The organism is Nocardioides jejuensis (genome assembly GCF_004337475.1).
GTDB classification, from domain to species: Bacteria; Actinomycetota; Actinomycetes; order Propionibacteriales; family Nocardioidaceae; genus Nocardioides; species Nocardioides jejuensis.
In genome coordinates this window covers 1-54,754 of sequence record NZ_SJZJ01000026.1, presented here as the reverse complement: position 1 = coordinate 54,754, position 54,754 = coordinate 1, and the positions used below count along the sequence as shown (strand labels likewise).

Genomic DNA, 54,754 nt, shown 5'->3' with positions numbered 1-54,754 from the left:
TCTGCGCGGCCTTGACGACCGTGTCGATGACGGGCTCGACGTCGTCCTCGTCGACCAGGATCTCGATGCGGATCTTGGGGACGAGCGTGATGTCGTACTCGGCGCCGCGGTAGACCTCGGTGTGGCCCTTCTGGCGGCCGTAGCCGCTGACCTCGGACACGGTCATGCCCGTGATGCCGATCGTCTCGAGAGCCGCACGCACGTCCTCCCACTTGTGGGGCTTGATGACGGCGGTGACCAGCTTCATGGATGTCCTTCTCTCGTGCGAGGTGAGTCGTCAGGGCTCAGAAGTGAAGCGTGCCACTACCAGGGCCCAGATGGGGCCGGGCCCCGCCGGTCGGGTGCAGGTCGTACGCCGCCTCGGCGTGGATGACGAGGTCGACGCCGAGCGACTCGTCGTCCGCGTGGACCCGGAAGCCCATCGTCGTGTCGAGGATCCGGACCAGCGCAGCGGTCATCAGGCCGGAGAACGCGAAGGTGACGAGCGCGGCGACCACCTGGCGCCACAGCTGGTCGAGACCGCCGCCGTAGAAGAGGCCGTCGACGCCGACCACGTCGGCGTTCGCGAGGAGACCGATGAGGGTCATGCCGACCAGACCACCGACGAGGTGGACACCGACCACGTCGAGGGAGTCGTCGTAGCCGAAGTGGTGCTTCCAGCCGACCGCGACGGCGCAGACCGCGCCCGCCACCGTGCCGACGAGCGTCGCACCGATCGGCGAGACCGAGCCGCAGGACGGCGTGATCGCGACCAGACCGGCGACCACACCCGACGCCGCACCGAACGACGTGGCGTGCCCGTCACGCACCCGCTCGACGAGCGACCAGGCGAGGAGGCCCGCGCAACCGGCCATGAGGGTGTTGACGAAGACGATCGCTGCGGTGTGGTTGGCCGCGAGCGCCGAGCCGGCGTTGAAGCCGAACCAGCCGAACCAGAGCAGGCCCGCGCCGATCATGGTCAGCGTCAGGTTGTGCGGCTTCATCGGGTCCTTGCCGAAGCCGATGCGCTTGCCGAGCACGATCGCTGCCGCGAAGCCCGCGGCACCGGAGTTGATCTCGACCGCGGTGCCACCGGCGAAGTCGAGGGCGCCGACCTTGTCGACGAGCCATCCGCCGGCGTGCGAGGAGTCGCCGAGGTAGAAGATCCAGTGCGCGACCGGCGCGTAGACCAGCAGCGTCCAGAGCCCGGAGAAGACCATCCAGGTGCCGAAGCGGGCCCGGTCCGCGATCGCGCCGGCGATCAGGCCGACGGTGATGGCGGCGAAGAGGCCCTGGAACGCAGCGAACACCATCTCCTCGTACGCCGCGCCGTCCTGCGCGTCGACGAGGGAGCTGAAGCCGGCGTACTGCGTCGGGTCGCCGATCAGTCCGTGGCCGAGGTCGTGACCGAAGGCGAGCGAGTAGCCGAGCAGCAGCCAGACGACCATGACGACGGCCAGCGCGCCGAAGACCATCATCATCATGTTGAGGACGGACTTCACGCGGACCATGCCGCCGTAGAAGAGGGCCAGGCCGGGGACCATCAGCAGCACAAGGGCGGCCGAGGTGAGGAGCCAGGCGGTGTCGCCGGTGTCCGGGGTCGCGACAGTCGAGGCGTGGATCATGGCGGACACGATCACAAGGACGCGTTACGCGCAGATCACGAACCTCACGGCGCAGGTTACGCCCGTGTTACATCCTCACAGGACGTCTCACGGGTGTCGGCGGGCTCGAGTGGAGCCCCCGGGTCAGCGGCGGATCAGAGCGCCGCCTCGTCGCGGTCACCGGTGCGCACGCGCACGACGGTGCCGATCGGGCTGACCCAGACCTTGCCGTCACCGATCCGACCGGTCTGCGCGGTCTTGACGACCAGGCCGACGATGTCGTCCGCGTCGTCGTCGTCCACGACGATCTCGATGCGGATCTTGGGCACGAGCGCGATGTCGTACTCCGCGCCGCGGTAGACCTCCGTGTGGCCCTTCTGGCGGCCGTAGCCACTGACCTCGCTGACCGTCATGCCGGTCACGCCGAAGGTCTCCAGAGCCTCGCGGACGTCTTCCCACTTGTGCGGCTTGATGACTGCGGTCACGAGCTTCATGACAGACATGCTGCGGGCCGGTCGTTTCGCGGCACTGCCTCCGCGGTTACGCGGGTGTTACACCTCGGGCACGACCCGTGCGGAGCCGTGCCGAAGCTCAGCCCAGGAGGGCGTCGACGAACGCTTCCGGCTCGAACGGCGCGAGGTCGTCCGGGCCCTCGCCGAGGCCCACGAGCTTGACCGGAACGCCGAGCTCCTTCTGCACCGCCACGACGATGCCGCCCTTCGCGGAGCCGTCGAGCTTGGTCAGGACGATGCCGGTGACGTCGACGACCTCGGAGAAGACCCGCGCCTGGATCATGCCGTTCTGGCCGGTGGTGGCGTCGAGGACGAGCAGCACCTCGGTGACGGGGGCCTGCTTCTCGATGACCCGCTTGACCTTGCCGAGCTCGTCCATGAGGCCGGCCTTGTTCTGCAGGCGGCCGGCGGTGTCGACCAGGACGACGTCGTAACCGCCGTCGACCGCGGCCTTGGCTGCCTCGAAGGCGACCGACGCGGGGTCGCCGTTCTCAGCACCGCGGATGACGGGGACGCCGACGCGCTCACCCCAGGTGGCGAGCTGGTCGACGGCAGCGGCGCGGAAGGTGTCGGCCGCACCGAGGACGACGGACTTCTCCTGGGCCACGAGGATGCGCGAGATCTTGCCGACCGTGGTGGTCTTGCCGGCGCCGTTGACGCCGACCACGAGGACGACGCCCGGCTTGCCGTCGGCTCCGGTGATGCTCAGGCGTCGGTCCATCGACGGGTCGACGAGGTTGATGAGCTCCTCGCGGAGCACGGCGCGGACGGGGGCAGCCTCGCCACCCTCGACGCGGAGCCGGGTGCGGAGGCGCTCCACGAGCTGCTGGGTCGGCGCGACGCCGATGTCAGCGGTGAGGAGCAGGTCCTCGATGTCCTCCCAGGTGTCCTCGTCCAGGCGGTCGCGCGACAGGAGCGCGAGCAGGCCGCGGCCGAGGCCGGACTGCGACCCGGCGAGGCGCTGACGCAGGCGGACGAGGCGGCTGGCCGTGCCCTCCGGCTTGTCGAGCTGCGGCTCGGCCGGGACGACCGGCGCTTCGGGAGTCGCTGTCTCCCCTGCCGGGGCGGCCGGCGAGGCGATGACGTCCGTGCCGCCGCGCGCCTTGCGGCGCCCGAGCGTCGTGCCGACGAGGCCGACGACGAGCAGCAGTCCGAGGACCGCGATGCCGATGATGAGCGTGAGCAGGGCAGTGACGTCCATGGCGGATATCCAACCAGACGGCCCGAGACCGACCGGCAGCGTGTCAGTGCGTCAGCGACGCGCGGCGACAACCCGGTCGCCGTGCTCCTCGGTGAGGACAGGAAGACGCTCCCGGCCCTGCACGAGGATGCGGCCGAGCCACTGGAAGCGTCCGGGCAGCTCCTCGCCACGCTGCGGGTAGGCGACGTAGACGAGCACGAGGGCTGCGGGCACCGCGCAGAGCACCAGCGTGAAGAAGACGAGCAGGACCGACATGTGAATCTCCGAGTTCTCATTCGTCCGGGCGAGCCGCCATGGTGCCACGCAGACGTGACCGCTCAGGGTCGCGCGAGGGCCACTCCCCCGTGCTCCCCGCTCAGAACGCCGTCAACCGTGGCGCGAATCACGGCCCAGACGGGCCAGCGCCGCGTCGATCCGCTCGCCGAGCGTCGTTGCGAGCGTGCGGGCGAAGGTCGCGGTCACGTGCTGGTCGTCGTGGTAGACCACGACGTTGCCGAGCACGGGCGTGCATCCACGCGGGTCGCAGAGCAGGTCGCGCAGGTCCACGAGCGCGCTGCCCGGCGTCGCGGCCACGGCGGCGGACAACGCGTCGTAGCCCTCGAACGCCCGGGAGGGCGGCGTACGGCAGGCGTCGCCGGCGCCGCCGCCGGCGCGCTCGACGCAGGTGAGGACGTCGTCGCGTGCCTGGGGCATGTCGCGGATCGCGACGACCTCGGTGCCGCGCGCGATCTGCGACTCCCATGCCTCACGCAGGGTCCGGACGGTGGCCTCGCGGTAGGTCTCGTCGCCGACGCGCCGCGCGGGACGACCGGCCTGCCGCGACGTCGTCACGATCAGGTCGTACGCCGCGTGGCCGGCCAGGTAGTCGGCGACGTTCTGCTTCCAGGTCGCGCAGGTCTCGCGCAGCACGCGTGCGGGATGCGCCTGCTGGCCGGTGCTCCACGAGCACGCCGCGCGACCGATCACGTCGACGTGCCAGTGACGCTTCTCCGCGAGCTCCTGGTACGCGGGCGTCAGCGAGCTGCTGTGGGAGTCGCCGATCGCCAGGACCTGCTTGCGGGCGCCGGTGGTCGGCCCGTAGGAGCAGACCTTGACCTGCGTGCCGTCCGTGCCGAGCCAGCACGCGTAGTCGATGCCGTCGTCCTCGGACGCTGCGGCCGGCGCGGGCACGAGCAGGTCGCCGCGGTCGGGGCACTCGGGGTGGCCGACGACCTCGGCGCCGAGGCAGCGGTAGTCGCCGGAGGCGACGATGCGGGCGGCCTGGTCGCGCAGCCGGTCCACCGCGTTGCGGGACTGGGCCGCACCGGCAGCCGCGAGTGAGCCGACGAGCGCCGTGGCGACGACGGTGACGCCGACAACGGCCAGCACCGGACGACGTCCCTCCAGCGTGCGGGGCAGCTGCCGGAGCGGCTCCTCCACGAAGCGGGTCGAGATCCAGGCGAGAACGAGGGTCGTGACGAGGATCCCGAGCCGGTCGAGGCGACCGAGCGCCTCCCCCGTTGCCGCCGGGACGAGCACGACGAGCGGCCAGTGCCACAGGTAGATCGCGTAGGAGACGTCACCGACCCAGGTCACGGGGCGCAGCCGCGCGACGAACGCCAGCGGTCCGGCGTCGGCGGCAGCGATCAGCGCCACCGCCCCGAGGACGGGGAGCAGCGCGGCCACACCGGGGAAGACGGTGCTGCCCGTGTAGGTCACGACCGCCGCGAGGACAGCCGCGAGACCGGCCCAGCCGAGGACCTGCCGGATCCAGCGCGGCGCGACGACGGCTGCCGCCGCCAGCAGTCCGCCGGCGAGCAGCTCCCACGCGCGGGTCAGGGTGGAGAAGTAGGCAACACCGGGCAGGTCACCGGTCTGGCGCACGCACCAGGCGAGGCTCACCGCCGCGAGGACGCCGAGGACCGTCAGGACGACGGCACGGCGGGCCCGGCAGATCCGGGCCAGGAGCAGCACCAGCAGCGGTACGACGACGTAGAACTGCTCCTCGACACCCAGGCTCCAGTAGTGCTGCACCGGCGTCGCCGCGTTGTCCGCGGCGAGGTAGTCGACGGAGGCTGCCGCGAGCGACCAGTTCTCGACGTAGAAGGTCGACGCGAGCACCTCGTGCAGGAACGCCGCCCGCTGCGACAACGGCACCACGAGCAACGTCGCCACGGCGACCGCTGCGAGGACGAGGAGCGAGGCGGGCAGCAGCCGTCGGGCGCGGCGTACCCAGAAGTGGCTGAGGCGGACCGTGCCCGACGCGGCGGCATCGCGCAGGAGGTGCCCGGTGATCAGGTACCCGGAGATGACGAAGAAGACGTCGACGCCGACGAAGCCGCCCCGGACCGTGCCCGGCCACAGGTGGTAGAGCAGGACCGAGCCGACGGCCAGGGCGCGCAGCGCCTGGATCTCGGGACGGAACCCGCGGGTGGTGCGTCCGCTCACGCCGGCTCGGAATCGCGCAGTCGCTGGCTGATCACCGCAGAGACGCCGTCGCCGCGCATCGTCACGCCGTAGAGGGCGTCGCCGACCTCCATGGTCCGCTTCTGGTGCGTGATGACGAGGAGCTGGGAGTGGGCGCGCAGCTCCTCGTAGATCTCCAGCAGTCGGCCGAGGTTCGTGTCGTCGAGGGCCGCCTCCACCTCGTCGAGGATGTAGAACGGCGACGGACGGGCCTTGAAGAGCGAGACGAGGAACGCGACCGCGACGAGCGAGCGCTCACCACCGGAGAGCAGCGAGAGCCGCTTCACCTTCTTGCCGGCCGGCCGGGCCTCGACCTCGATGCCTGTGGTCAGCATGTTGTCGGGGTCGGTGAGGACAAGCCGCCCCTCACCACCCGGGAACAGCCGCGCGAAGACGTGGTCGAACGCGACCCGGACGTCCTCCCAGGCCTCGGCGAAGACCTGCTCGACGCGGTTGTCGACCTCCTTGACGATGTCCAGGAGGTCCTTGCGGGTCTTGCGGAGGTCTTCGAGCTGCTCGGTGAGGAACTTGTGGCGCTCCTCCATGGCCGTGAACTCCTCGAGCGCGAGCGGGTTGACCCGGCCGAGCATCGCGAGGGCGCGCTCGGCGGTCTTGAGCCGCTTCTGCTGCTCCTCCCGGACGAACGCCGCCGGCTCGGGCGCCTCCTGGCCCTCCTCGAGCTCGCCGGTGAACGGGATCAGCGTGTGCGGGCCGTACTCCTCGAGCAGCGCCTCCACAGCGACGCCGAGCTCGTCGATCGCGCGCTCCTCGAGCTGCTCGATGCGCATCCGCTGCTGGGCGCGGGCCATCTCGTCGCGGTGGACGGAGTTGACCAGCTCGTCGTGCTGCCGACCGAGGTCACGCAGGCTCCCGCGTACGGCCAGCAGCTCGTGCTCGCGCGTCGTGCGGGCCTGCTCCACCTCCGTGCGTACGACGGAGGCTCGCTCGATCGACTGCTCCAGGCTGTCCAGCACCACGCGTACGCCGACCTGCACCGCCTCGGCGGCACGGCCCTCGCGGAGCAGCCGCTCGCGGCGTTCGGCGGCGCGGGCGCGCTGCTCGCGCTCCTGACGGGCCTGGCGGAGCAGCGCGTCGGAGCGGCCGTGGAGCGCGCGCGAGCGCTCCTCGGACGTGCGCAGCGCGAGCCGCGCGTCGGTCTCGGCCTGACGGGCGGTGCGGGCGGCCTCGATCAGGCGCTCGCGCTCGGCGGTGTCGGGCTCCTCGTCGGGCGCCTCCTCGGCGCCGGCGAGGCGGGCCTCGAGGTCAGCGAGGCCCGCGACGTCGCGGTCGCGCGCCTCCTCGGCCTTGGCGATCGCCTCGGTGACGCGGTCTGCCTCGCCCTTGGCGGCGCGGACCTGCGAGCCGTACTGGCCGAGCTCCTCGGCCACAGCGGCAAGGGTCGCGTCGGACTCGTGGAGCTGCGCGAGGGCGACGTCCACGCGCTTCTGCGCGTCGAGGCGCTGCGCCTCGACCTTCGAGGTCTCGAAGACGAGGCGCTCGGCGCGGGCCGTGGCCTCGGAGAGCTGGGTCGCGGCCTCGTCGACGGCCGCCTGGATCTCGATCAGGCTCTGGCCCGCGCTGGAGCCGCCGGCCGCGAAGTGCGCACCGAGGACGTCGCCATCGCGGGTCACCGCGGTCACGGTCGGGTCGGCCTTGACGACCTGTCGGGCGGACTCGAGGTCGGCGACCACGGCAACGCCTGCGAGCAGGCGGGCGAGGCTCGGCTTGAGCTCCTTCGGGCAGTCGACGACGTCGTACGCCCAGGCCTCGGCGGCACCGGGCAGCGCGCCCTGCGCCGTCGGCGCGGCGGCGCCGCCCACGAGGAAACCGGCCCGGCCGAGGTCCTCGTCGCGCAGGTGGTTGAGCGCGCGCGCTGCCGCATCGGGGTCGGTGACCGCCAGTGCGTCAGCAGCAGATCCGAGGGCGGCAGCTACCGCGGTCTCGAAGCCACTCTTCACGGTCAGCAGCGCGGCCACCGAGCCCAGCAGGCCGGAGACCTGGTCGGTCGCCGCGAGCAGGGCGCCGGCGCCGTCCTTGCGGTTGAGGCCGAGCTCGAGCGCCTCGCGACGAGCGGTCAGCGACGAGCGGTCACGATCAGCGGCGGCCGCCTGGTCGCGCAGGTCGAGGAGCTGTTGCTCGAGGACGTCGAGCGCCTCGACCGCTTCCTCGTGCTCTGCGTCGAGGCCCTCCTCGCCGGCGTCGAGGCCGGCGACCTTGGTCTCGAGTGCGGTGAAGTCACGCTGGGACCGCTCGGCGCGCGCCAGCGCATCCTCGCGGGCCAGGGTCAGGCGGCCGACCTCGTCGGCGGCAGCGGCAGCGCGCGACTTGAGCGCGTTGACCTGACCGACGAGCCGGGCCAGTCCCTCGCGGCGGTCGGCGGCTGCCCGCTGCAGCGCGGCGATCCGGCGTTCCTCCTCGGAGGCGGCGTCCTCGGCCTTCTTGCGCGCGGCGATCGTGTCGTCGAGCCCGACCCGCAGGGTGTCGACCTCGGCCGCGATCGCCTGCTCCTGCGCCTTCGCACGCTCGGCGTCTGCCTCAAGCTGCTCGGGGTCGCGGCCACTGCTGGTCGCGACGTCGGCCTGGCCAGCGGCGTTGCGGACGCGCTCGGCGGCGAGCGACGCGGTGCCGCGGATCCGCTCGCGGAGGCCGGAGAGGGCGAAGAGCGTCTCCTGGGCCCTGCTCAGGGCGGGGAGGTCGTCGCGGAGCGCGGCCTCGAGGGCTGCCTCGGCCTCGCGGGCCTCGGCGATCGCCGTCTCGATCTCGGCACGGCGCTGGACCAGCAGAGACTCGTCGGCCATCTCCTGCTCGAGGGCGGTGCGTGCGGTCACGAGGTCGTCGGCGAGCAGGCGGGCCCGTGCGTCACGGACGTCGGCCTGCACCGTGGCTGCCCGGCGCGCGACCTCTGCCTGGCGGCCGAGCGGCTTGAGCTGACGGCGGATCTCGACGAGAAGGTCGTTGAGGCGGGTCAGGTTGCCCTCGGTCGCGTCGAGCTTGCGGAGCGCCTTCTCCTTGCGCTTGCGGTGCTTGAGGACGCCGGCGGCCTCCTCGATGAAGCCGCGGCGGTCCTCGGGGGTCGCGTGGAGGATCTGGTCGAGCTGGCCCTGCCCGACGATGACGTGCATCTCGCGACCGATGCCCGAGTCGCTCAGCAGCTCCTGGACGTCGAGCAGACGGCAGGTCTGGCCGTTGATCGCGTACTCCGAGCCGCCGTTGCGGAACATCGTGCGGGTGATCGTGACCTCGGCGTACTCGATCGGCAGGGCGCCGTCGGAGTTGTCGATGGTCAGCGCCACCTCGGCGCGGCCCAGCGGCGGGCGACCGGAGGTGCCGGCGAAGATGACGTCGTCCATCTTGCCGCCGCGCAGGCTCTTGGCGGAGGCCTCGCCCATGACCCAGGCGAGCGCGTCGACGACGTTGGACTTGCCGGAGCCGTTGGGCCCCACGATGCAGGTGATGCCCGGCTCGAGCTGGAGGGTCGTCGACGACGCGAAGGACTTGAAGCCCTTCAGGGTCAGACTCTTGAGGTACACGGACGCTCCTGGCGGCGGGGCAGGTCGGGTCAGGTTACAACGCGACAACGCGGCGGAAGAGGAGGATCAGGGCGAGCCCCAGCAGCGCCGCTCCCCCGACGTACGCCGCAGCGATGCCGCCGATCGCGGCGAGCGCGCCCCCGGCAAGACATCCGGCCACCGTCGCGGCCAGTCCGAGGGTCGCCGTCGCGGCCGCGACGGAGTCCGCGGTGCCGTCCCCCGCCGTCCGCGTACGCCGCAGCTCACGCGCGACGTCGCCGGCCACGAAGCCCACCGCGGCCAGGGCGGCGACCGTGCCCGCTGCGATCCACGGATCGTGCAGCCGCGAGAGGGCGAGGTGTCCCGTGGCTTCGAGGGCCAGGCCGGCGAGCACGATCCGCGCCGGTGTGACGGCCGCGAGTCGACGCGGCAGCCACTCCACGAGCGGTCGCAGCGCGACGCCGGCCATTCCTCCGGCTGCGGCAACGGCGACGAGAAGCCCGAACCCCGTCGGCCCCAGGCCGAGCAGCCGCGTCGCATAGACCACCAGCAACGCCCAGCCCCCCGCCCAGGCCGCCTGGGCGGCGAGCCCGGCGAGCACCAGACCGGAGAGCGGCGGGTCGACCGCGATCCGCCGCAGGCCGGTGCGGACGGGGTGGTGCTCCGGAGCCGGGGCCGGTCCGCGCGACGGCCCGGCCACCCGGATGCGGGAGAAGAGCGCCACACCTCCGGCCAGCAGGAGCGCCTGCGCCAGGAACGGCACGGCGCCACCGACCGCGAACAGCAGTGCGCCGAGCGCCGGTCCGAGCAGCTGTGTGCCGAGGACGAAGCCGCCGTCGAGACGTCCACCGATGCTGTCCAGCGCCTCGGGATCAGCGGCCAGCATCGGCAGCACCGGACCACGCGCCGCGTCGGCGACGGTCTCGGCAACACCGAGGACCAGCATCGCGACGAGGACCAGCGCCACGGGAGCAGCACCGAGCGCGTACAGCGTGGCGATGACCGCGAGAACGCCGGCGCGCACACCGTCCGCAGCGACCACCAGCAGCCTGCGGTTGACCAGATCGGCCAGGAACGCGGCGTACGGGCCGGCGAGCAGGACGGGAAGCCGGTGGAGGGCGACGGCGAGCCCCACGAGGAACGGCGATGCCGTCAGCGAGGCCACCGCGAGGGGGCCGGCGACCAGCGCCATCCCGTCCGCGAACTGGACCAGCCAGGTCGCCGCGACGAGTCGTCGGACGTCCGGGCCCAGACGGGCGGGGACGACACGGTCGACGAAGAGGCTCACGAGCACGTGAGAGTAGCCGGGAACCCCGAGATCAGCGGTGACAGGGGCACCCGTCCGTGACAGCCGTCAGGCGGGCTGCATCTCCTCGAGCCGGGCCCAGGTGGCCCGATCTGCGGCGAGGCGGTCGTTGTCCTCCTGAAGACGAGCACGAGGGCCTCGAGGTCGCCCACGCGGTCGCGCAGACGGCGTACCTCCGCCGCGAGGCGGTCCGCACGCGAGGGGTCACGCAGGTCGCTGCTCATGTAGCCGAGAAGCGCCTTGGCCATGAAGTTCCTCCGGTCTGGAGTGGAAGGCCTCGACCCATGCGTCGGGGCCGTCTTCAAGGGTCGCACCGCGCCGCGCGGCGCGTCAATGTGACGCCGGATCGACTGGGGCCGGGCCCCGGTCCCTGCGCTCAGCGACCTGCCTGCGGTACGACGAGCGCGCTGCCGCCACCCGGCCAGCAGGAGAAGCCGGCCGGGACCGGCTGCTGCTCCTTGACCATCTCCTCGAAGGTGTCGAGGCACCGCGAGACGAGGACGTTCGGATCGTGCGAGACCGACGCCGACAGGGCCCGGTTGGCAGCTGCCTGTGCTGCCGCGGTCTTCTCCTGCTGCTCCGCGATCCGGGTGTTGCCCACCTCGGCCTGGAAGGCGTTGATCTTCGCCTGCGTCGAGTCGGCGAGCTGGAGGAACGACAGCGTCACCGACAGGATCTCGATCTGCGGCTTGCCGCGGTTCATCGAGGCCAGCCGCTTGTTCATCGAGGTGACGATCTGCGCCGAGAAGGCGTCAAGATCCGGCGCAGCGGAGATCCGGGTGTTGTCGTGCCCCGCGTTGGCCGCCTGGTTGACGTTCGCCAGCGGGTTGAACGCCCCGAGGACCTCGTTGACCGACGCCTTCAGCTGGGTCACCACGAGCGACGACTTGATCGTCTCGTTGACGTTGTTGGACCGGTAGTTCTGATAGAGGCTCGCCGCCTCGCTCGGCACGATGCGCCAGCGGATCGTCATGCTCGCGCAGGCGGTGGAGGAGTCGCCGATGCGGACCTGGATGCAGTCCTTGCCGGTGAACTCGTCGGGCTGGATCGCCCCGTCCATCTCGGTCACCGACTGCCACGGAGCCTTCAGGTGGATGCCGTTGGGCAGGTCGCGACCGGTGGGACGGCCGAAGACCGTCACGACGCCAATGTCCTTGGTGCCCACGGTCGTGACGCACGAGGCGGCGACGACCACAGCCGCGAGCAGGACGAGTCCCGCGACCACGGCCGAGCGGACCAAACCGACCGTCCCGGGGATCCGGCCGAGGACGACGAGGGCCACCAGCGCGGCGACCAGGAGGAGTACGGCAAAGACGATCGAGCCCATGTCAGCTGCTTTCGTGCGGTGGGAGGAGTACGACGCTCAGCCGCGGCCGCGGAGGCGGTCGCGCAGCGCGAGCAGTTCCTTCTGCTCCGCGGAGGTCAGCGAGGCCTGACCACTGGCGTGGATCTTCTCGAGCAGGGCGTTCATCCGCGCCTCGTCCGGGCTCTCGACCGGGGCACCGCTGCCCTGCCACGGACCGGTGACGACCGTCGGGCCCTCGGAGGGGTGCCGGTGCGCGCGCCGGGCGCGCGGACCGTGCTCGTGGCGCGCTGCACCGCGCCGCTTCTGGCGGTGCGGGAGGTGGATCTTCGGGACGATGTGGTGCTCGCTGAGCATGCCGATCGACCGCGCCGCGATGGCCGACAGCAGCAGACCGACCACGAGGTAGAGGGCCATCCACCAGAACGCGTGCTGCAGATAGTCGATGAGCTGGAGGGCGAAGAAGACCAGGCCGACGACCCACGCCGGGATGTTGAACATGAACTGCCGGTGCGGCCACTCGGCAACCCAGGCGAGCAACACCACGAACTCGACGGTCCGCAGCGTCGCATCGCCCACCGTCGGGCCGACGTCACCGACCAGTGCCTCGATCATGACGGCGACGACGGCGAAGATCACCGTGACGCTCAACAGGAGCTGCATCATCCGGGCTCGACCGAGGAGGTGCTCCTCGAGGTCGCGGCCGAAGTACCAGAAGAAGACGATCGTCAGCAGCGGCCACAGGCCCACCCCACCGGGGTAGGAGAACGGCCAGGTCACGACGCGCCAGATCTCGCCGTGCAGGATCGCGTCCGGGTCGAGCGTCAGGGCATCCGAGAGCGACGTGCGCAGCGTGATCGCGCCGTAGAGCATCGCGACACCGCTCAGGATCGTCCACAGCACCGTGGTGTTGACGTCCAGCGTTCCGATCCGGAACCACGGGTCGTGAGGGGCACCGCCCGAGGGGCTCATCCTGAAGCGTCGTCGCACACCCGCATCCTAGGTGCAGGCCGGTGGCTGGCGCGGGGTTACGCGCGGCCTCGCCGCGGGGGCTTCTGGCAGGTCGGGCAGAAGTACGACGAGCGGTTCATGAAGGCGGCGCGACGCATGGCGGTGCCGCATCGACGGCAGGGTTCGTCCTCGCGGCCGTAGGCGTTGAGCGAACGCTCGAAGTAGCCCGACTGCCCGTTGACGTTGACGTAGAGCGCATCGAACGAGGTGCCGCCCTGAGCGAGCGCCTCGGTCATGACGTCACGCGCGTGCCCGGCAAGGTCGAGCACCTGGGCACGCGTCAGCCGGTCACCCGGACGCTCACCGTGGAGGCCCGCGCGCCACAGGGCCTCGTCGGCGTAGATGTTGCCGACGCCGCTGACCAGGGTCTGGTCGAGCAACAGCCGCTTGACGCCGCTGGTGCGGCGGCGGACGCGGCGTACGAAGTCGTCGAGGTCGAACGCCGGGTCGAGCAGGTCGCGGGCGATGTGCGCGATCTCCTGGGGAAGCTCCGCTCCCCCGGGCGACAGCGCCACACCGCCGAACATGCGCTGGTCGACGAAGCGCAGCTCCTGGCCGTCGTCGAGGCGGAAGCGGACCCGGAGGTGCTTCTCGTCCGGCGCCCCGACGGGCTGGACCAGCATCTGGCCGCTCATGCCGAGATGACCCAGCACCGCGTCGCCCGTGTCGAGCGGCAGCCAGAGGTACTTGCCGCGGCGCCGAGCGGCGGTGAAGGTGCGTCCCGCCAGCGCGTCGGCGAACGCCGCGGCGCCGCCGGGCGAACGGCGTACGGGCCGGTCGTGGAGGACCTCCACCCCGGTGATCACGCGGTCGAGCGCGTGGGCCTCGAGGCCGCGGCGTACGACCTCGACCTCGGGCAGCTCGGGCATCAGCCCGCGGCGGTCTCGGGCGACTCGACCGGGATCGCCGAGATCTCGGTGTACGCCGTCTCGGCAGCCTGCTGCTCGGCTTCCTTCTTGGAGCGACCCTCGCCGTGGCCGTAGAGCTGGTCACCGACGCGGACCTGCGCGACGAAGTGGCGCATGTGGTCGGGGCCGGAGCCCTCGATGACGTACTCCGGGACGCCGAGCGACCGCTCGGCGGAGAGCTCCTGCAGCGACGTCTTCCAGTCGAGGCCGGCGCCGAGCTTGGCGGCGTCCTCCATCAGCGGGTCGAACAGGAGGTGGATCAGTGCGCCGGCGACCTCGAAGCCGCCGGAGAGATAGACCGCACCGATGACGGCCTCGACCGTGTCGGACAGGATCGAGGCCTTGTCACGACCACCGGTCGACTCCTCGCCCTTGCCGAGCTTGATGTGCTCGCCGAGGCCGATCATGCGGGCAACGACCGCGAGCGCGCGGGCGTTGACGACCGCAGCGCGCAGCTTCGCCAACCGGCCCTCGGAGAGGTCCGGGTGGGTGCGGTAGAGCGCTTCGGTGACCACGATGCCGAGCACCGAGTCGCCCAGGAACTCCAGACGCTCGTTGGTCGGCAGGCCGCCGTTCTCGTAGGCGAACGAACGGTGTGTGAGGGCGCGCTCGAGCAGCTCGGCGTCCAGAACTGGATCGCCGAGCGCTGCCCGGAGCTCGCCGTACGTGGTCAGGGCCGTGAACCTGGAGTCAGGCTCAGAGGACCTGGCGGCGAGCCGCCTTGGCGCCGTACTGGCCACACTCGCCGCACGCACGGTGCGGGAGAACCTTGGCACCACACGCCGGGTTCGAGCAGGTGGCCAGCGTCGGAACGACGGCCTTCCACGCCGAACGGCGGTGACGGGTGTTGCTGCGCGACATCTTCCGCTTCGGAACAGCCACTGTCTTCTCCTCTAGCTTCGTCCGACCTGGTCAGGCCGGACTTGTCAGTCTTCGGTCTTGCTTGTCTTGGGGTCCTGCAGGGCGGACAGGCCGGCCCAGCGGGGGTCAATCGGCGCCTCATGCGTGTGGTCCGGATCATCCGCGAGCCGCGCACCACAGTCGATGCACAGTCCGGGACAGTCGTCCTGGCACAGGGGCTGGAACGGCAGCACGAGCACCACCGCGTCACGCAACACCGGCTCGAGGTCGACCAGGTCGCCCTCCGTGCGGAGCTCTTCCTCGTCGTCATCTGCGTCGCGCTTCTCGTCGTCGTAGACGAAAAGCTCCTGGAACCGCGCCTCGATCTCGTCGTGGATCGGCTCCAGGCACCGCGCGCACTCGCCCTCGAGATCGGCGTACGCCGACCCGGTGACGAGAACGCCCTCCATGACCGCTTCCAGCCGGAGGTCAAGCTCGACCTCTGCGCCTTCCGGGACACCGAGGAGCTCGATGCCGAGATCTGCCGGCGCCGGAACGGTCAGCGTGACTTCCAACTGGGACCCCGGGCGGCGGCCGAGCTCGAAAGTGTCGAGCACGAGCGGCGCTCTCGGGTCCAGGTGGGAACTCACGTCATCTCAATCAGGGCAGAACAGAACGGGCGGAGTCTACCGGCGCGTCACCGCGTCCAGCAAAACGCGTCAGGACGTGGAGCGCTTGCGCTCCTCGAGACGGGTGATCAGACGCTCACGGACGAAGTCGGGAACCAGGCCCGAGACGTCTCCGCCGAACATCGCGACCTCCTTGACCAGGCTCGACGCCAGGAAGGAGTACTCGGGGCTGGTCGGGATGAAGACCGTCTCCACCTCGGCGAGCGAGGAGTTCATCTGCGCCATCTGCAGCTCGTACTCGTAGTCGCTGACGGCGCGGAGGCCCTTCACGATCGCGACCGCACCCTGCTCCTGGCAGAACGCCGTCAGCAGACCGTTGAAGCCCGAGACCCGCACGTTGGGGAACTGCCGGCACACCTCGGTGAGCATGTCGATGCGCTCGTCGGGCGTGAACAGGCGCGTCTTGGACGGGTTCAGGCCGGTCGCCACGATGACCTCGTCGAAGAGGCCGGCGGCGCGGCTGAAGATGTCGATGTGACCGTTCGTCACCGGGTCGAACGACCCCGGGCACACTGCGATACGCACGTTCTACTCCCCTTGGTCGCCGTCAGGCTCGTCTGCACCGACGGACGCTGCGTGACCATAGCGCAGCAGCGTCTCGCCGTACTTGCGCTCGCGGAGCGGCGTGATGCCCTCCGGCCAGGTCGTCGTCGACCGCTTGCTCGCCCGCTCGACCACGACCAGCGCGTCGGCAGCCAGCCAGCCCTGGGCGACAAGCTTGGCCAGGTCGGCATCGACCTCCGCATCGGGCAGCGGGTAGGGCGGGTCCAGGAAGATCACGTCGTACGACGCCCGCGGTGCGCCCGACAGGACCGTGCCGACACTGTGGGCGATCACGTCCGCGGCGAAACCGAGCGCCTTGGCGTTGCGGCTGATCAGGGTGGCGGTGCGGCGGTCCTGCTCGACGAACGTCGCCACGCCGGCTCCGCGCGACAGTGCCTCGAGGCCGACGGCACCGCTGCCGGCGTACAGGTCGAGGAAGCGGAGGCCGTCGAGCGAGCCGCACCACGACTCGATGGCGGAGAAGAGCGCCTCGCGCACCCGGTCACTCGTGGGACGGGTCGTCTGTCCCTTGGGTGTCTCGAGCCGGCGACCGCCCGCGGTACCCCCGATGATCCGCGTCATCTCAACTCCGTTCCAGGAATTCGGACTCGACCGAGCGCTCAGTCTCCTCCACGGCGGCGCGCAGCAGTGGCACCTGTCCGAGGGCGAGGTCCTGATCGAGCAGCTCGTCGGCTGCGCGGCGGGCCTCGACGATGACGTCCTCGTCGCGGAGCACCTTGAGCGTGAAGAGCGACGAGCGACCACCGGATTGACGCTTGCCGAGGACATCGCCCTCGCGGCGCTGCTCGAGGTCGACCTGGCTGAGCGCGAAACCGTCGGTCGTCGAGGCCACCGCATCGAGGCGTGCGCGCGCGTCCGTGCCGTAGCCCGCCCAGGACACGAGCAGGCAGAGACCGGGCAGCCCACCACGGCCGACGCGACCGCGCAGCTGGTGCAGCTGGGAGACGCCGAACCGGTCGGCGTCGAGCAGCACCATCGCGGTCGCGTTGGCGACGTCGACACCGACCTCGATGACCGTCGTGGAGACGAGGACGTCGATCTCTCCGGCCTGGAACGCCCGCATCGTGCGGTCCTTCTCCTCCGGCTGCAACCGCCCGTGCAGTACGCCGACCCGGAGACCGTTGAGCGCACCGGACCGCAGCTCGGCGGCCACCTCCTCCACCGCTGCGAGGGGCCGCGGCGGCGCGATCGGGTTGCCGTCCTCGTCGTACTGGAGGACGTCCTGCTGGCCGGTCTCGACGACGTCTCCGGAGATGCGGGGGCACACGACGTAGGCCTGGTGGCCCTTGCCGACCTCCTCGCGGACGCGCTCCCAGACCCTGCCCAACCAGTGCGGCGCGTCGGCCAGCGGCACGACGTTGGTCTGGATCGGCGCCCGACCCGCGGGGAGCTCGGTGAGGGTGGAGACCTCCAGGTCTCCGAAGACGGTCATCGCCACGGTGCGCGGGATCGGCGTGGCGGTCATGACCAGGACGTGGGGCGGCGAGCCGGCCTTGTCGGTGAGCGCAGCCCGCTGCTCGACACCGAAGCGGTGCTGCTCGTCGACGACCACCAGGCCGAGGTCCTGGAACTGGACCGACTTCTCCAGGAGTGCGTGGGTGCCGATGACGATGCCGGCGTCGCCGGTGACGATGTCGAGGAGCGCCTGCTGCCGCTGCTGCTTCGTCATCGATCCGGTCAGCAGAGCGACGCCCGTCGACTCCTCCGCTCCCCCGAGCATCCCGCCGCCGGCGAGGTCGCCGAGCATGGCGCTGATCGAACGGAAGTGCTGCTGGGCGAGCACCTCCGTCGGCGCCAGCAGGACTGCCTGACCACCTGAGTCGACCGTGCGGAGCATGGCCCGCAGCGCCACGAGCGTCTTGCCGGAGCCGACCTCGCCCTGCAGCAGCCGGTGCATCGGATGCGGCTGCGCGAGCTCTGCCTCGAGCACCTCGCCAATGGCCCGCTGGCCCTGGGTGAGGTCGAACGGCAGCCGCGCGTCGAACGCCTCGAGGATCCGCGTCACTCCCCCGGTGCGCGCCTGTGCACCCTGCGCCATCAGCTCGCGGCGCCTCCTGCCGAGGACCAGCTGCAGCGTCAGCGCCTCCTCGAACCGGAACCGCCGCCGGGCTGCGCTGACCTGCGCGAACTCGTCCGGCGCGTGGATCCACTCGATCGCCTGACGCCGGCCGACCACGTCGTACCGGCTGCGGAGGTCGTCGTCGAGGGGCTCAGGGATCTCGTCCAGCACCGTGAGGGCGAAGGCGCACGCCCGCTGGAGGTCCCAGGTCTCGACGCCCTTGGTGAGCGGGTAGATCGGGAAGAACTTCGGCATCGTCTCCATCGAGAGCAGCGCGCCGGTCTCGTCCGCTGCGCCGGATCCCTGCGGTCCGAAGAGGACCATCGACGGGTTGGTGAGCTGCCACTGCTGGCCGAACTGCGACGCCTTGCCCTGGAAGACGCCGCGACGGCCGGGGTGGAGCTTCTCGCCCCAGCTCTTCACGATCCACTGGCTCTTGGCGAAGAACGTCATCTTCAACCGCCCCGCACCGTCGGCGCGCAGCAGCACCTCGACCCGGTACGCCGGCTTGCCAGTGCGCCGGTCGGTGTAGGACTTCGTGTCCGAGGCAGCGACCTCGCCGATGATCGTGAGCAGCTGGCCTTCGCGCAGGCTTCCGAGGTCGCTGAGCTTGCCGGTCTCGAGGTAGCGACGCGGGAAGTGGTGAAGCAGGTCGCCGACGGTCTCGATGCCGAGGCCTTCGACGATCGCCTTGCGCTTGCGGGGCTGGTCGCCGAGGACGGCAGCCACCGGGGTCCCGAGATCGATCACGTTGCGGCCCTGCTCGTCACTCCACTGCGACCAGCAGCGGGTAGCGGCTCTGGCCGCCGTCGTAGACGACGACCTCGAGGACCGGGTGCCGTCGGGCCACCATCTTCTCGAGGCGCTCGGCAAGATCGCCTGCACCCTCGCCCGCCACCAGGGTCACGAGCTCGGCGCCACCACCGCCGATGAGGCGACCGAGCACGCCGTAGGCGACGTCGAAGAGATCGTCACCGACCACCACGAAGTCGCCGTCGATCGCGCCCAGCACGTCGCCGGGGCTGCAGGCGCCGGCGGTGGTGATCGCCTTGCGGGCAGCGATCGTGACCGCCCCGTGGCGCGCGTGGCGAGCTGCCGCTGTCATGGCGACCACGTCCTGGTCGAAGGGCCGACCCGGCTCGTGCACCGCGACCGCGGCCAGGCCCTGGACCTGCGCCTGGCTGGGGATGACGGCGACCTTGACCTTGCCGGACTCCTCGGCGCCGCGCGCCGCGATCTCGGCGACCTGCAGCGAGTCGGGGTCGTTGGGGAGCACGACGACCTCGGCCGCGCCGCTGGCGTCGATGGCGTGCAGGATCTCGCCGGCACTGGGACGCCTGCCCGGCTCCGTCGCGACCGTGATCGCGCCCGCCTCGGCGAAGAGCTCCTGGAGGCCGGGACCGGCCGTGACGGCGACGATCTTGCGTCCGAGGCGGCTCGGGCGACGCGCCTTCGCCGCAGCGATCTGCTCGGCGAAGTGGGTCACCTGGACCCGGTGCGGACGGCCGACGTGGATGCCGGCCTCGATCGCGGCACCGACGTCGTCGGTGTGGATGTGGACGTTCCACAGGCCGTCGCCGCCCACGACGACGAGCGAGTCACCGAGCCCGGCGAGCTCCGCGCGCAGGTCGCCGACGACGTCGTCCTCGGCGTCGAGGAGATACATCACCTCGTACGCCGGACCGTCCTCGGTCAGGTCATCGGTCGGAAGCAGGACGGGGACGCTGCGCGCGCCACGCGCCTTCGTCGGCTCGACGCGGCGGCGGCCGGTCAGAGCCGTCTCCGCCGCCTCGAACACGACGACCAGACCACGGCCGCCCGCGTCGACGACGCCCGAGTCGGCGAGCAGCTTCAGCTGCTGCGGCGTGCGCTCCAGGGCGACCCGCGCCGCCTCGGCCGCAGCGGCGATCGTCGGGGCAGAGCTGTCGTTGGGAGCAACCTCCATGGCGGCGTCGGCTGCGGCCTTCATGACGCTGAGGATCGTGCCCTCGACGGGCGTGCCCACGGCGGCGTACGACGCGATGCAGCCGTCACGGAAGGCCTCGGCGAGGACGACGGACTTGCGCTCGTCCGGACCGGCCTTGCGCATGCGGGCGACGAGGGCGCCGAGCAACTGGCTCAGGATCACGCCCGAATTGCCGCGCGCGCCCATCAGGGAGCCGCGGGCGAGCGCCTTGAGCGCGGTGTCGGTGTCGTCGCCGCGGGCGACGGAGTCGAGCAGCGCGTCGCGACCGGCCTGCACGGTCAGGAACATGTTGGTGCCCGTGTCGCCGTCCGGAACGGGGTAGACGTTGAGGGCGTCGATCTCCTCGCGGGCCTCCGCGAGAGCGTCGGTCGCGAGCTCGACGAAGCGGACCACCGTCGTCACGTCGAACATCTCCACCGCCTCTCGCGCTCGTGACCTGCACCACGCCTACCGGTCGGCGTACGGTTGCAGCGCACAGGCTAGTGGCTGCCACCCACACACGGGAGCAGCGGCCGATTCGCGTGCGCGGCGCGCTTTCGCTTACCCTTGTGCGGTTGTCCCGTGCCGACGCCCCTGACTGTGTGGTCGTGTGGCTGTCCGTGGGACTCGAAGACCTCGTTCCAATTCGATCCTCAGGAGTTACCCGTGGCTGCCGTCTGCGACATCTGCGCCAAGAAGCCCGGCTTCGGCAACAACCGTCCGTGGTCGCGCAAGATCACGAAGCGTCGCTTCAACCCGAACATCCAGCGCGTTCGCGCCACCGTCAACGGTGCCCCGAAGCGCCTCAACGTGTGCACCGGCTGCCTGAAGGCTGGCAAGGTCACTCGCTGATCAAATGACGAAGGCCCCGCTGAGCGCACCGCGCTCGGCGGGGCCTTCGTCATTTGATCGCCGGTGGTCAGGACACGTCAGCGCCTGAGCCGAGACGGGGCTTGTGCGGAGGAGCGAAGCGGAGGAGCACAAGCCCCGTCTCGGCGTCGCACAAGCCTCGTCTCGGCGCGGCACAAGCCTCGTCTCGGCGAGCTAGAAGTGCGTCCAGCCCGCCGGACCGGCGTACGGCGCCCCGTCGACCAGCACACGCGCTCCGTCGTCGTCGGCCGCACGCACCGAGCCGATGACGGTCCAGCCCTTCGGCACGTCGGCAGCTGAGCCGAAGGACGCCAGGAGCGGGTGGTCGTCTCCCCCGCCCAGGATGAACTGCATCGGGTCGGCGCCGAGCGCCGACCCGATCGCGTGGAGCGGCTCGGGGATCTCGAACGCATCACTGCGGATGTCGATGACGACACCGGATGCGGTGGCGATGTGGCCCGCGTCGGCGACCAGGCCGTCGGAGACGTCGATCATCGCGGTGGCGCCGGCGTCGGCGGCGACCTGCCCGGCGGCGTACGGCGGGTCGGCGCGGCGGTAGGCCTCCACGAGCACGCGGGGCGAGCGGAATCCGCGACCGAGGACGGCGAGGCCACCTGCGGCCCAGCCCTGGCGTCCGCAGAGCGCGACCACGTCGCCCGGCTGCGCACCCGAGCGGAGCACCGGCGAGACCGTGCAACCGCCCATGACCGTGACCGCGAGGACGAGCGTTTCGGAGCGCGTGACGTCACCGCCGACGACGACGGCGCCGACCTTCGCGCACTCGGCGGCGAAACCGCGAGCGAAGTCGAGCACCCACGCCACCGGCAGGTCGGCCGGGGCAGCGATGCCGAGGGTGACCGAGGTGGCGGTGCCGCCCATCGCGTTGATGTCGGAGAGGTTCTGCGCGGCGGCACGGGCACCGACGTCCTCGGCCGGGACCCAGTCACGGCGGAAGTGGCGCCCCTCGACCATCAGGTCGGTCGAGACCACGAGGTGGCCGTTGCGGATCCGCAGGACGGCGGCGTCGTCGCCGGGCCCGACGAGCACGTGCTCCGCGGTGTCGAAGAGCGCGGTCAGCGCATCGATCAGCGGGAACTCGCCGATGTCGGCGAGCGTGGCGCTCGGGGGGAAGGGTGCTCCGGGAGGTACGGCGGCCATGGCCCCATCCCATCAGTCACCCGGTGACCGCGAGGGGGTCGACACGCGCCGCGATCGGAGTACGTTGAGTAGTCCACCGCAACGCTTGCGGTCCGCGACACGGGAGGCCGAGATGACCGTCCACGCCTACATCCTGATCCAGACCGACGTTGGTCACGCCGCGGAGGTGACGCACGCGCTGACGGCCGTTCCGGGGGTGGTCTCGGCCGACGACGTCAACGGTCCGTACGACGTGATCGTCCGCGCCGAGGCCCGCAGCGTCGACGCCCTGGGCACCGACGTCGTGGCGAAGATCCAGGCGCTCGACGGCATCACGCGGACGCTCGCCTGCCCCGTCGTACGTCTCTGACCGGGGGGCGGTGGGAGGATGCGGGCCATGTCCCCGCGCCTCCTCGTGCTGCCCGTCGTCGCCGTCCTGCTGACCGGCTGCGGCGCCGCCAGCATCGAGATCGCCACCCCGAAGGTCGACGCCACGGAGCGCAGCACCTGCCAGCGACTCGTGCGCGAGCTGCCGGCCACCCTCGAGAGCCTGGTCACGCGCGCCGTCGTGCCGCGTACTGCGCTCGGCCATGCCTGGGGCGATCCGGCCGTCGTGCTGACCTGCGGAGTCGCCATGCCCGCCGACTTCCAGCCGGGCGCCCCGTGCGAGGAGGTCAACGGTGTCGGGTGGTACGTCCCGACCGACCAGTTCGGCGACCTCTCGGAGGACCTGACGATCTACACGATCGGGCGCGACCCGGTCGTCGAGGTGGACATCCCCGCGGAGCACCGCCGCGACGCGGCGTTCGCCGGTGACGCGCTGTCGACCATCGCCGGACTCGTGAAGAAGGCGATCCCGCAGGCCGAACGCTGCGTCTGACGCCTCAGCGCAGGTCGGTGCCGCGGCTGAGCGCCTGCTGGATCAGCAGGTCGACCAGCTCGGTGTAGTCGATGCCGGACGCACCCCACATCTGCGGGTACATCGAGCTCGGCGTGAACCCGGGCATCGTGTTCAGCTCGTTGACGACGAGCGAGCCGTCCGGGAACGCGAAGAAGTCCACGCGCGCGAGCCCCTCGCAGGCGACGGCGTCGAAGGTGACCGCCGCGAGCTCCTGCATCCGGGCGAGGAGGTCGTCGTCGACCTTCGCCGGGCAGTCGATCTCGGTGTGCTCGCCGGGCAGGTACTTCGCCTCGAAGTCGTAGAACTCGTGGTCGCCGCCGATGCGGATCTCGGCCGGCAGCGACGTGCGCAGCTCGCCGTCGGGCAGCTGGAGGACGCCGCACTCGATCTCGCGAACGCCGGCAGCGAAGCCCTCGACCAGCACGCGCGGGTCGTGCTCCATCGCGGTCGCGATCGCAGCGTCGAGCTCCGAAGCGTCGTGCACCTTGGAGATGCCGATGCTGGACCCACCGCGGGCCGGCTTCACGAAGAGCGGGTAGCCGAGCTCCTCGGAGCGCGCGCGGCACTCCGCCGCGTCGCGCGCCCACTCGCGGGCGGTGACGACGATGGACGGCATGACCGGAACGCCGGCAGCAGCCAGCGCCACCTTCATGAAGCCCTTGTCCATGCTCACCGCGGACGCCAGGACGCCGGCGCCGACGTAGCGGACGCCGGCCATCTCGAGCTGGCCCTGGAGCGTGCCGTCCTCGCCCCACGGACCGTGCAGCAGCGGGAAGACCGCGTCGACGTGCCCGAGGCTTCGCGGGCCGGTGGCCTCGTGGACCACGAGCTCGGAGCCGTCCTCGACCTGGGTCAGGGTCACGGGCGGACGGGAGCCGTCGACGGTCGGGGTCTGGCGGTCCTTGATCTTCAGCCGGTCGAGGTCGCCGGACTCCAGCACCCACTGGCCGTCCTGCGTGATGCCGACGGGGACGACGTCGTACTTCGTGGTGTCGACGGCGGCGAGGACGCTGCCGCCGGTGACGCACGAGATGCCGTGCTCGGTGGAACGACCGCCGAAGAGGACGACGATGCGGGGCTTGCCCGACTGGTCGCCGGCGTTCATCCTCGGGCCCCCGCGGCAGCGTCGAGGTCGGCGCGGGTCAGCACCGGACGGATCTCGAGAGCGACGTCGTCGAGAGGGTTGCCCTCGGGGCTGCGGTCGATCGCGCAGACGACCGTGTCGATGATCGCACCGGCGGGACGAAGCACGTTGACGGCGTCGCGCACGGCGCCGCCGGAGGTGATGACGTCCTCGATCAGCGTGACGCGCTTGCCGTCGAAGGCCGGGCCCTCGGCGAGCTTGGCGGTGCCGTACTCCTTGGCCTTCTTGCGGATGAAGATCACCGGGATGCCCGTCTTCGCGCTCACCATCGTCGCGATCGGGATGCCGCCCATCTCGAGGCCGCCGAGCAGCTCGGTGCCCTCCGGGAGCAGGTCGACCATCTGCTGCGCAACACGCTCGAGCAGCGCCGGCTGCGCCTCGAAGAGGTACTTGTCGAAGTATGTGTCGGAGACCTGCCCGGAGCGCAGGACGAACTCGCCGCGCAGGCGGCAGGTGGCGTCGATGTCGGCGGCAAGCTGGGTGAGAGTCTCGTCATTCACGCGCCCGAGTATTCCCTAGGCTGGTCCCCATGACTGACCAGTCCCCCGTCGTGTCCGGTTCCTCCACCTCGCCTGACGGTCAGCCCGTACGCCGTCCGGCGACCGTCGCGGTCCACGCCGGGCGCCCCGAGCGGACGCCCGATGCACCGTTCAACACGCCGGTCACGCTGGCCTCTGTCTACGTCGCGGGCGGCGACACCGAGTACGGCCGGTACGGCAACCCCACGTGGACGGCGTTCGAGGAGGCACTGGGGGCCCTCGAGGGCGGTCGGTGCCTGTCGTTCGCGAGCGGACTGGCCGCGGTCGCCTGCGTGCTCGACCTGGTCGGCCAGGGCGCGAAGGTCGTCATGCCCCGCCACTCGTACCAGGGCAGCATCATGCAGCTCGCCGACCTCGAGGCCCGTGGCCGGCTGACCGGGGTGCTCGTCGACATCGAGGACACCGCGGCCGTCATCGCTGCGTGCGAGGACGCCGCCCTGGTCTGGCTCGAGTCGCCGACCAACCCGGCCCTCGAGGTGGCCGACATCCCGGCGATCACCCGCGCCGCGCACGCGGCGGGCGCCTACGTGGTCGTCGACAACACCTTCGCCACTCCCCTGCTCCAGCAGCCTCTCGCTGACGACGTGGATCTCGTTCTCCACTCGGCCACGAAGTACATCTCCGGCCACAGCGACGTGCTGATGGGTGCGCTCATCACCCGCGACGAGCAGCTGTTCGACGTACTCAAGAAGCGACGCGACCTCACGGGCGCCGTACCCGGTCCGATGGAGGCGTGGCTGGCGCTGCGTGGCCTGCGCACCCTGCACCTCCGCGTCGAGCGCGCCCAGGACAACGCCCGCGAGCTCGTACGCCGCCTCGGCGAGCACCCGGCGATCGCGACGGTCCGCTACCCGGGCTTCGGTGCGGTGGTGGGTGTCGAGTTCACCCAGGGGGCACTCGCGGCCGATCTCCTCGTCCACAAGACGAAGATCTGGGTCCACGCGACGTCGCTGGGCGGCGTGGAGTCGACGTTCGAGCGCCGGCGCCGCTGGAAGACCGAGTCGCAGACGATCCCCGAGGACCTCGTGCGGATGAGCGTCGGCGTCGAGCACGTCGACGACCTGTGGGACGACCTGCGGATCGCCCTCGACACGCTCGTCGGCTGAGGTCGGCGCGGCCGAGCGACTGGACAACCAGTTGGTGTCACTCTGCGCACGCAATGACGTGCGCAGAGTGCCGCTACGCCCGTGCCCAGTCGGGCCGGACCGCTCGCTCAGTCGGTCAGCACTCGCTGCGCTCCTGCACCTCCCTCGCTCGGGACACGAGATCGAGCAAGCTCGACTCGCGCCCTCGCTCAGTCGGTCTCAGCCTTGGTGTCGCGGCCGATGAACGACTCCATCATGTCGGTGGCGGTCATCTGGCCCGCGACGACGGCGTTGACGTGCTCCGCGATCGGGGCGTCGACACCGGTGCGCTCGGCGAGCGCGAGCAGCGACGAGCACGACTTCGCGCCCTCGGCGACCTGGCGCGTGGAGGCGTAGATGTCCTCGGTGGTCATGCCCTGACCGAGCTTCTCGCCGAACGTGCGGTTGCGCGACAGCGGCGACGAGCAGGTGGCGACGAGGTCGCCGAGGCCCGCGAGGCCCATCAGCGTCAGCGGGTTCGCCCCGAGCGCCATCGCCAGGCGAGCGGTCTCGGCGAGGCCACGGGTGATCACGGATGCGGTGGTGTTGTCGCCGAAGCCGAGGCCGACCGCCATGCCGACGCTGAGGGCGACGACGTTCTTGTAGGCGCCGCCGAGCTCGCAGCCGAGGACGTCCACCGAGGTGTACGGCCGGAACGACGGCGAGTGGCACTGCGCCTGGAGCATCTTGGCGACCTCTTCGTCGGCACACGCGACGACGGAGGCGGCGGGCTCGCGGCGGGCGATCTCCTTGGCCAGGTTGGGGCCGCTGACGACGGCGATCCGGTCGGGACCGGCGTCGGTGACCTCGGCGATGACCTCGCTCATGCGCTTGAGGGTGCCGAGCTCGACGCCCTTCATCAGCGAGACCATGACGGCCTTGTTCGGGATGTACGGCGCCCACTCGGCGAGGTTCTCGCGGAGCGACTGGCTCGGGGTCGCGAGGACGACGACGTCGGCGCCCGACAGCGCCCGCTCGGCGTCGTGCGTCGCCGAGATGGTCGGCGGCAGCTCGATGCCGGGCAGGTAGTCGGTGTTCTCCCGGCGCTCGTTGATGGTCTGGCAGACCTCCTCGCGGCGGCCCCAGATCGTGACGTCGTTGCCGCCGTCGGCGAGCACCATCGAGAAAGCGGTGCCCCACGAGCCCGCACCGAACACGGCGATCTTGCTCACGCCTGACCCTTCTTCCGCTTCTGCTTCTTGGGGTTGCCGATCTCGGCCACGCCCGCTGCCTTCGGGTCGAACCGCTCGACCGGTGCCGCCTCACCGCGCAGGTCCGCGACAACTGCGGTGAGCGCGGCCATGATCCGGTCGGTCGCCTCGGCGACCTTCTCGGCGGTCACCTCGCCACCCATGAGGTCGGCCAGGTCGACCGGGTCGCCGGCCTTGACGACGATCCGCTTGCGCGGGAAGAGGTGGGGACGCGTGGCGTACGGCGGCAGGATCTCCTGCTCGCCCCAGTGCCCGACGGGTACGACGGGTACGCCGGCGGCCAGCGCCATGCGAGCTGCGCCGGTCTTGCCGCGCATCGGCCAGAGGTCGGGGTCGCGCGTCACGGTGCCCTCGGGGTAGACGACGATGCACTCCCCCGTGCGCAGTGCCTGCTCCGCAGCCTCGAAGGCGTTGTGGGCATCGCCCGACATGCGGGCCACCGGGATCTGTCCCGTGTCACGCATGATCCAGCCGAGGCCGGGGACGTCCCAGATGCCCGCCTTGGCGAGGAACCGCGGCAGCCGGCCGTGGTGGTGCACGAAGTGGGCGATCGTCAGCGGGTCGATCTTGGTGACGTGGTTGGCGACGAGCACGACGCCACCGGTCGCGGGGATCTTGTCGCCGTCGATCCACGTCCGACTGCTCATCGCGGTCAGCGTCGGAAGCAGGATCGCCTCACCGACCCGGAAGCCCGCTCCCGGCTTGCGCGGCCACTTTCGCTGCGTCACGTCACACCTCACCCATCTCGCGGCAGCGACACCGCGTCACGCACAACGGGAGCAGGCTATCGACTCGCCTGCCGTAGCGCCCACGTCCCACGCGGAAACGCCGCTGCGGCGCCGCCCCGCGGAGGGACGGCGCCGCAACTGTGGTCGATCAGGAGGAGGCGGCCTTCTTCGCCGGGGCCTTCTTGGCTGCCGGCGACTTCTTCGCGGGAGCCGCCTTCTTGGCAGCCGTGGTCGCAGCCTTCTTGGCCGGGGCGGCGGCCTTGGTGGCCGCCTTCTTCGCGGGCGCCGCGGCCTTCTTGGCGGGAGCCACGGCCTTGGTCGCCGCCGCCTTGGCAGGCGCAGTGGCCTTCTTCGCGGCCGACGAGGCAGCCTTGGTCGCGGGAGCAGCCTTCTTGGCGGCCGTGGTCGCAGCCTTCTTCGCCGGAGCCGCAGCCTTGGTGGCGGCGGCCTTCGCCGGCGCCGCCTTCTTGGCAGCCGTCGTCGCAGCCTTCTTGGCCGGGGCGACCGCCTTGCGTGTGGCAGCAGAGGTCGCCTTCTTCGCGGGCGCTGCCTTCTTGGCAACGTCAGCGGCGGTCTTCTTGGCCGGCGCGGCGGCCTTGGTCGCAGCACCCTTCGCGGCAGCGGCGGGCTTGCCGCCGAGCTTGGGCAGCTCGAGCTTGGGGAGCTTCTTGGCGCCCGAGATCACGGCCTTCAGGTCCGCGCCCGCGGTGAACTTCGGGATGGCGGTCTTCTTGGCCTTGATCCGCTCGCCAGTGCGCGGGTTGCGGACCATGCGCGCGGGCCTGATCCGCTTCTCGAACGAGCCGAATCCGGTGATCGCGACCTTCTCGCCGCGGGCGACCTCACGCGTGATGGTGTCGAGCACCGCATCGAGCGCAGCGGCCGCGGCCTTGCGATTGCCTTCATAGCGCGCAGCCAGCGCGTCGATCAGCTGAGTCTTGTTCACGGGGTTCCTTCCGGAGCAGCTGGTCGGGCCGACCCCGACGCGTCTTCCTCGCAACGTAGGGACTCACGGCGACCGCCACAACGACTACGCGGGCTTTCGCCTCACGTTTTTCGCGATCACCAGCGGCTCCGGCGTACGACGAAGGGCCCGGACGCTGACGCATCCGGGCCCTTCGTGTTCGCGTTTCTCCTTGCAGGCAAGGGGAAACGCGTCAGATCACTGCGTGACCGGCTTGAACGACGGGCGCGTGGCCTCGTACGCCGCGATGTCGGCCTCGTTGCCGAGGGTGATGCCGATGTCGTCGAGACCGTTGAGCAGGCGGTAGCGCGTGTAGTCGTCGATCTCGAACGGCGCGACCAGGTCACCGGCGGTGACGGTCTTGGCCTCGAGGTCGACCGTGACCTGCGTGGTCGGGTCGGCCTCGATGAGGTCCCAGAGCTGCTCGATGACGTCCTGCTCGACCGGGACGGAGAGCAGGCCGGCCTTGCCGGAGTTGCCCCGGAAGATGTCCGCGAAGCGGCTCGAGAGCACGACCTTGAAGCCGTAGTCCATGAGCGCCCAGACAGCGTGCTCACGCGACGAGCCGGTGCCGAAGTCGGGGCCGGCGACGAGGACGGAGACGCCCTGGTACTCCGGCTTGTTGGCGACGAACTCCGGGTCGTTGCGCCAGGCGGCGAACAGCCCGTCCTCGAAGCCCGAGCGGGTGACGCGCTTGAGGTAGACCGCCGGGATGATCTGGTCGGTGTCGACGTTCGAACGACGCAGCGGGAGCGCCGTACCGGTGTGGGAGGTGAACTTCTCCATGATGTTCAGGTCCTTCCGAATCAGACCAGGTCGGCCGGCGAAGCCAGCGTGCCCTTGACGGCGGTGGCGGCAGCGACGGGGATCGAGACGAGGTGCGTGCGACCGCCCTTGCCCTGACGGCCCTCGAAGTTGCGGTTGGACGTCGAGGCGGAGCGCTCCTGCGGCTTGAGCGTGTCCGGGTTCATGCCCAGGCACATCGAGCAGCCAGCGCCACGCCACTCCGCACCGGCCTCGATGAAGACCTTGTCGAGGCCCTCCTCCATCGCCTGGTTGCGGACGCGGACCGAGCCCGGGACGACGAGCAGGCGGGTGCCCTCGGCGACCTTGTGGCCCTTGATGATGTCGGCGGCGAGGCGCAGGTCCTCGATGCGGCCGTTGGTGCAGGAGCCGACGAAGACCGTGTCGACCTTGACCGAGCGCAGCGGCTGGCCGGCCTCGAGGCCCATGTACTCCAGCGCCTTCTCGGCGGCGATGCGGTCCTGCTCGTCCTCGAAGTCCGAGGGGGTCGGCACGTTGGCACCGAGCGGCGCGCCCTGGCCCGGGTTGGTGCCCCAGGTGACAAACGGCGTGACGTCGGCCGCGTCGATCACGATCTCCTTGTCGAAGGTCGCGTCGGCGTCGGTGACCAGGGTCTTCCAGTGCGCGACGGCGGCGTCCCAGTCAGCACCCTTCGGCGCCTCGGGCTTGCCCTCGATGTAGGCGAACGTGGTCTCGTCGGGAGCGATGAGGCCAGCCTTGGCACCCCACTCGATCGACATGTTGCAGATCGTCATGCGGCTCTCCATGGAGAGCGCCTCGATCGCCTCGCCGCGGTACTCGACGATGTAGCCCTGGCCACCACCGGTGCCGGTCTGCGTGATCAGGTAGAGGATCAGGTCCTTGGCGGTGACGCCCGGCTGCAGCTGCCCGTTGACCGTGACGGCCATCGTCTTCGGCTTGGCCTGCATCAGGGTCTGCGTCGCGAGGACGTGCTCGACCTCGGAGGTGCCGATGCCGAACGCGATCGCGCCGAACGCACCGTGGGTCGAGGTGTGCGAGTCACCGCAGACGATCGTCATGCCGGGCTGGGTCAGACCCAGCTGCGGGCCGACGACGTGGACGATGCCCTGCTCGATGTCGCCGAGCGGGTGCAGGCGAACGCCGAACTCCGCAGCGTTCTTGCGGAGGGTGTCGACCTGGGTCTTGGAGACCGGGTCCGCGATCGGCTTGTCCCAGTCGAGCGTCGGGACGTTGTGGTCCTCGGTCGCGAGGGTCAGGTCGGGGCGGCGGACCTGGCGGCCGGCAATGCGGAGACCGTCGAAGGCCTGCGGCGAGGTGACCTCGTGCAGGAGGTGGAGGTCGATGTAGAGAAGGTCCGGCTCGCCTTCAGCGCTGCGGACGACGTGCTCGTCCCACACCTTCTCCGACAGGGTCTTGCCCATGGAGGTCTCCCTTGACTCAGTGCCATTGACCGCCCGGTCCGGACGGCAAGAATGACTCTACGCTTGCATCCCACGGATTGAGATGTCAGTATCGGCATATGGACAACACCAGCGGAGTCGGCGTTCTCGACAAGGCCGCCCTCGTGCTCGCAGCTCTCGAGGCCGGCCCGGCCACCCTCGCCGGCCTCGTCGCCGGCACCGGACTGGCCCGCCCCACGGCCCATCGTCTCGCAGTTGCGCTGGAGCACCACCGCCTGGTCGCCCGCGACCTGCAGGGTCGCTTCGTCCTCGGCCCGCGCCTCGCGGAGCTCTCCGCCGCTGCCGGTGAGGACCGCCTCCTCGCCGCCGCCGGTCCGGTCCTCGCCCGCCTGCGCGACATCACCGGTGAGTCCGCCCAGCTCTGGCGCCGTCAGGGCGAGCACCGCGTGTGCGTCGCCGCCGCCGAGCGCCCGTCCGGCCTCCGCGACACGATCCCGGTCGGCTCGCAGCTGACCATGCGCGCGGGCTCCGCGGCGCAGGTGCTGCTCGCCTGGGAGGACCCGGAGCGCATGCACCGCGGCCTGCAGAACGCCGCCTACTCGGCCACCGCCCTGTCCGGCATCCGCCGCCGCGGCTGGGCCCAGTCCGTCGGCGAGCGCGAGCAGGGCGTGGCGTCCGTCTCCGCGCCGGTCCGCTCCCCCAGCGGCAAGATCATCGCCGCGGTCTCCGTCTCCGGCCCGCTCGAGCGCCTCTCGCGCCAGCCCGGCCGCATGCACGCTCCGGCGGTCCTGGCCGCCGCCGAACGGCTCTCCGAGTCGCTGCGCCGCGCCGCCGCCGAGTGACCTCATGAGAAGAGCCCCCGCCGTTGATCGGCGGGGGCTCTTGTCGTCTCAGAAGAGGGCGTCCTGGCGCTCGAGGTCGAGCAGCACCTGCTTGCGGTCCATGCCGCCGGCGTAGCCGGTCAGCGAGCCGTCAGCGCCGATCACGCGGTGGCACGGGATCACGATCGGGATCGGGTTGCGGCCGTTGGCCAGGCCCACAGCGCGCGAGGCCGCGGCGGTCTGCCCGAGGCGGCCGGCGATCTCGCCGTACGTGATCGTCTCGCCGAAGGGGATCCGCTGGAGCTGCGCCCAGACGCGCTCCTGGAACTCCGTGCCGCGCGGCGCGACCGGCAGGTCGAACGTCGTGCGGTCACCCGCGAAGTACTCCGTCAGCTGCCGCACCGCAGCACCCAGCACGGGATGGTCATCGGCGCGCTCCCCCAGGGGACGGCCGTCGGCCGGCGGACGCCAGGGCGTGAACTCGATCGCCGACACGGCGCCACCGCGCTCGACGATGCGCAGGTCGCCCACCGGCGACTCCATCACGGTCCACATGGTCCGATCATCGCAGGAGGCACTGACAGCCGACTCAGCGGAGCGAGCGACGGACCAGCTGCACGGTCGTCAGCAGCGCCACGACGGCGACGACGGCGAGGACCACGAGGTCGTGCGTCCACTGCCCGGTCGAGTACGCCGCGAGCGGGTCGGGCACCGCGCTGCGGATACCGTTCTTGGCACGCTCCAGGTGGACGCTGACCGCGTTGGCGGCATGGGCCCAGCGGGCCGGAGCCAGCCATGCAACCTGCTCGAGGCCGGGACGACCCGCGACCTGGACGAGCGCACCGGAGAGCACGAGCTGGCCCATCACGACGGCCACCAGCGCCGGCATCGTCTGCTCGACGGTCCGGACGAGGGCGGAGACGAGCAGGCCGAGCCATGCGGACGCGGTGGCGAGAAGGCCGACGGAGAGCGCGATCTCGCGGGTGCCCCAGCCGTGGATGCCCGCGGCGTCGGCACCGGGCAGACCGGCGAGCGCCAGCCAGGTCACGGCGACACCCTGGACGAAGCAGAGCAGGCCGAGGACCGCCCCCTTGGCGAAGACCCACGCGCCGGGCGAGACGCCGACGGCGTACTCGCGGCGGAGCAGGGCGCGCTCACGGACGACCTCACGCACGGTCATCGCAGCGCCCATCAGGCAGGCGGCGACGAGCAGGAGCGTGAGGTGCTGGTTCGCCTCCTCGCCCAGGCGGGCGCGGGCCACGCCGTTGGCGTGCGCGGTGGTCAGCGAGAGCCCGGCGCCACCCGGCACCACCCGGCTCAGCGCACCCAGTAGCAACGGCATCAGCACCAGCATCGCGACGGTCAGCCGATCGGAGAACGCCGCCACCGCCGTACGTCGCAGCAGCGTCAGCAGCTGCCCGGCGGGGGCAGGACGCTCCGGGACGACCAGCGTCCCCGGCGCCTTGAGCTTCGGTCGCTCGACGGTGGCAGCTGCCGGTGAGACCTCGCCGGTCTCCAGCAGGTCGAAGAGCTCGGGATAGTCGAGGCAGCCGAAGTGACCGAGCAGCGTCTCGGGAGCCCCGACGTGGGCGAGCCGACCGCCCCGGGCGAGGACGACGACCTGGTCGCACGCCTCGAGCCCGATGACGGAGTGGGTGACCGCGACGACCGTGCACCCGTCGTGGGCGAGGTCGCGCAGCTGCTCCATGACGCTGCGGTCGAAGCCCGGGTCGAGGCCCGTCGTCGGCTCGTCGAGGAAGAGCAGGTCCGGGGCAGTGAGCAGCTCGGCGGCGATCGCGAGGCGCTTGCGCTGGCCTCCGGAGAGGCTGCTGATCCGCTGGTCGCGTTGGCCCTCGAGGCCCAGCCGTCCGAGGACGTCGCCGACCCGGGCGTCGCGCTCCGCGCGCGTCGAGGTGGGCGGCATGCGCAGGGCCGCGGCGTACGCCAGCTCCTGGCGGACGCTGAGCTGCGGGTGCAGGAGCTCCTCCTGCGGGACGACACCGATCCGGAACCGGGCAAGGTCGCGCTCCCGGTCCAGGTCGTGGCCGTCCCAGACGACCCGCCCGCTGGTGGCCGGCCGCTCCCCCGTCAGTGCCCGCAGCAGCGTCGACTTGCCCGCTCCCGAGGGACCGATGACCGCCGTCAGGGTGCCAGGGCGCAGCGCGACGGAGATGTCGCGGAGCAACCGGGTGCCCTCGACGGTCACGTTGACGCCGTCGAGCACGAGCATCCGTTCGTCGGCGGACGGTGCGGCGGGGCCGACCCCCGGCGTACGACGGGGTGCGGGCGGCGCAGACGAGACGGCCGGTGCGGGCTCAGGCACCGACTGCGTCGCCGGGGCCTCGACCATCCCGGCGGCAACGGGGACCCGCACGGGCTCCGGCGTTCGCTCGGGGAGCTGCTCTGGGGCTGGCGTCTCGACCGGCGTCACGACCCGCGCGACCGCCGCCACTGCGGACGCCGCGGGCAGTGCGGGCGCCGCGACCGGCACGACGTCCGTGTCAGCAGCACCTGCTTCCGAGGGCTTCGGCCGCATGGCGCCGCGCATCGGGTCGCCGGGGCCGTACTCGAGGAACGACTCGACGTACTCGACGACCTCGAGCTCGACCAGCTGACCGTCGGGAGCGCCTACCCGGAGCTGCACGGGGCGGCCCAGGAAGAGCGGGAGCTGGACGACCCGGCAGCCGTCCAGGAAGAGCATCGGCTCCTCGCCAACGTCCCGCGCCGACCAGCCAGCCGGGCCGCACTGGAGCGCGAGCGGCCCGAGCACCTCGTCGGCATCGAACTCGCGGAAGTCACCGTTCGTCGTGACGCGCAGGCGCTCCTGGGTGGCGAGGTCAGGGAGCTGCGTGGTCATCTCGCGGCCCACGCTAGGTCCGATTCGTCCGGAGCCAGAGAAGGCACGCCGGGACGGTGCGAGCTGTCAGCAAGCAGCCTCAGGAGGCGACGGCTCAGCGTGCGACGTACGAGGAGAGGTTGGCGAGGAGCTCGCCGTGGATGCGGCGCAGTCCGAGCGGAGCGAAGGTCTTCTCGAAGAAGCCGCCCACGCCGCCGGCGCCGTTCCAGGTGGTGGTGACCGTGACGGTCGTGCCGGCGTCGGCGGCAGCGACCGTGAACGTGGTGACCATCGAGGAGTTGCGGTCCGTCTCGACGACGGAGTCGCTGGTCACGACGACGTCGGCCACGACCTCGCGGACGCGCTTCTCGGTGGCGTGCAGGTGCCACGACGCGACGGTGCCGGCGCCGACGCCGCCCTCCACGACCTGGTACTCGGTGTAGGCCGGCGTGAGGATCGCGGGGCGTGCCTCGCGGTAGTCGGCGAGCGCCTCGAGCACGAGGGCCGGGGCTGCGGGGACGATCGCCTCGGCGACGGCGGTGACCTGGGCCATGAGTGCTCCTTCGATGCTGTCCGGAAAGCGAAGAAGGCTTCCCGGTCTCGGGAAGCCTTCTTCGATGTTGTACCCCCGACCGGATTCGAACCGGCGCTACCGCCTTGAGAGGGCGACGTGCTAGGCCACTACACAACGGGGGCAATTTGCTGGCGATCACTCGCTGGCAACGTTCCGGAACTCTAGCGTTTGCCTTCGTTCCGTCACAAATCCGGACTGTGTGACCCTCATCGCTGAGGGCGATCAGACCGGATTCAGCTGGGATACAAGGACTCGAACCTTGAATAACGGAACCAGAAACCGTCGTGTTGCCAATTACACCATATCCCACAGTGTCGCCCGCACTCCGAGGACTGCCGGGACAAGGGAAAACCCTACACGGAGCCCATCCGGACCTCCAAAACGATGCCCGGCGGAGCGGCCGAATCGGCCGCTGTCGGTGGTCGCTGCGAGGATGGAGCCGTGCCCTCCCCCACCGCCCGTGCCTTCGCGATCAGCGACATCCACGGCCACCGCGACGACCTCGTGCGGTCACTGCGCAGCGAGGGCCTGATCGATGCCAGCGAGCACTGGTCGGGAGGTGAGGACCAGCTCTTCGTCCTCGGCGACCTGCTCGATCGCGGCCCCGACGGCATCGGCGTCATCCGGCTCGTGCGCCGCCTCCAGGAGGAGGCCCCCGGACAGGTGCACGTGCTGCTCGGCAACCACGAGGTGCTCGCACTCGGCATGTGGCTGCACCCCGACGAGGGCTACCTCCCGGTCTGGCAGCGCAACGGTGGCATCGCGCGCGACCAGGCAGGACTGACGCCCGACGACGTCGCCTGGCTGAGCCGGTTGCCCGCGATGGCGCGCATCGGGTCCGACCTTCTCGTCCACAGCGACACCACGGCGTACCTCGGGTGGGGGCGGAGCGTCGATGCCGTCAACGCCCACGTCACGAGCCTGCTCACGCGCGCCGATCCCGGAGGCGTCGCCGAGGTCTGGCGCGGGCTGGCGCAGCGCCGACGGTTCGTCGGGGCGAAGGGCGTCGAGCAGGCCGCGAGCCTGCTCGCGGCGTACGGCGGCGACCGCGTCGTGCACGGCCACAGCATCGTCGCGACCCTGCGCGGCACGACGCCCGGCCACGGCACGCTGTCGTACGCCGACGGCAAGGCGCTCGCCATCGACGGTGGCCGCTACGACGGCGGCCCGCTGCTGCTCGTCGACCTCAGCGCGTAGCGCGGGTGGTGAGCCCCTGGCGCCGGGCGAGCCAGACGGCGAGCGCCAGGTAGACCAGCGACTGGGTGAGCGTGCCCGGCAGCGACCACCACGTGCCACCCGTCGGCTGCAGCGCTTCGCCGAGGTTGCCGGAGACGATGGCGAAGCCGAAGGCGAGCCAGTTGTTGACCACGTGCATCGCCAGGCCCGCCTCGATCCCGCCCGTCAGCACCACCAGGACGCCAGCCACCAGGCCGAAGGCGAAGCGATCGACGAAGACCGGCCAGCTCTGTCCGAAGCCGTGGAAGATCGCGAACACCAGAGCCGGGAAGACCACCGCGAAGGCCGTCGGGAAGATCCCGCCGAATGCCTGGGTCAGGTAGCCGCGGAAGACGAACTCCTCCCCCGCCGCCTGCAGGGGCGTGAGGAGCGCGACCGTCACCAGGAGGGCCGCCATCCGCGCGTCGAACGGATGCGGCGACGCCGTCAGCTCGCCGCGGGTCCCGCTGGGGACCAGGGAGCCGACGACCACCGTGGCGATCATCGCGACGATCGCCAGACCCAGGCAGCCGGTGAAGAAGCGCCAGCGGATCCGCCCGACGACGGAGACCAGGAATCCCGGCCGGGTGCCGTGCAGGGCCCAGGCCAGCACCAACACCAGCGGGATCGCGGCAGCGAGGCCGAGCAGGATGCCCGCCATGATGATCGAACCCGGGTCGTCGAACGGGTTGTCACTGGCGGTCGGCCCGCCTGGAAGAACCAGATCGACCCCCACCGCGACGATGCCGAAGAGGATCGACAGCAGGGACATCCCGGTGAGCACCGCGAGTACGCCGAGTGCCGGCCGCCAGATCTCCCGCGGGCCGCTGCGCTGCAGCTGGTGGTAGCCGAGGCCGGCACCCGTCGTCGTACTCATGAGGTCAGGGACGCGCTCAGGCCAGCGCGGCCTGGAGGCGGCCGAGGGTCTTCTCCCGGCCGAGCAGGTCCAGCGACTCGAAGAGCGGCGGCGAGATCTGGGCGCCGGAGGTGGCCACCCGGACCGGACCGAACGCGACGCGCGGCTTGAGCTCCATGGTCTCGACGAGACGCTGGGTCAGCGCCTCCTCGATCGTGACGGTGGTCCACTCGTCGAGGCCGCGGAGGGCGTCGTACGCCGCCTGGACGACCTCGAGGCCCGCCTCGTTGAGCACCTTGGCGCGAGCCGCCTCGTCGATCGCGAAGTCGTCGTCGGAGACGAAGAAGGAGGCGACGAGGCCCGGGGCCTCGGCGAGCTTGCGCAGGCGCGGTGCCACGAGCGGCATCAGCTGGTCGAGCAGCACCTCCTCGTGCGCCGACAGCGTCTCGCCGACGATGCCCGCGCGCTGGAGGAACGGCAGGATCCGCTGCTTGCAGTCCGCCTCGGTGAGCAGCTTCATGTGCTCGGTGTTGATGGCGTCGCACTTCTTGATGTCGAACTTCGCCGGGTTCGCGTTGACGTCGGCGATGTCGAACGCAGCGACCATCTCCTCCATCGAGAAGACGTCGCGGTCGGCGGCGATCGACCAGCCGAGGAGCGCGAGGTAGTTGAGCAGGCCCTCGGGGATGAAGCCCTGGTCGCGGTAGGCCAGCGCGTGCGCCTCGGGGTCGCGCTTGGAGAGCTTCTTGTTGCCCTCGCCCATGACGTACGGGAGGTGGCCGAACTCCGGCGTCGCCTTCGCGATGCCGAGCTCCTTGAGCGCCTCGTAGAGGGCGATCTGGCGCGGCGTGCTCGAGAGCAGGTCCTCGCCACGGAGGACGTGGGTGATCTCCATCAGCGCGTCGTCGACCGGGTTGACCAGCGTGTAGAGCGGGTCGCCGTTGGCGCGCGCGAGGGCGTAGTCCGGCACGAACTTCGTCTCGAAGGTGACGTCGCCGCGGACCAGGTCGTGCCACGTGATCGAGCCGTCGGGCATCCGGAAGCGGACGACCGGGAGGCGGCCGTCGGCGGTGAACGCCGCCACCTGCTCCTCCGTCAGCTCGCGGCAGAAGCCGTCGTAGCCGATGACCTTCGAGCCCGACTCCTTGCGGCGCGCCTCGACCTCGTCGTTGGTGCAGTAGCAGTCGTACGCGAAGCGGGAGCCGCGCAGCTTGGCCAGCGCGTCGGCGTACAGCTCGCTCCGCTCGCTCTGCTTGTACGGCGCGTGGGGACCGCCGACCTCGGGGCCCTCGTCCCAGTCGAGACCGAGCCAGCGCATCAGGTCGATGATCGAGCTCAGCGACTCGTCGGTGCTGCGCTCCTTGTCGGTGTCCTCGATGCGGAAGACGAAGGTGCCGCCGTGGTGGCGCGCGAAGGCCCAGTTGAAGAGCGCGGTGCGGACCAGGCCGACGTGCGGGGAGCCCGTCGGGGACGGGGCCATGCGGACGCGGACGGGGGTGCTCATCGAGGGGCCACCTTGTTCGTGAGGGCGCCGATGCCCGAGATCAGGATCTCGACCTCGTCGTCGGCGCTGAGCGGGCCGACACCATCAGGGGTGCCGGTGAGGATGACGTCGCCGGGCAGCAGGGTCATGACGCTGCTGACGTGCGCGACGAGGGTCGGGATGTCGAAGACCAGGTCGGACGTGTTGCCGTCCTGGACGAGGTCTCCGTTGAGGTACGTCTGCACCTGGAGGTTGCTCGGGTCGAGCTCGGTCTCGATCCACGGGCCGAGGGGGCAGAAGGTGTCGAAGCCCTTGGCGCGGGTGAACTGGCCGTCCCGGCGCTGCAGGTCGCGCGCGGTGACGTCGTTGGCGACGGTGTAGCCGTGGATCACGTCCGCGGCCTTCTCGGCGGGGACGTCGCGGCAGATGCGGCCGATGACGACGGCGAGCTCGCCCTCGTAGTGCACTTCCTCGCTCTGCGCGGGGAGGCGGATGACGTCGTTGGGTCCGACCACCGAGGTGTTCGGCTTGAGGAACATCAGCGGCTCGGCCGGGACGTCGCCGCCCATCTCCGCCGCGTGCGCGGCGTAGTTCTTGCCGATGCCGATGACCTTGCTGCGCGGGATGATCGGGCTCAGGAGGCGGACGTCGCCGACGGCGTACTCCTTCTCGAGGAGCTTGATCCCGACGTAGAGCGGGTCGCCGGCGAGCGCGACGATGACCGCGTCGTCCGCCGGCTGGCCGAACTGGTCGACCTCCCCCGTCAGGACGCCGTAGGAGATCTCGTCGCTGTCGCCGCTGAGCGGGGTGAATCGAACGATGCGCACGGGCGCAAGGTTATCGGGCCGCCAAGCCCGCGCCGACCGACGCCCTCGCCCGTTCCTCGTCGTCGCCGTGCCCGACGAAGAACGCGACGAGCGACGGCTCCAGGACCCGCTCGCGCCCGCGCTCGTCCAGCACGAAGCCTCCGGCCACGAGCATCGCGTAGCCGTGGGCCACCGTCCACCAACGGAAGGACAGGTCAGCAGGCCGGTCGGCCGACAACCGTCCCGCCTGAACCGCCCGCTCCAGAGCGGCCGCGACCCGGTCGAGAGTCGCCGCGCGACCCCGCTGGTCCTTGCTCGGGGGCGGCAGCTGGAACCGGCCAAGCGGTGCCGTGCCGAACATGACGGCGTACAGCGCGGCGTACTCCCGCGCGTGTGCCAGGTAGGCCGCGGTCTGCGCCGCCACGTCGCGGATCGGATCATCGGTCGACTCGACGGCGAGGAACGCCCGCTCGAGCATCGCGAAGCCCTCCTCCACGACGGCAACCACGAGTGGTTCCATCGCACCGAAGTGCGTGTACACCGCCATGGTCGACGTCCCGGCGGCCGCAGCGACCTTCCGCACCGTCAGCGTCCCGGCGCCGCCTTCGGCGACGAGCTCCGCCGCGGCCTCGACCAGCCTGCGACGCATGTCACCGGAGCTCACCGGTGCACCTGATTTACATATGCGGGATACTTGTCCATAACGTTTGTTATAGCAGTGAGGTCCCCATGCGCACTCCCCGTCTGGCCACCGTGGCCTGGTTCGTCATCGCCACCGTCGTGCTCGTGTACGCGCCGATGGCGTTCGAGTACACCGCCCGGCTCTTCGGGGGCGGGCCCGAGCTGTGGGACCACACCTTCAGCGCAGCCGTCGGCAGTGACCACGCGCTCGGCGCCGGCTCGATCCATCACGAACAGCAGGGTGTCTACTCCGCGCATCGCTGGGTACTGCTCATGCACACGAGCCTCGGGTCGATCGCGATCGCTCTCGCGGTCTTCCAGCTGACGAACCGCAGCCGCCGCCGGCCCGGCGTACACCGCATCGTCGGCCGAGTCCAGGCGACCCTGGCCGTGACCGCAATGCTGGGCGCGATGACGTACCTCGTGCTGGTGGGGCCGCGTGGCACCTACGACGGCCCGGCGTTCTACCTCCAGCTGTGGGGCCTCGCGATCGGCACCCTGGCCGGCACCGTGCTCGGCGTCCTCGCAGCGCGCCAGCGACACATCGCGTCACACCGGGTGCTGATGACCTACGCATTCGCCCTGCTGTGCACCGCACCGTTCCTGCGGGTCCTCTACATCCTGCTCGGGATGGCGTGGCCCGGCGTCACCCAGGAGGTCACCAACCTCGCCGGCGGCGCCATCGAGGCCGTGTGGGCACCGATGGCCGCGATCCTCGCAACCCGACTGATGCCAGTTCCGCGCAGTCGAGACGTGCATGCTGCGATCACGTCCAAGCTCGAGCCGGGTGCGCTCGCCGCGGGCGTCCTCGGGTTGGCGTCGCTCGTCATCGGATACGCAGTGAGCTTCGACGGGCTGGACCGGGTCACGCTCAGCGCGATCGTCGCCAACGCTCTCGGCCTTGCCCTCACCACCGTCAACCTGCGCGCGGCCGGTGACCCGGTGGCGCGCGAGGACTGGCGGATCCACCACGCGGCGATGCTGATGGGCGCCCCGGCGACCGCGATCCTCTGGCTGCTCTATCGCCTTCCGTTCACGACCGGCGAAGCGTTCTACGGCGCGCTGCTCACCGGCCCCGCCCTCACGCTGTCGCTCGGGCTCGTCACGGTCGCCTGGCGCCGCCGGCGCCCGGCACGTGTCGCAGCGTCCGCGGTCACTGTCTGAGGATCAGCGCGTCTTCACCACGTACGTGCGGGCGAACTTGTCGTGGAGTGCCTGCCTGTCGCGGCCCCACAACGGCCACAGGCCGTCGACGAACCCGTAACAGGCGACGAGGACCATGAGGAGGACCCCGGCGCGCCAGAGTCCGACCGCCAGGAGAACCATCGGCAGCAGGCTGGCTCCGTTGAAGGTGAGCACGCGCACCACGATCGCGGACCACGGCAGGCGGTCGGTCCGGTCGCGCAGCCGCACCTGCAGGCCGAGCGCCAGCTTGCCGATCGTCGCACCCTTCCACCGCATCATCACCGCGGCGTACAGCGCGACGATGAGGACAGCCGGAATCTCGGCGTACATCATCTCCCGCATGATCGAGCCGTAGACGGACCAGAAGTCAGCCATCGAGCTGTTCGCGTCGACCTGGCGGACCAGGTCGTCCATGCGGCGCTGCATGTGGATCTGCATCGGGATCATTAGCGGCATGGTGGCGGCCATCAGGATCGCGGAGTCGATCAGGTACGCCAGCACCCGCCAACCCCAGTGGGCCAGCGGCACGCCATCGGGTGTCGTGGGACCGACCGGCTGGGCGGCGTACGCCGGGGAGACGTACTGCTGAGCCGGAGCGACGTGCTCGGTCCAGGCGGCTCCGTCCCAGTACCGCAACGTGGGGACGCCCGGGGCGGGCGTGGGGTCGGGGTACCAGCCGGCGGCAGCATCAGACACGTCCCGCACCCTAGTCGCGCGGACTGCGCGACGGAGTAGAAAGGCCCTGTGAGCGAACACCTCGAGGGCATGCCCGTGATCGTCGACTTCCCGGTCGCCTGGGGCGACATGGACGCGTTCGGGCACGTCAACAACACGCAGTACTTCCGCTGGTTCGAGGACGGGCGGCTGGCCTACTTCGAGGCCATCGGCATCGCGAACCTGATGGAGACCACGGGGGTGGGCCCCATCCTCGCCTCGACCGACTGCCGCTTCCGGGTGCCCCTGACGTATCCCGACTCCGTGCGGATCGGAGCCTCGGTCACCGACGTGCAGGACGGCGAGTTCACGATGCGCTACGTGGTCGTGAGCACAACCCACGGCCGGGTGGCCGCCGAGGGCACCGGTCGCATCGTGGCATTCGACTACCGCGCGGGCACGAAGGCGACCTGGCCCGAGTCGCTGCGCGAGGCGATCGCGAAGTTGCAGGACGCGTAAGCCGGGCTCCCCCTACGCTCCGGGCATGGACCCGGTCAGCGCTTACCCACCCACCGAACGGCATCCGCTCGACGACCACCCGCTGGGCCGCTCGTTCGGCGGCTTCTTCCTGCTGCTCCTGGTCGGCCTGATCAGCATGTCCGCCCTGGTCCTGTGGGGTTTCGGAGCGATCCTCCTGGCTGCAGCCGTGCTCCTGCTGCTGCTTCCGTTCGGGATCGATACCCGGGTGGCCGGGTGGCTGGTCGCGTCCGCGATCCCGGTCGCCGCCGCGTCCGTGACTCTGCTCAACGAGGGCACTCCGACCTGCATGCCGCGCGACCACGTCACCGACGGATGCCTGGTCCATCTCGAGACGGGCTGGCTCATCGGCGCGGCCTCCCTGGTCGTGGCCGGACTCCTCATGCTGGCTGTCGCCATCGGGCGCCGCCGATCGCTCTCTCCGATTCCCTGACCGCTGTCCTCCCTCACTATCGTGAGGGTCGTGGACCGGCTGAACGACGACGAGCGCGCCGCCGCCCACGCGGCCCGGCTCGCGCCGTACGTGACGCCGCACCTCGAACGCCGGGCAGCGGGCGTGAAGCACCCCGTGCACGACTTCCTCTTCACGTACTACAACTTCCGCCCGGCCCAGCTGCTGCGCTGGAACCCGGGCTTCGAGGTTGAGAGTCGAACATCAGGGTCTGCGGAGCGCCCGACTCACTCACAACTCGCGAGAGTCGCGCAGGTGCACGAGCTGCTGGTCGCCACCGCTGCCCGCGCGGGCAACTTCGGCTGCTTCGGCCTGCACGAGTGGGCGATGGTCCACGGCTCCGAGGAGAACCGGCACCCGATGCCGCTCCGGCTGAGCGCCGCCGACACCGACCGCGTGACCGAGAGCCATCGCATCACCTGCTCGCACTTCGACGCGTTCCGCTTCTTCACCCCGTCTGCGGTCGGCATGAACTCGCTCCAGCCGCGGTCCGACGACCGTCCGGCGTACGAGCAGCCGGCCTGTCTCCACGGCGGCATGGACCTCTACAAGCACGCCTACCGGCTGGCGCCGCTGATCGGCAGCGACCTGATCGCCGATGCCTTCGAGCTCGCCTGGGACATCCGGATCCTCGACATGCGCGCGGCGCCGTACAACATGACGGGGTGGACGCTGGACCCGACCGGCGAGGAGTGGACGCCGGTCGCGATCGAGACGCCCGAGGGCAAGGCGGAGTACGTCCGTCTGCAGCGGGAGTTCGCCGAACGAGGCGCCCCGATCCGGGCTGCCCTGATCGCTGCGTGCGAGCGCGTGCTGAGCACCTGCCCGTGAGCCGCGCCAGAGAGTGGGGCGAAGTTGCAGGCACCGCGCTGGTCAGCCTCGCCCTGATCCTCGGAGCGGTCCTCGCGGGCTACACGCTCTTCCGGGACAGGGCACACGCCGAAGGGTCGGTCATCCGGAGGACGATGTTCCACTGCGTGGTCGAGTTCCGCACCGCATCGGGGCAGACAGTGCGCTTCGAGAGCAGCAGTGGCAAGGGATTCGACTGTCGCGATGCAGAGGTAGGCGACCCGGTGGCGGTCCGCTACGACCCCGCCCATCCGGCGAAGGCGACCACGTCAACGGCGTCCGCTCTGTGGGGGCTGCTGGTCTTCGGAACGATTGCCGGCCCACTCCTCGGCGCGGTGAGTTGGTCTCTCACCCGCAGCACCGCCCGTACAGCACACACAACGTGACCTGCCACGTCGACCCTGCACGAACCGACACAGTGACGTGTCATCCGTCTGCACCTGAGTGTGGCGGCCTCGTGGCTGACGCGTCACTGTGTCGGTTCGTGCACGGCGGCCGGGAACCGGCCCGGCTCCTCGCCGCTGCCTCACCTTGGCGCCGCTGACAGACTCGCGGGCATGAGCACCGCGATCCGCCGCATCACGCACGCCGACCTCGAGCGGACGGTTGCCCTGGTGCACGAGCTGGCGGCGTACGAGAAGGCTCCGGACGAGTGCCGCCTCACGGTCACCCAGCTCGAGGCTGCGCTCTTCGGCGACTCCCCCGCGCTCTTCGGACACGTCGCGACGCACGACGGCGAGGTCGTCGGCATCGCGCTGTGGTTCCTCAACTTCTCCACCTGGCGCGGCATCCACGGCATCTATCTCGAGGACCTCTTCGTCAGCCCGGACCACCGCGGCCTCGGGCTCGGGAAGGACCTCCTGGCGGCCCTCGCGACCGAGTGCATCGACCGCGGCTACGAGCGCCTGGAGTGGTCGGTCCTCGACTGGAACGAGCCGGCGATCGGGTTCTACCGCTCCCTCGGTGCCGTCGGCATGGACGAGTGGACGGTCCACCGGCTCGCCGGCGACGCACTCACCCGCCTGGGCAGTCCGACGTACGCCACGGAGTGACGCACCCGGGCCCGGCGCCACCCCTATGCTGCGCGCATGGCCCGCGCCCCTCGCCGCCGCGCGATCCGCTTCGTGATCGCCGTGCTGCTGACCATCACCAACCTCGGCGGCGCGGCCGTCGTCTTCGCATTGGCTGCCTTCGTGGTCCCGTTGCCGGGTGGCGACGAGACCCGGGTACGCCTGCTCAACCTCGCGGTGCTCGCGGCGTACGTGCCGACGGCCGTGGTCCTCGGCACCTTCTGGGGCGTCCGCCGCCAGAAGCGCCTCGACACCTGGCTGGTCGAGCAGCGCCCGGCCACCGACCGCGAGAAGTCCCGCCTGCTCAAGACACCCCAGGCCTACGCCTGGATGCACATGACGCTCTGGGGCTTCGCCTCCGCGCTCTTCGGGATCATCAACATCCCCTCGAACGTCGGCCGCGCGGCGCTCGTCGTGGTGATCGTCGCCATCACCGGCATCACGGTGGCGTCGCTGTCCTTCCTCATCGTCGAACGCCGGATCCGGCCGATCACCCGGGCGGCGCTGGAGACCGGCCTTCCCGCGAAGCACAAGGCGGGCCACGTCTCGGTCCGGGTCACGATGGCATGGCTGCTGGGCACCGGCGCCGCCGCGAGCGGCCTGATGCTGGCCGGCCTCACCGCGATCGTGCTCGGCGCCGACGCCACGTCGTACGCCCAGCTCGGGGCGACGATGATCTCGCTCGGCGCGGTCATCATCCTGGTCGGCGGGCTCGTGACCTTCCTCGCTGCCCGCGCGACCGCGGACCCGATCCGTGCCCTCCGGGCAGGCTTCGCCCGCGTCGGCCGGGGCAAGCTCAACACCTGGGTCGCGATCGACGACGGCACCGAGATCGGCGAGCTGCAGGCGGGGTTCAACGAGATGGTCGCCGGCCTGCGCGAGCGCGAGCAGCTGCGCGACCTGTTCGGTCGCCACGTGGGCGTCGACGTCGCGCGCGAGGCGCTCGCCAACGGCGTACAGCTGGGTGGCGAGGTCCGCGACGTGACGGTCCTCTTCGTCGACGTGATGGGGTCGACGACGATGGCGACCGAACTGGACCCGACCGAGGTCGTCGGGTTGCTCAACCGATTCTTCGACGTCGTCATCGACGTCGTGCACGAGTACGACGGCTGGATCAACAAGTTCGAGGGCGACGCGGCTCTGGCGATCTGGGGCGCACCCATGGCCGTCGAGGAGCGCGACGCGCAGGCCCTGGCCGCCGCGCGCGTCCTGGCCGAGCGGCTCCGGCGCGAGGTCCCCGAGATCGCCGCCGGCGTCGGCGTCTCCGGCGGCCCGGTCGTGTGCGGCAACGTCGGCTCCTCCGACCGTTACGAGTACACGGTCATCGGCGACGCGGTGAACGAGGCCGCCCGCCTCACGTCGGTCGCCAAGGAGCACCCCGAACGCTGCGTCGCGAACGCCGCCCTGCTCGCCGCGGCTGCCAGCGAGCAGCCGCGCTGGGTCGAGCGCGAGGCCGTCGTCCTGCGCGGCCGGGGCATGCCTACGCGCGTGGCCGTGCCGCGGACCTGACCGCGACCCTGCTCACTTGCAGGAGCGGGTGAGCAGGTCCTTCACGTCGGACACGGGGATGCCGGAGCTGTCCGGGAAGAGGTGCGTGACGGTGCGGTCGGGGTCGACCTTGTAGTCGTGGCAGGTCGAGGCGTGGTCCGCGTCGGTCCAGCCGTCCCAGACCTGCTGGACGAACTGCTTCGTCGTGGTCGGCAGGGCCGACGGCGCAGGCTCAGCAGTGCCTCCGCCGCAGGCCGCGAAGAGCAGCGCGGCGGGGACCAGGAGGACCGAGAGACGACGCATGGAGGTCACTATGACTTGTCAGCGGCCTTCGGCCCAAGCCTTGTCTCAAGTCCACGCAGGACGATGGCGAGCCCGACGGCGAAATCTGCGTCGCCGGACTCTCCCGCGACACCGGCTGCCTGACGGTCGGCGACGTGTCCGAAGACGAAGTGGAACAGGGTCTGCGCACCGACCCGCGCGAGCTCGGCGTCGGCGCCGTTGAAGGCCAGCACCGCAGCCATCCGGCTCACCGGCTCCGTGCCGCCGACCCCCTGGGCCCGGGCGGCGGCCAGCACGGCCGCACCGTCGCGGTGCCGCAGCATCGTGTCGCGCAGCTCGACGCAGGCGAGGCGGAGCTCGTCCTGCCACCCCAGCACCTCGGTCGAACGCCGACCGCGCGCGAGCATCTCGTCCGCAACCGCGCCCAGCAGCTCCTGCCGCGACGAGACATGGTGGTAGAGCGCGCTCGGCTGCACGCCGAGGTCCCCGGCCAGGCGCCGCATGGACAGGCCATCGAGACCGACCTCGTCGAGGAGCGCGATCGCGCGACCGACGACGTCGGCCCGGCGGTAGCGCCCGCGATCCGGAGCAGAAGCGGGAAGAGTTGGCGAAGCCACGGCACACACCCTAACCTGAACACCGTTCAGGTGACCCGGACGCGGGCGCCACGACCCCAGCGGCCAGGCCGCACCGAGGAGCCCCGATGAGCATGCAGTACGACCAGATCGCCGAGAAGGTCCTCTCCGGCACCCCCGCGACCGAGGCCGACGCCCTCGCGGTCCTGCAGGCTCCCGACGCGGACCTCATGTTCGTCGTTGCCGCGGCCGGCAAGCTGCGCCGCGAGCACTTCGCCAACACGGTCAAGGTCAACTACCTGGTCAACCTGAAGTCCGGCCTGTGTCCGGAGAACTGCAACTACTGCAGCCAGGCGCGTGGCTCCGAGGCCGACATCCTCAAGTACTCCTACCTGTCGACCGACACCGTGATGGCGCAGGCCGGCGCCGGCCTCAAGGGCGGCGCCTCCCGCGTGTGCATGGTCTCCTCCGGCCGCGGCCCGTCCAACAAGGACATCGACAAGGTCGTCGAGATGACCGAGGCCCTCAAGGACGAGTACGAGGGCGTCGAGGTCTGCGCCTGCCTCGGCCTGCTCAAGGACGGCCAGGCCGAGCGCCTCAAGGCGGCCGGTGTCGACGCGTACAACCACAACATCAACACCGCCGAGTCGAACCACGACAACATCGTCCAGACGCACACCTACGAGGACCGCGTCGACACCATCGGCAAGGCCAAGTCCGCCGGCCTCTCCCCCTGCTCCGGCCTGATCGCCGGTCTCGGCGAGACCGACGAGCAGCTGGTCGAGGCGCTCTTCGCGCTCAAGGCGCTCGAGTCCGACTCGATCCCGGTCAACTTCCTGATGCCGTTCGACGGCACGCCGTACGAGAACACCTGGGAGCTCTCGCCGCAGCGCTGCCTGAAGATCCTCGCGATGGCGCGCTTCGTCTGCCCGGACAAGGAGATCCGCATCGCCGGCGGCCGCGAGATGCACCTGCGCTCGCTGCAGGGCCAGGCGCTGCACGTCGCCAACTCGATCTTCCTCGGCGACTACCTGACCTCCGAGGGTCAGGACGCCCGCTCCGACCTCGAGATGATCCGAGACAACGGCTTCGTCATCCTCGGCCAGGAGAACGCCTTCAACGACGGCACCTTCGACGAGGTCTTCAACGCCCCGCGCGGCGGCCACTCGCACGCTCCGGCCACCACCCCGTGTGGTTCGTCGGCCGGCTCGGCCTGCGGCGACGGCTGCGGCGGCTGCACGGCCCTCTCCCCTGCCGACAAGGCCGCGGAGGCCAGCAACAAGCCGGTGATCCGTCGCCGCGGTGCGGGCACCGAGGTCCCGGCGAACGCCTGAGCCCCGCGTCGTACGACGAGGGCGACTGCCATGACCAGCCCATCTGCCCCGGGGAGTGCTGAGGACCTGCTCGCGTTCGACCGCGAGCACCTCTGGCACCCCTACACGTCGATGACGGACCCGGCACCTGTCCGGGCCGTCGTCGGCGCGTCCGGGGCACGGCTCTGGCTCTCGGAGACCGGGGCCCCGGCCGACGCGGTCAACGTCGTCGACGGCATGAGCTCGTGGTGGTCGGCCATCCACGGCTACCGCCACCCGCGCCTCGACCAGGCAGTGAAGGACCAGGTCGACCGGTTCAGCCACGTCATGTTCGGCGGGCTCACGCACTCTCCCGCGGTCACGCTCGGTCGCGCTCTCGTCGAGCTCACCCCGGAGGGCCTCGACAAGGTCTTCCTCGCCGACTCCGGCTCCGTCGCCGTCGAGGTGGCGCTGAAGATGGTCCTGCAGTACCAGCGCGGTGCCGGGCAGCCGGAGCGGCGACGCTTCCTGACGGTGCGCGGCGGCTACCACGGCGACACGTTCCACCCGATGTCCGTGACCGACCCCGATGGCGGCATGCACAGCATGTGGCGCGGCCTCCTCCCCGAGCACGTCTTCGCACCCCGTCCTCCGCGTCTCGCGCAGCGGACGGGGAGCGAAGCGACCGACGTCGACGACGCGAGCGCGGGCGAGATCGACACCTGGGCGGCTGCGTTCCGGGCGACTGCCGAGGGGCACGCGCACGAGCTCGCGGGCATCATCGTCGAGCCGCTGCTGCAGGGCGCTGGCGGCATGTGGCCCTACCCGCCCGCGTGCCTGCAGGTGATGCGCGAGGTCGCCGACGACCTCGGTCTGCTGCTCGTCTTCGACGAGATCGCGACGGGCTTCGGTCGCACCGGCCACCTCTTCGTCTCCGAGATCGTGACGCCCGATGTGCTGTGCCTCGGCAAGGCGCTGACCGGCGGCTACATGACGCTGGCCGCGGTCGTCACCACCGACCGCGTCGCCCGTGGCATCTCTGCCTCGGAGTCCGGCGTCCTCATGCACGGGCCGACGTTCATGGGCAACCCGCTGGCCTGCGCCGTCGCGCTCGAGTCGCTCCGTGTCCTGACCCGATCCGACTGGACGTCCACCGTGGCCCGTATCGGCACGCGGCTCCAGACCGGCCTCGCGCCGCTCCGTGATCTCCCCGGCGTCAAGGACGTCCGCACGATCGGTGCCGTCGGCATCGTCCAGCTCGAGCAGCGGGTCGACGTGCCCGCCGCGACCGATGCCGCGATCGCCGCCGGTGCCTGGCTGCGGCCGTTCAACGACCTGATCTACACGATGCCGCCGTACGTGTGCACCGACAACGAGGTCGACACGATCGTCGCGGCCATCCATGCCGCCACCCGAGCGTCCGTGGAGGCGACGTCGTGAACTGGGAGCAGTGGTTCGCCGAGCGCGTCGCCGAGCGGGAGGCTGCCGGGCTCCGGCGCATCCTGAAGCCGCGCGGTGCTGACGACCCGGTGATCGACCTCGCCGGCAACGACTACCTCGGCCTCTCGACCCACCCCGACGTACGCCGCGCCGCGGCTGATGCCGCGCTGACCTGGGGCGCTGGATCCGGTGCCTCGCGACTCGTGACGGGCACGCTCGAGGTGCACCAGCAGCTCGAGGAGGAGCTCGCGGAGTTCACCGGGTGGCCTGCTGCGCTGGCCTTCTCGACCGGCTATCACGCCAACCTCTCCGTGGTCGCAGCCCTTGTCGGCAAGGGCGACCTGATCGTCTCCGATGCCCACGTGCACGCCTCGCTTATCGACGCCGCCCGCCTGAGCCGCGCGGAGGTCGCGGTCGCAGCGCACAACGACGCGGCCGACGTCGCGCGCATCCTGGCGGCCAACCCCGGCCGGCGCACCCTCGTCCTGGTCGAGTCGATCTACTCCGTGCTCGGTGACGCCGCTCCCCTGCGCGAGCTCGCCGACCTCTGCGCCGACCACGGCGCGCTGCTGGTCGTCGACGAGGCCCACGGCGTCGGCGTCGTGGGTGACGGCGGCCGCGGACTCGTCCACGCAGCCGGGCTCGCCGGCCATCCGAACGTCGTCGTCACCGTGACGCTCTCCAAGGCGCTGGGCGCCCAGGGCGGCGTACTCCTCGGGCCGGCGAGCTTCCGTGAGCACCTGGTCAACGCCGCGCGTCCGTTCATCTTCGACACCGGTCTGGCACCGGCGTCCGCCGCAGGCGCACTCGCGTCGTTGCGGCACCTGCGCGCCCACCACGACCTGCCCACCGTGATCCGCACCCGCGTCACCGGCCTGGCCGACCTGCTCGGCGTCGAGGCGCCTGCGGGAGCGGTGCTCTCGGTGCCGATGCCGTCGCCCCACGCCGCGCTCGCCGCCCAGGCAGCCTGCCTCGCGGGCGGAGTCCGCGTCGCCTGCTTCCGGCCGCCGTCCGTGCCGGACGGCATCAGCCGGCTGCGGATCACCACCAACGCCGGCGTCGACGGAGCAGACTGGAAGCACGCCTGCGACCTGCTGGCGCGCGTCTGCGAGGAGCACCGATGAGCAGGATCGTCATCGTCACCGGCACCGACACCGGCGTCGGCAAGACCATCGCCACGGCGGCCCTGGCCGTCCACCTCGGACAGCCACTCGTCATCAAGCCTGCGCAGACCGGGATCGCACCCGGCAACGGCGAGGAGCGGGACGTCGACGTCGTCGCCCGCCTCTCCGGGTCCCCGGTCGAGCAGTTCGTCGAGCTCGTCGACCCGCTCGCGCCCGACACCGCCGCGCGGCTGCGCGAGGTCACCATCCCGACCGTTGCCGACCACGCCACAGCGGTCCGTCACCTGCTCACCGACCACGCGACCGTGGTCGTCGAGGGCGCCGGAGGCCTGCTGGTCCGCCTCGACACCGACGGCGGCACCCTGCTCGACCTCGCGACGAACCTCGCCAAGCGCGAGCCCGTCTCCGTGTACGTCGTCACCCGCGCCGGTCTGGGCACGCTCAACCACACCGAGCTCACCGTCCGGGCGCTGCGTCACGCCGGCATCGAGCCGGCCGGCCTCGTCATCGGCAGCTGGCCCGCGGACCCCGACCAGGCAGAGGCCCTGAACCGGACCGAACTGCCGCGCGTGACCGGCGTACCGGTGGCTGCGGTGCTCCCCGAGAACGCAGGAAGCCTGGACCCGGAGGAGTTCCGGGCCCAGGCTCCCACCTGGTTCTGCTGACCTCCACCGCTACGCAGCGGGGAGGGACGCGGTTCAGTTCGCGGCGGCGAGCTTCGCGACGGCGTCGGTGAACTTCGCGACGATCTCGGCGTCCTGCGACGGGTCGGTGCCCCACGCGTAGGCGTGCGAGAGCTCGATGTCCTCGACGAGCTTGGCACCGGCGACACCGGCCGACTTGCGGGTGTCCTGGTGCGCCCACTGGCCGCCGTACTGGCCGACAGCGGTGCCGACGACGGCGGTCGGCTTGTCCTTGATGGAACCGGCGCCGAACGGGCGCGAGGCCCAGTCGATCGCGTTGGCGACGACGGCCGGGGTGGAGCCGTTGTACTCCGGGACGACGAAGAGGAGGCGGTCGGCCGCAGCGACCTGCTCGCGCAGGGCGGTGGCGGCAGCGGGGGCCGCGTCGCCGTCGATGTCCTCGTTGTAGAACGGGATCTCGCCGAGGCCCTGGGCGATCTCGATGGTCACGCCCTCCGGGGCCTGCGCCTGGACGGCCTCGATGAGCTTGCGGTTGACGGAGTCGGCACGCAGCGAGCCGACGAGGGCGAGGACCTTGGTCACGGGAGTCTCCTGAAGTGGGGGGGTCAAGCAGGTGTATGACGCGTCAACCATGATTCCGGCGTACGCATTCCCGACCCGATGAGATCTGGGTCACACGCCGGGTGGTTCAGGCCTGGTGCTTGCGCAGGCCGTAGGTGACGCTGTCGACGAGCGCCTGCCAGGAGGCCTCGATGATGTTGGCGCCGACACCGACCGTCACCCACGAGATCGCCCCGTCGGTGGTCTCGATCAGGACGCGCGTGATGGCGTCGGTGCCGTGGCCCTGGTCGAGGATGCGGACCTTGAAGTCGATCAGCTCGAACTTCGCGACCTCGGGGTACGCCCGGCCGATCGCCTGGCGCAGCGCGTGGTCGAGCGCGTTGACCGGGCCGTTGCCCTCGCCCACGAGGACGAACCGCTCCCCCTGCGCGTGCAGCTTCACGATCGCCTCGCAGACCGCCTCGCCGGCCCGGCCACCCGCCGTGCCGGTCTGCGGGACCGTCTCGGTGACGACGCGCCACGACTCGATCTCGAAGAACGCCGGACGCTCCCCCTCGACCATCTCGGCCAGCAGCAGCTCGAACGAGGCATCGGCCGCCTCGAAGCTGAAGCCCTGCGACTCCAGCTCCTTCACGCGGTGCGTGATGGCCGTGGCGAGCTCCTTGTCCTCGGAGAGGTCGAAGCCGAGCTCCTTGCCCTTGAGCTCGATCGACGCGCGCCCGGCCATGTCGGAGACGAGCAGGCGCATGTCGTTGCCGACGCCCATCGGGTCCATGTGCTGGTAGAGCATCGGGTCGACCTTGATCGCGCTCGCGTGCAGTCCCGCCTTGTGCGCGAACGCCGACGAGCCGACGTACGGCTGGCGGGACGCGGGCGGGACGTTGGTGACCTCGGCGATGCCGTGGGCGATCCGGGTGGCCTCGCGCAGCAGTCCCTGCGGAAGCACGCGGCGGTCGAGCTTGAGCTCGAGGTTGGCTACGACCGAGATCAGGTCGGCGTTGCCGGTGCGCTCGCCGTAGCCGTTGATGGTGCCCTGGACGTGCGTGGCGCCGGCGTCGACCGCAGCGAGGGTGTTGGCGACCGCCGTGCCGGTGTCGTTGTGGCAGTGGATGCCGACGCGGCCGCCGGTCGAGGTCTGCACGTCGAGGACGACGTCGGAGACCCACGCCGGGAGCATGCCGCCGTTGGTGTCACAGAGCGCGGCCACCTCGGCACCCGCCTCGAACGCCGTACGCAGCACCTCGAGGGCGTAGGCCCGGTTCGCGCGGTAGCCGTCGAAGAAGTGCTCGGCGTCGAGGAAGACGGTCTGGCCGTTCTCGCGGAGGTGGGAAACGGTGTCGCGCACCATCGCCAGGTTCTCCTCGAGCGTGGTGCGCAGGGCGAGCTCGACGTGACGGTCGTGGGACTTGGCGACGAGCGTGACGACCGGTGCGCCCGAGTCGCGCAGGGCCGCCACGAGCGGGTCGTCCGCCGCGCGTACGCCGGCACGTCGGGTCGCTCCGAATGCCGCGAGCTTCGCGTGCTTGAGGTCCAGCTCGGTGGCCGCGCGGCGGAAGAACTCGGTGTCCTTGGGGTTGGCACCCGGCCAGCCGCCCTCGATGAACCCGACACCGAGCTCGTCGAGCTGGCGCGCAATGGCGAGCTTGTCCGCGACGGTGGGGTTGAGCCCCTCCTGCTGCATGCCGTCACGCAGCGTGGTGTCGTAGACGTGGAACGCGCCCTGCAGGTCCATGGGTACCCACCCTTGTGAGTTGTTCGGTGTCGCTCGATCTGGTGCAGCAACAAAAAAACCCCTCGCGGACGAGAGGTTTGCGCGTCGGCCGGGGCGGCTGACGCGCTAGCCAATGGCAATGTGGCGCTGCATACGTTCATTGTGCCATGTCTCGTGTGCGCACCCGCTCGCGCCCACGTAGACTCTGCGCGGGGGCAATAGGGAGGAAGTAGTACCAATGCGCATCAGCCAGCTCAGTCAGGCAGCGGATCTGCCGGTCGGGACCGTGAAGTTCTACCTGCGCACCGGTCTCCTGCACGCAGGTCGGGCCACCAGCGCGACTCAGGCGATCTACGACCAGAGCCACCTCGAGCGCCTGCGCCTCGTGCGCGCCCTGCTCGAGATCGGCAAGCTCAGCCACGCCGAGATCCAGCGCGTCCTCGCGGCCCTCGCGGCTCCCCAGGCGTCGCCCGACGCAGCACCGCTCGACACGATCGAGATGCTGTCGCTCGCGACCGCCGAGCCGGCCGACATCGACGGCGCGCGCGTCGACCTGTCCAGCGCCCGCGAGCTCGTCGAGCAGGTCGGCTGGAGCATCAGCGAAGACTCGCCGCACCTCGACGCCCTCGCCCAGGCCCTGCTCGCCCTCGACGGCATCGGCGTCGCGCCGTCCGACGAGCGCATGCGGGTCTACGCCGAGGCCGCGTCCCACGTGGCCCGCAACGACGTCTCCACCGTGATCGAGGCCGACCCGCACATGCGCGCGCTCGTGGCCGCCGCAGGCACGGCCCTCTACGACGCATTCCTCGCGGCGCTGCGCCAGCTCGCGATCGAGAACCAGGTCACGCGCCAGCGCACCCGGGTCCCCGGCCAGCGCGCCACGACGATCCCGTCCGCCTGACCCACCGTCCGTAGCGGCCAAACTGTCAATCTGACAGTT

General features: G+C 71.0%; 57 protein-coding genes and 2 tRNA genes. 18 read left to right on the top strand and 41 right to left on the bottom strand.

Going from position 1 to position 54,754, the window contains the following annotated elements:
* From EPD65_RS13855 to EPD65_RS13765, 19 genes are all read right to left on the bottom strand, one after another.
* A partial coding sequence (locus EPD65_RS13855) for a P-II family nitrogen regulator (RefSeq protein WP_131585139.1) occupies positions 1-247 on the bottom strand: 247 nt, incomplete at its 3' end.
* 37 nt (positions 248-284) lie between these two features.
* Positions 285-1,604, bottom strand: a complete 1,320-nt coding sequence (locus EPD65_RS13850) for an ammonium transporter (RefSeq protein WP_131585137.1) — start codon at positions 1,602-1,604, stop codon at positions 285-287.
* Between the two features lie 134 nt (positions 1,605-1,738).
* A complete protein-coding gene (locus tag EPD65_RS13845) occupies positions 1,739-2,077 on the bottom strand; it encodes a P-II family nitrogen regulator (RefSeq protein WP_107700170.1) in 339 nt (112 codons plus the stop codon).
* A 97-nt stretch (positions 2,078-2,174) separates the two neighbouring features.
* Positions 2,175-3,296, bottom strand: coding sequence for a signal recognition particle-docking protein FtsY (gene ftsY / locus EPD65_RS13840; RefSeq protein WP_131585135.1), 1,122 nt, complete (start codon positions 3,294-3,296; stop codon positions 2,175-2,177).
* A gap of 51 nt (positions 3,297-3,347) precedes the next feature.
* Positions 3,348-3,551 (bottom strand): hypothetical protein, encoded by a 204-nt coding sequence (locus EPD65_RS13835; protein WP_131585133.1) that lies wholly within the window; start codon positions 3,549-3,551, stop codon positions 3,348-3,350.
* 111 nt (positions 3,552-3,662) lie between these two features.
* Positions 3,663-5,723: an acyltransferase family protein gene (locus EPD65_RS13830; protein WP_131585131.1), complete on the bottom strand. Its 2,061-nt coding sequence runs from the start codon at positions 5,721-5,723 to the stop codon at positions 3,663-3,665.
* On the bottom strand, positions 5,720-9,271 hold the full coding sequence (gene smc, locus EPD65_RS13825; RefSeq protein WP_131585129.1) for a chromosome segregation protein SMC: 3,552 nt from the start codon (positions 9,269-9,271) through the stop codon (positions 5,720-5,722). The genes EPD65_RS13830 and smc overlap by 4 nt, the downstream gene beginning before the upstream one ends.
* A gap of 34 nt (positions 9,272-9,305) precedes the next feature.
* On the bottom strand, positions 9,306-10,538 hold the full coding sequence (locus EPD65_RS13820) for an MFS transporter (protein WP_131585127.1): 1,233 nt from the start codon (positions 10,536-10,538) through the stop codon (positions 9,306-9,308).
* Complete coding sequence (locus tag EPD65_RS13815) at positions 10,535-10,804, bottom strand: hypothetical protein (protein ID WP_243640603.1); 270 nt, start codon at positions 10,802-10,804, stop codon at positions 10,535-10,537. The genes EPD65_RS13820 and EPD65_RS13815 overlap by 4 nt, the downstream gene beginning before the upstream one ends.
* Positions 10,805-10,932: 128 nt before the next feature.
* Positions 10,933-11,883, bottom strand: a complete 951-nt coding sequence (locus tag EPD65_RS13810; RefSeq protein ID WP_131585125.1) for an SPFH domain-containing protein — start codon at positions 11,881-11,883, stop codon at positions 10,933-10,935.
* A gap of 36 nt (positions 11,884-11,919) precedes the next feature.
* Entirely contained in the window at positions 11,920-12,831 is a 912-nt protein-coding gene (locus tag EPD65_RS13805; protein WP_131585123.1) for a rhomboid family protein, read from the bottom strand.
* Positions 12,832-12,887: 56 nt separating this feature from the next.
* Positions 12,888-13,739 (bottom strand): bifunctional DNA-formamidopyrimidine glycosylase/DNA-(apurinic or apyrimidinic site) lyase, encoded by an 852-nt coding sequence (gene mutM, locus EPD65_RS13800; protein WP_131585121.1) that lies wholly within the window; start codon positions 13,737-13,739, stop codon positions 12,888-12,890.
* On the bottom strand, positions 13,739-14,452 hold the full coding sequence (gene rnc / locus EPD65_RS13795; RefSeq protein WP_243640604.1) for a ribonuclease III: 714 nt from the start codon (positions 14,450-14,452) through the stop codon (positions 13,739-13,741). Before rnc ends, mutM begins: the two co-directional genes overlap by 1 nt.
* Before the next feature lie 22 nt (positions 14,453-14,474).
* Positions 14,475-14,660, bottom strand: coding sequence for a 50S ribosomal protein L32 (gene rpmF, locus EPD65_RS13790; RefSeq protein WP_131585118.1), 186 nt, complete (start codon positions 14,658-14,660; stop codon positions 14,475-14,477).
* Between the two features lie 44 nt (positions 14,661-14,704).
* Complete coding sequence (locus tag EPD65_RS13785) at positions 14,705-15,235, bottom strand: YceD family protein (RefSeq protein WP_207891561.1); 531 nt, start codon at positions 15,233-15,235, stop codon at positions 14,705-14,707.
* Positions 15,236-15,337: 102 nt separating this feature from the next.
* Positions 15,338-15,832 carry a pantetheine-phosphate adenylyltransferase gene (gene coaD, locus EPD65_RS13780; protein ID WP_131585114.1) on the bottom strand — a complete coding sequence of 165 codons (495 nt, stop codon included), beginning with the start codon at positions 15,830-15,832 and terminating at the stop codon, positions 15,338-15,340.
* Between the two features lie 3 nt (positions 15,833-15,835).
* On the bottom strand, positions 15,836-16,432 hold the full coding sequence (rsmD, locus tag EPD65_RS13775; protein WP_131585112.1) for a 16S rRNA (guanine(966)-N(2))-methyltransferase RsmD: 597 nt from the start codon (positions 16,430-16,432) through the stop codon (positions 15,836-15,838).
* Position 16,433: 1 nt separating this feature from the next.
* Complete coding sequence (locus tag EPD65_RS13770; protein WP_131585110.1) at positions 16,434-18,680, bottom strand: ATP-dependent DNA helicase RecG; 2,247 nt, start codon at positions 18,678-18,680, stop codon at positions 16,434-16,436.
* 16 nt (positions 18,681-18,696) lie between these two features.
* Positions 18,697-20,307 (bottom strand): DAK2 domain-containing protein, encoded by a 1,611-nt coding sequence (locus EPD65_RS13765; RefSeq protein ID WP_131585108.1) that lies wholly within the window; start codon positions 20,305-20,307, stop codon positions 18,697-18,699.
* Between the two features lie 234 nt (positions 20,308-20,541).
* Here EPD65_RS13765 and rpmB point away from each other — a divergent pair, with 234 nt between their 5' ends.
* Positions 20,542-20,727, top strand: a complete 186-nt coding sequence (gene rpmB / locus EPD65_RS13760) for a 50S ribosomal protein L28 (RefSeq protein WP_107700189.1) — start codon at positions 20,542-20,544, stop codon at positions 20,725-20,727.
* Between the two features lie 192 nt (positions 20,728-20,919).
* On the opposite strand, the gene EPD65_RS13755 is transcribed toward rpmB, so the two are convergent.
* Positions 20,920-21,903 (bottom strand): thiamine-phosphate kinase, encoded by a 984-nt coding sequence (locus tag EPD65_RS13755; protein WP_131585106.1) that lies wholly within the window; start codon positions 21,901-21,903, stop codon positions 20,920-20,922.
* Between the two features lie 112 nt (positions 21,904-22,015).
* Here EPD65_RS13755 and EPD65_RS13750 point away from each other — a divergent pair, with 112 nt between their 5' ends.
* Together EPD65_RS13750 and EPD65_RS13745 are read left to right on the top strand one after the other, a co-directional pair.
* Positions 22,016-22,252: an Lrp/AsnC ligand binding domain-containing protein gene (locus EPD65_RS13750; protein WP_131585104.1), complete on the top strand. Its 237-nt coding sequence runs from the start codon at positions 22,016-22,018 to the stop codon at positions 22,250-22,252.
* A 27-nt stretch (positions 22,253-22,279) separates the two neighbouring features.
* The gene (locus EPD65_RS13745) at positions 22,280-22,762 is read left to right on the top strand and encodes a DUF3515 domain-containing protein (protein ID WP_165873013.1); all 483 of its coding nucleotides are present in this window, start codon (positions 22,280-22,282) and stop codon (positions 22,760-22,762) included.
* Between the two features lie 4 nt (positions 22,763-22,766).
* Here EPD65_RS13745 and EPD65_RS13740 read toward each other — a convergent pair whose 3' ends face one another.
* The gene (locus EPD65_RS13740; RefSeq protein ID WP_131585100.1) at positions 22,767-23,888 is read right to left on the bottom strand and encodes a D-alanine--D-alanine ligase family protein; all 1,122 of its coding nucleotides are present in this window, start codon (positions 23,886-23,888) and stop codon (positions 22,767-22,769) included.
* Positions 23,885-24,427 (bottom strand): orotate phosphoribosyltransferase, encoded by a 543-nt coding sequence (gene pyrE / locus EPD65_RS13735; RefSeq protein ID WP_131585098.1) that lies wholly within the window; start codon positions 24,425-24,427, stop codon positions 23,885-23,887. The genes EPD65_RS13740 and pyrE overlap by 4 nt, the downstream gene beginning before the upstream one ends.
* A gap of 29 nt (positions 24,428-24,456) precedes the next feature.
* Here pyrE and EPD65_RS13730 point away from each other — a divergent pair, with 29 nt between their 5' ends.
* On the top strand, positions 24,457-25,572 hold the full coding sequence (locus EPD65_RS13730; RefSeq protein WP_131585096.1) for a trans-sulfuration enzyme family protein: 1,116 nt from the start codon (positions 24,457-24,459) through the stop codon (positions 25,570-25,572).
* Positions 25,573-25,760: 188 nt separating this feature from the next.
* Here the strand turns inward: EPD65_RS13730 and EPD65_RS13725 are convergent, their stop codons facing one another.
* From EPD65_RS13725 to leuC, 5 genes are all read right to left on the bottom strand, one after another.
* A complete protein-coding gene (locus EPD65_RS13725) occupies positions 25,761-26,762 on the bottom strand; it encodes an NAD(P)H-dependent glycerol-3-phosphate dehydrogenase (protein WP_131585095.1) in 1,002 nt (333 codons plus the stop codon).
* Positions 26,759-27,529, bottom strand: coding sequence for a lysophospholipid acyltransferase family protein (locus EPD65_RS13720; protein WP_243640602.1), 771 nt, complete (start codon positions 27,527-27,529; stop codon positions 26,759-26,761). The genes EPD65_RS13725 and EPD65_RS13720 overlap by 4 nt, the downstream gene beginning before the upstream one ends.
* A gap of 148 nt (positions 27,530-27,677) precedes the next feature.
* Positions 27,678-28,475 carry an HU family DNA-binding protein gene (locus tag EPD65_RS13715; protein ID WP_131585093.1) on the bottom strand — a complete coding sequence of 266 codons (798 nt, stop codon included), beginning with the start codon at positions 28,473-28,475 and terminating at the stop codon, positions 27,678-27,680.
* 216 nt (positions 28,476-28,691) lie between these two features.
* Complete coding sequence (leuD, locus tag EPD65_RS13710; protein WP_131585091.1) at positions 28,692-29,279, bottom strand: 3-isopropylmalate dehydratase small subunit; 588 nt, start codon at positions 29,277-29,279, stop codon at positions 28,692-28,694.
* Positions 29,280-29,299: 20 nt separating this feature from the next.
* Positions 29,300-30,700 (bottom strand): 3-isopropylmalate dehydratase large subunit, encoded by a 1,401-nt coding sequence (leuC, locus tag EPD65_RS13705; RefSeq protein WP_131585089.1) that lies wholly within the window; start codon positions 30,698-30,700, stop codon positions 29,300-29,302.
* A 98-nt stretch (positions 30,701-30,798) separates the two neighbouring features.
* Between leuC and EPD65_RS13700 the strand changes: the two genes are divergently transcribed.
* Positions 30,799-31,521 (top strand): IclR family transcriptional regulator, encoded by a 723-nt coding sequence (locus EPD65_RS13700; RefSeq protein WP_107700199.1) that lies wholly within the window; start codon positions 30,799-30,801, stop codon positions 31,519-31,521.
* A 48-nt stretch (positions 31,522-31,569) separates the two neighbouring features.
* Here the strand turns inward: EPD65_RS13700 and EPD65_RS13695 are convergent, their stop codons facing one another.
* The 5 genes from EPD65_RS13695 to EPD65_RS13675 form a co-directional block, all read right to left on the bottom strand.
* Positions 31,570-32,055 carry a methylated-DNA--[protein]-cysteine S-methyltransferase gene (locus tag EPD65_RS13695; protein ID WP_131585087.1) on the bottom strand — a complete coding sequence of 162 codons (486 nt, stop codon included), beginning with the start codon at positions 32,053-32,055 and terminating at the stop codon, positions 31,570-31,572.
* Between the two features lie 34 nt (positions 32,056-32,089).
* On the bottom strand, positions 32,090-34,357 hold the full coding sequence (locus EPD65_RS13690; protein ID WP_131585086.1) for an ATP-binding cassette domain-containing protein: 2,268 nt from the start codon (positions 34,355-34,357) through the stop codon (positions 32,090-32,092).
* A gap of 94 nt (positions 34,358-34,451) precedes the next feature.
* Entirely contained in the window at positions 34,452-34,889 is a 438-nt protein-coding gene (locus EPD65_RS13685; RefSeq protein ID WP_131585084.1) for an SRPBCC family protein, read from the bottom strand.
* Between the two features lie 70 nt (positions 34,890-34,959).
* Positions 34,960-35,032 (bottom strand) — tRNA-Glu (locus tag EPD65_RS13680).
* A gap of 115 nt (positions 35,033-35,147) precedes the next feature.
* Positions 35,148-35,219, bottom strand: a tRNA-Gln gene (locus EPD65_RS13675).
* Positions 35,220-35,351: 132 nt separating this feature from the next.
* On the opposite strand from EPD65_RS13675, the gene EPD65_RS13670 reads away from it, so the two are divergent.
* Complete coding sequence (locus tag EPD65_RS13670; protein ID WP_243640601.1) at positions 35,352-36,107, top strand: metallophosphoesterase; 756 nt, start codon at positions 35,352-35,354, stop codon at positions 36,105-36,107.
* Here the strand turns inward: EPD65_RS13670 and EPD65_RS13665 are convergent.
* Genes EPD65_RS13665 through EPD65_RS13650 form a run of 4 tightly spaced genes read right to left on the bottom strand, consistent with a single transcriptional unit; the run spans position 36,097 to position 39,934 of the window.
* Positions 36,097-37,002, bottom strand: coding sequence for a CPBP family intramembrane glutamic endopeptidase (locus tag EPD65_RS13665; RefSeq protein WP_131585080.1), 906 nt, complete (start codon positions 37,000-37,002; stop codon positions 36,097-36,099). The two genes, EPD65_RS13670 and EPD65_RS13665, sit on opposite strands and share 11 nt — an antisense overlap.
* 16 nt (positions 37,003-37,018) lie before the next feature.
* Entirely contained in the window at positions 37,019-38,485 is a 1,467-nt protein-coding gene (gene gltX, locus EPD65_RS13660) for a glutamate--tRNA ligase (protein ID WP_131585078.1), read from the bottom strand.
* A complete protein-coding gene (locus tag EPD65_RS13655; protein ID WP_131585076.1) occupies positions 38,482-39,291 on the bottom strand; it encodes a fumarylacetoacetate hydrolase family protein in 810 nt (269 codons plus the stop codon). The genes gltX and EPD65_RS13655 overlap by 4 nt, the downstream gene beginning before the upstream one ends.
* 10 nt (positions 39,292-39,301) lie before the next feature.
* The gene (locus EPD65_RS13650) at positions 39,302-39,934 is read right to left on the bottom strand and encodes a TetR/AcrR family transcriptional regulator (RefSeq protein WP_131585074.1); all 633 of its coding nucleotides are present in this window, start codon (positions 39,932-39,934) and stop codon (positions 39,302-39,304) included.
* 65 nt (positions 39,935-39,999) lie between these two features.
* Between EPD65_RS13650 and EPD65_RS13645 the strand changes: the two genes are divergently transcribed.
* Positions 40,000-41,115, top strand: a complete 1,116-nt coding sequence (locus EPD65_RS13645) for a DUF2306 domain-containing protein (protein WP_131585072.1) — start codon at positions 40,000-40,002, stop codon at positions 41,113-41,115.
* 3 nt (positions 41,116-41,118) lie between these two features.
* Here the strand turns inward: EPD65_RS13645 and EPD65_RS13640 are convergent, their stop codons facing one another.
* The gene (locus EPD65_RS13640; protein ID WP_131585144.1) at positions 41,119-41,832 is read right to left on the bottom strand and encodes an RDD family protein; all 714 of its coding nucleotides are present in this window, start codon (positions 41,830-41,832) and stop codon (positions 41,119-41,121) included.
* Between the two features lie 48 nt (positions 41,833-41,880).
* On the opposite strand from EPD65_RS13640, the gene EPD65_RS13635 reads away from it, so the two are divergent.
* The 6 genes from EPD65_RS13635 to EPD65_RS13610 all read left to right on the top strand — a co-directional run bounded on the left by EPD65_RS13635 (position 41,881) and on the right by EPD65_RS13610 (position 46,206).
* On the top strand, positions 41,881-42,309 hold the full coding sequence (locus EPD65_RS13635) for an acyl-CoA thioesterase (protein ID WP_207891560.1): 429 nt from the start codon (positions 41,881-41,883) through the stop codon (positions 42,307-42,309).
* Positions 42,310-42,334: 25 nt separating this feature from the next.
* A complete protein-coding gene (locus tag EPD65_RS13630; protein WP_131585070.1) occupies positions 42,335-42,760 on the top strand; it encodes a hypothetical protein in 426 nt (141 codons plus the stop codon).
* A gap of 30 nt (positions 42,761-42,790) precedes the next feature.
* Entirely contained in the window at positions 42,791-43,609 is an 819-nt protein-coding gene (locus EPD65_RS13625; RefSeq protein ID WP_243640600.1) for a 3-methyladenine DNA glycosylase, read from the top strand.
* Positions 43,606-44,013: a DUF3592 domain-containing protein gene (locus EPD65_RS13620; RefSeq protein WP_165873012.1), complete on the top strand. Its 408-nt coding sequence runs from the start codon at positions 43,606-43,608 to the stop codon at positions 44,011-44,013. The genes EPD65_RS13625 and EPD65_RS13620 overlap by 4 nt, the downstream gene beginning before the upstream one ends.
* A gap of 171 nt (positions 44,014-44,184) precedes the next feature.
* Entirely contained in the window at positions 44,185-44,679 is a 495-nt protein-coding gene (locus tag EPD65_RS13615; protein ID WP_131585064.1) for a GNAT family N-acetyltransferase, read from the top strand.
* Between the two features lie 36 nt (positions 44,680-44,715).
* Positions 44,716-46,206, top strand: coding sequence for an adenylate/guanylate cyclase domain-containing protein (locus EPD65_RS13610; RefSeq protein WP_131585063.1), 1,491 nt, complete (start codon positions 44,716-44,718; stop codon positions 46,204-46,206).
* Between the two features lie 12 nt (positions 46,207-46,218).
* Here the strand turns inward: EPD65_RS13610 and EPD65_RS13605 are convergent, their stop codons facing one another.
* Together EPD65_RS13605 and EPD65_RS13600 are read right to left on the bottom strand one after the other, a co-directional pair.
* Positions 46,219-46,488, bottom strand: coding sequence for a hypothetical protein (locus EPD65_RS13605; RefSeq protein ID WP_131585061.1), 270 nt, complete (start codon positions 46,486-46,488; stop codon positions 46,219-46,221).
* A gap of 8 nt (positions 46,489-46,496) precedes the next feature.
* On the bottom strand, positions 46,497-47,084 hold the full coding sequence (locus EPD65_RS13600) for a TetR/AcrR family transcriptional regulator C-terminal domain-containing protein (RefSeq protein WP_243640599.1): 588 nt from the start codon (positions 47,082-47,084) through the stop codon (positions 46,497-46,499).
* A 92-nt stretch (positions 47,085-47,176) separates the two neighbouring features.
* Here EPD65_RS13600 and bioB point away from each other — a divergent pair, with 92 nt between their 5' ends.
* Genes bioB through bioD form a run of 4 tightly spaced genes read left to right on the top strand, consistent with a single transcriptional unit; the run spans position 47,177 to position 51,563 of the window.
* A complete protein-coding gene (gene bioB, locus EPD65_RS13595; protein WP_424450616.1) occupies positions 47,177-48,376 on the top strand; it encodes a biotin synthase BioB in 1,200 nt (399 codons plus the stop codon).
* Positions 48,377-48,406: 30 nt separating this feature from the next.
* Complete coding sequence (gene bioA / locus EPD65_RS13590) at positions 48,407-49,774, top strand: adenosylmethionine--8-amino-7-oxononanoate transaminase (RefSeq protein ID WP_131585057.1); 1,368 nt, start codon at positions 48,407-48,409, stop codon at positions 49,772-49,774.
* A complete protein-coding gene (locus EPD65_RS13585; protein WP_131585055.1) occupies positions 49,771-50,898 on the top strand; it encodes an 8-amino-7-oxononanoate synthase in 1,128 nt (375 codons plus the stop codon). Before bioA ends, EPD65_RS13585 begins: the two co-directional genes overlap by 4 nt.
* Positions 50,895-51,563 (top strand): dethiobiotin synthase, encoded by a 669-nt coding sequence (bioD, locus tag EPD65_RS13580; protein WP_131585053.1) that lies wholly within the window; start codon positions 50,895-50,897, stop codon positions 51,561-51,563. Before EPD65_RS13585 ends, bioD begins: the two co-directional genes overlap by 4 nt.
* Before the next feature lie 33 nt (positions 51,564-51,596).
* On the opposite strand, the gene EPD65_RS13575 is transcribed toward bioD, so the two are convergent.
* Both EPD65_RS13575 and cimA read right to left on the bottom strand, forming a co-directional pair.
* On the bottom strand, positions 51,597-52,124 hold the full coding sequence (locus EPD65_RS13575) for an NAD(P)H-dependent oxidoreductase (RefSeq protein WP_243640598.1): 528 nt from the start codon (positions 52,122-52,124) through the stop codon (positions 51,597-51,599).
* A 106-nt stretch (positions 52,125-52,230) separates the two neighbouring features.
* Entirely contained in the window at positions 52,231-53,835 is a 1,605-nt protein-coding gene (cimA, locus tag EPD65_RS13570) for a citramalate synthase (protein ID WP_131585049.1), read from the bottom strand.
* A gap of 217 nt (positions 53,836-54,052) precedes the next feature.
* Between cimA and EPD65_RS13565 the strand changes: the two genes are divergently transcribed.
* Positions 54,053-54,715: a MerR family transcriptional regulator gene (locus EPD65_RS13565; RefSeq protein ID WP_131585047.1), complete on the top strand. Its 663-nt coding sequence runs from the start codon at positions 54,053-54,055 to the stop codon at positions 54,713-54,715.
* Positions 54,716-54,754: the final 39 nt, after the last annotated feature.

Excerpts from the sequence above, each read along its gene's own strand:
- EPD65_RS13740 (WP_131585100.1), bottom strand. The coding sequence starts at position 23,888 with ATGAACGCCGGCGACCAGTCGGGCAAGCCCCGCATCGTCGTCCTCTTC.
- mutM (WP_131585121.1), bottom strand. The coding sequence starts at position 13,739 with ATGCCCGAGCTGCCCGAGGTCGAGGTCGTACGCCGCGGCCTCGAGGCC.
- EPD65_RS13690 (WP_131585086.1), bottom strand. The coding sequence starts at position 34,357 with ATGACCACGCAGCTCCCTGACCTCGCCACCCAGGAGCGCCTGCGCGTC.
- EPD65_RS13835 (WP_131585133.1), bottom strand. The coding sequence starts at position 3,551 with ATGTCGGTCCTGCTCGTCTTCTTCACGCTGGTGCTCTGCGCGGTGCCC.
- EPD65_RS13665 (WP_131585080.1), bottom strand. The coding sequence starts at position 37,002 with ATGAGTACGACGACGGGTGCCGGCCTCGGCTACCACCAGCTGCAGCGC.
- EPD65_RS13805 (WP_131585123.1), bottom strand. The coding sequence starts at position 12,831 with ATGAGCCCCTCGGGCGGTGCCCCTCACGACCCGTGGTTCCGGATCGGA.
- cimA (WP_131585049.1), bottom strand. The coding sequence starts at position 53,835 with ATGGACCTGCAGGGCGCGTTCCACGTCTACGACACCACGCTGCGTGAC.
- EPD65_RS13695 (WP_131585087.1), bottom strand. The coding sequence starts at position 32,055 with ATGTGGACCGTGATGGAGTCGCCGGTGGGCGACCTGCGCATCGTCGAG.
- rsmD (WP_131585112.1), bottom strand. The coding sequence starts at position 16,432 with ATGACGCGGATCATCGGGGGTACCGCGGGCGGTCGCCGGCTCGAGACA.
- EPD65_RS13685 (WP_131585084.1), bottom strand. The coding sequence starts at position 34,889 with ATGGCCCAGGTCACCGCCGTCGCCGAGGCGATCGTCCCCGCAGCCCCG.
- EPD65_RS13765 (WP_131585108.1), bottom strand. The coding sequence starts at position 20,307 with ATGTTCGACGTGACGACGGTGGTCCGCTTCGTCGAGCTCGCGACCGAC.
- EPD65_RS13630 (WP_131585070.1), top strand. The coding sequence starts at position 42,335 with ATGGACCCGGTCAGCGCTTACCCACCCACCGAACGGCATCCGCTCGAC.
- EPD65_RS13565 (WP_131585047.1), top strand. The coding sequence starts at position 54,053 with ATGCGCATCAGCCAGCTCAGTCAGGCAGCGGATCTGCCGGTCGGGACC.
- EPD65_RS13615 (WP_131585064.1), top strand. The coding sequence starts at position 44,185 with ATGAGCACCGCGATCCGCCGCATCACGCACGCCGACCTCGAGCGGACG.
- bioA (WP_131585057.1), top strand. The coding sequence starts at position 48,407 with ATGACCAGCCCATCTGCCCCGGGGAGTGCTGAGGACCTGCTCGCGTTC.
- EPD65_RS13610 (WP_131585063.1), top strand. The coding sequence starts at position 44,716 with ATGGCCCGCGCCCCTCGCCGCCGCGCGATCCGCTTCGTGATCGCCGTG.
- EPD65_RS13810 (WP_131585125.1), bottom strand. The coding sequence starts at position 11,883 with ATGGGCTCGATCGTCTTTGCCGTACTCCTCCTGGTCGCCGCGCTGGTG.
- leuD (WP_131585091.1), bottom strand. The coding sequence starts at position 29,279 with ATGGAGAAGTTCACCTCCCACACCGGTACGGCGCTCCCGCTGCGTCGT.
- EPD65_RS13730 (WP_131585096.1), top strand. The coding sequence starts at position 24,457 with ATGACTGACCAGTCCCCCGTCGTGTCCGGTTCCTCCACCTCGCCTGAC.
- EPD65_RS13815 (WP_243640603.1), bottom strand. The coding sequence starts at position 10,804 with ATGGCCAAGGCGCTTCTCGGCTACATGAGCAGCGACCTGCGTGACCCC.
- EPD65_RS13700 (WP_107700199.1), top strand. The coding sequence starts at position 30,799 with ATGGACAACACCAGCGGAGTCGGCGTTCTCGACAAGGCCGCCCTCGTG.
- EPD65_RS13850 (WP_131585137.1), bottom strand. The coding sequence starts at position 1,604 with ATGATCCACGCCTCGACTGTCGCGACCCCGGACACCGGCGACACCGCC.
- leuC (WP_131585089.1), bottom strand. The coding sequence starts at position 30,700 with ATGGGCAAGACCCTGTCGGAGAAGGTGTGGGACGAGCACGTCGTCCGC.
- EPD65_RS13750 (WP_131585104.1), top strand. The coding sequence starts at position 22,016 with ATGACCGTCCACGCCTACATCCTGATCCAGACCGACGTTGGTCACGCC.
- EPD65_RS13745 (WP_165873013.1), top strand. The coding sequence starts at position 22,280 with ATGTCCCCGCGCCTCCTCGTGCTGCCCGTCGTCGCCGTCCTGCTGACC.
- EPD65_RS13755 (WP_131585106.1), bottom strand. The coding sequence starts at position 21,903 with ATGGCCGCCGTACCTCCCGGAGCACCCTTCCCCCCGAGCGCCACGCTC.
- ftsY (WP_131585135.1), bottom strand. The coding sequence starts at position 3,296 with ATGGACGTCACTGCCCTGCTCACGCTCATCATCGGCATCGCGGTCCTC.
- bioB (WP_424450616.1), top strand. The coding sequence starts at position 47,177 with ATGCAGTACGACCAGATCGCCGAGAAGGTCCTCTCCGGCACCCCCGCG.
- EPD65_RS13845 (WP_107700170.1), bottom strand. The coding sequence starts at position 2,077 with ATGAAGCTCGTGACCGCAGTCATCAAGCCGCACAAGTGGGAAGACGTC.
- gltX (WP_131585078.1), bottom strand. The coding sequence starts at position 38,485 with ATGAGCACCCCCGTCCGCGTCCGCATGGCCCCGTCCCCGACGGGCTCC.
- EPD65_RS13605 (WP_131585061.1), bottom strand. The coding sequence starts at position 46,488 with ATGCGTCGTCTCTCGGTCCTCCTGGTCCCCGCCGCGCTGCTCTTCGCG.
- bioD (WP_131585053.1), top strand. The coding sequence starts at position 50,895 with ATGAGCAGGATCGTCATCGTCACCGGCACCGACACCGGCGTCGGCAAG.
- EPD65_RS13645 (WP_131585072.1), top strand. The coding sequence starts at position 40,000 with ATGCGCACTCCCCGTCTGGCCACCGTGGCCTGGTTCGTCATCGCCACC.